Annotated in this window: 53 protein-coding genes and 1 tRNA gene (2 of these 54 cut by a window edge); 26 read left to right on the top strand and 28 right to left on the bottom strand. The window is 62.0% G+C overall.

Annotated elements, in window-relative coordinates:
• The 3 genes in view from ACZ5WW_RS15470 to ACZ5WW_RS15460 are tightly spaced (at most 10 nt apart) and all read left to right on the top strand, a layout consistent with a single transcriptional unit that may run on beyond the window.
• Positions 1-53: the end of an AAA family ATPase gene (locus tag ACZ5WW_RS15470; RefSeq protein WP_377171800.1), read on the top strand. The gene continues 3,169 nt to the left of window position 1, outside the view; only the last 53 of its 3,222 coding nucleotides appear in the window; its start codon lies off the left edge, out of view; the stop codon is at positions 51-53.
• Complete coding sequence (locus tag ACZ5WW_RS15465) at positions 50-3,307, top strand: AAA family ATPase (protein WP_377171798.1); 3,258 nt, start codon at positions 50-52, stop codon at positions 3,305-3,307. The genes ACZ5WW_RS15470 and ACZ5WW_RS15465 overlap by 4 nt, the downstream gene beginning before the upstream one ends.
• A 10-nt stretch (positions 3,308-3,317) precedes the next feature.
• Positions 3,318-5,600: an AAA family ATPase gene (locus tag ACZ5WW_RS15460; RefSeq protein WP_377171796.1), complete on the top strand. Its 2,283-nt coding sequence runs from the start codon at positions 3,318-3,320 to the stop codon at positions 5,598-5,600.
• 6 nt (positions 5,601-5,606) lie between these two features.
• Here ACZ5WW_RS15460 and ACZ5WW_RS15455 read toward each other — a convergent pair whose 3' ends face one another.
• The 3 genes from ACZ5WW_RS15455 to ACZ5WW_RS15445 are packed head-to-tail and all read right to left on the bottom strand — an operon-like array spanning position 5,607 to position 7,919.
• Entirely contained in the window at positions 5,607-7,178 is a 1,572-nt protein-coding gene (locus ACZ5WW_RS15455) for a solute symporter family protein (RefSeq protein WP_377171794.1), read from the bottom strand.
• Between the two features lie 35 nt (positions 7,179-7,213).
• Positions 7,214-7,561: a four helix bundle protein gene (locus ACZ5WW_RS15450; RefSeq protein WP_377171792.1), complete on the bottom strand. Its 348-nt coding sequence runs from the start codon at positions 7,559-7,561 to the stop codon at positions 7,214-7,216.
• 49 nt (positions 7,562-7,610) lie between these two features.
• Entirely contained in the window at positions 7,611-7,919 is a 309-nt protein-coding gene (locus tag ACZ5WW_RS15445) for a DUF485 domain-containing protein (RefSeq protein ID WP_377171790.1), read from the bottom strand.
• A 180-nt stretch (positions 7,920-8,099) separates the two neighbouring features.
• On the opposite strand from ACZ5WW_RS15445, the gene ACZ5WW_RS15440 reads away from it, so the two are divergent.
• On the top strand, positions 8,100-9,863 hold the full coding sequence (locus ACZ5WW_RS15440; RefSeq protein WP_464694157.1) for an SLC13 family permease: 1,764 nt from the start codon (positions 8,100-8,102) through the stop codon (positions 9,861-9,863).
• Between the two features lie 29 nt (positions 9,864-9,892).
• On the opposite strand, the gene ACZ5WW_RS15435 is transcribed toward ACZ5WW_RS15440, so the two are convergent.
• The 4 genes from ACZ5WW_RS15435 to ACZ5WW_RS15420 all read right to left on the bottom strand — a co-directional run bounded on the left by ACZ5WW_RS15435 (position 9,893) and on the right by ACZ5WW_RS15420 (position 13,947).
• Positions 9,893-10,357 carry a hypothetical protein gene (locus ACZ5WW_RS15435; protein WP_377171786.1) on the bottom strand — a complete coding sequence of 155 codons (465 nt, stop codon included), beginning with the start codon at positions 10,355-10,357 and terminating at the stop codon, positions 9,893-9,895.
• 249 nt (positions 10,358-10,606) lie between these two features.
• Entirely contained in the window at positions 10,607-11,338 is a 732-nt protein-coding gene (rnc, locus tag ACZ5WW_RS15430) for a ribonuclease III (protein ID WP_377171784.1), read from the bottom strand.
• Between the two features lie 48 nt (positions 11,339-11,386).
• Positions 11,387-11,461 (bottom strand) — tRNA-His (locus ACZ5WW_RS15425).
• A gap of 104 nt (positions 11,462-11,565) precedes the next feature.
• Positions 11,566-13,947, bottom strand: a complete 2,382-nt coding sequence (locus ACZ5WW_RS15420; RefSeq protein WP_377171782.1) for an MMPL family transporter — start codon at positions 13,945-13,947, stop codon at positions 11,566-11,568.
• 85 nt (positions 13,948-14,032) lie between these two features.
• Here ACZ5WW_RS15420 and ACZ5WW_RS15415 point away from each other — a divergent pair, with 85 nt between their 5' ends.
• Positions 14,033-15,526: a GntP family permease gene (locus ACZ5WW_RS15415; RefSeq protein ID WP_377171780.1), complete on the top strand. Its 1,494-nt coding sequence runs from the start codon at positions 14,033-14,035 to the stop codon at positions 15,524-15,526.
• A gap of 18 nt (positions 15,527-15,544) precedes the next feature.
• On the opposite strand, the gene ACZ5WW_RS15410 is transcribed toward ACZ5WW_RS15415, so the two are convergent.
• The 3 genes from ACZ5WW_RS15410 to ACZ5WW_RS15400 form a co-directional block, all read right to left on the bottom strand.
• A complete protein-coding gene (locus tag ACZ5WW_RS15410) occupies positions 15,545-16,189 on the bottom strand; it encodes a hypothetical protein (protein ID WP_377171778.1) in 645 nt (214 codons plus the stop codon).
• 35 nt (positions 16,190-16,224) lie between these two features.
• On the bottom strand, positions 16,225-17,478 hold the full coding sequence (locus ACZ5WW_RS15405) for a hypothetical protein (RefSeq protein ID WP_377171776.1): 1,254 nt from the start codon (positions 17,476-17,478) through the stop codon (positions 16,225-16,227).
• A gap of 368 nt (positions 17,479-17,846) precedes the next feature.
• Positions 17,847-18,263, bottom strand: a complete 417-nt coding sequence (locus tag ACZ5WW_RS15400) for an ester cyclase (RefSeq protein WP_377171774.1) — start codon at positions 18,261-18,263, stop codon at positions 17,847-17,849.
• Positions 18,264-18,438: 175 nt separating this feature from the next.
• Here ACZ5WW_RS15400 and ACZ5WW_RS15395 point away from each other — a divergent pair, with 175 nt between their 5' ends.
• Positions 18,439-19,041 carry a nitroreductase family protein gene (locus ACZ5WW_RS15395; RefSeq protein ID WP_377171772.1) on the top strand — a complete coding sequence of 201 codons (603 nt, stop codon included), beginning with the start codon at positions 18,439-18,441 and terminating at the stop codon, positions 19,039-19,041.
• Positions 19,034-19,582 (top strand): DUF456 domain-containing protein, encoded by a 549-nt coding sequence (locus ACZ5WW_RS15390; RefSeq protein WP_377171770.1) that lies wholly within the window; start codon positions 19,034-19,036, stop codon positions 19,580-19,582. The genes ACZ5WW_RS15395 and ACZ5WW_RS15390 overlap by 8 nt, the downstream gene beginning before the upstream one ends.
• A gap of 9 nt (positions 19,583-19,591) precedes the next feature.
• On the opposite strand, the gene ACZ5WW_RS15385 is transcribed toward ACZ5WW_RS15390, so the two are convergent.
• On the bottom strand, positions 19,592-19,966 hold the full coding sequence (locus tag ACZ5WW_RS15385) for a sulfite exporter TauE/SafE family protein (protein WP_377171768.1): 375 nt from the start codon (positions 19,964-19,966) through the stop codon (positions 19,592-19,594).
• A 3-nt stretch (positions 19,967-19,969) separates the two neighbouring features.
• Entirely contained in the window at positions 19,970-21,094 is a 1,125-nt protein-coding gene (gene holA, locus ACZ5WW_RS15380; protein WP_377171766.1) for a DNA polymerase III subunit delta, read from the bottom strand.
• Positions 21,095-21,201: 107 nt separating this feature from the next.
• Here holA and ACZ5WW_RS15375 point away from each other — a divergent pair, with 107 nt between their 5' ends.
• Positions 21,202-21,774, top strand: coding sequence for a hypothetical protein (locus ACZ5WW_RS15375; RefSeq protein WP_377171764.1), 573 nt, complete (start codon positions 21,202-21,204; stop codon positions 21,772-21,774).
• Positions 21,775-22,129: 355 nt separating this feature from the next.
• On the opposite strand, the gene pdhA is transcribed toward ACZ5WW_RS15375, so the two are convergent.
• Positions 22,130-23,215 carry a pyruvate dehydrogenase (acetyl-transferring) E1 component subunit alpha gene (pdhA, locus tag ACZ5WW_RS15370; protein ID WP_377171762.1) on the bottom strand — a complete coding sequence of 362 codons (1,086 nt, stop codon included), beginning with the start codon at positions 23,213-23,215 and terminating at the stop codon, positions 22,130-22,132.
• Between the two features lie 829 nt (positions 23,216-24,044).
• On the opposite strand from pdhA, the gene ACZ5WW_RS15365 reads away from it, so the two are divergent.
• Positions 24,045-25,988 carry a tRNA uridine-5-carboxymethylaminomethyl modification enzyme MnmG/GidA gene (locus ACZ5WW_RS15365; protein WP_377171760.1) on the top strand — a complete coding sequence of 648 codons (1,944 nt, stop codon included), beginning with the start codon at positions 24,045-24,047 and terminating at the stop codon, positions 25,986-25,988.
• Between the two features lie 67 nt (positions 25,989-26,055).
• On the opposite strand, the gene ACZ5WW_RS15360 is transcribed toward ACZ5WW_RS15365, so the two are convergent.
• Entirely contained in the window at positions 26,056-27,120 is a 1,065-nt protein-coding gene (locus ACZ5WW_RS15360) for a zinc-binding dehydrogenase (protein ID WP_377171758.1), read from the bottom strand.
• Positions 27,121-27,444: 324 nt separating this feature from the next.
• Complete coding sequence (locus tag ACZ5WW_RS15355; RefSeq protein ID WP_377171756.1) at positions 27,445-28,761, bottom strand: 3-keto-disaccharide hydrolase; 1,317 nt, start codon at positions 28,759-28,761, stop codon at positions 27,445-27,447.
• Between the two features lie 149 nt (positions 28,762-28,910).
• On the opposite strand from ACZ5WW_RS15355, the gene ACZ5WW_RS15350 reads away from it, so the two are divergent.
• Positions 28,911-29,150 carry a hypothetical protein gene (locus ACZ5WW_RS15350; RefSeq protein ID WP_377171754.1) on the top strand — a complete coding sequence of 80 codons (240 nt, stop codon included), beginning with the start codon at positions 28,911-28,913 and terminating at the stop codon, positions 29,148-29,150.
• A 163-nt stretch (positions 29,151-29,313) separates the two neighbouring features.
• Entirely contained in the window at positions 29,314-29,670 is a 357-nt protein-coding gene (locus tag ACZ5WW_RS15345) for a hypothetical protein (protein WP_377171752.1), read from the top strand.
• An 8-nt stretch (positions 29,671-29,678) separates the two neighbouring features.
• On the opposite strand, the gene ACZ5WW_RS15340 is transcribed toward ACZ5WW_RS15345, so the two are convergent.
• On the bottom strand, positions 29,679-30,050 hold the full coding sequence (locus ACZ5WW_RS15340) for an MGMT family protein (RefSeq protein ID WP_377171750.1): 372 nt from the start codon (positions 30,048-30,050) through the stop codon (positions 29,679-29,681).
• A gap of 128 nt (positions 30,051-30,178) precedes the next feature.
• On the opposite strand from ACZ5WW_RS15340, the gene ACZ5WW_RS15335 reads away from it, so the two are divergent.
• Positions 30,179-30,721, top strand: coding sequence for a TFIIB-type zinc ribbon-containing protein (locus ACZ5WW_RS15335; RefSeq protein ID WP_377171748.1), 543 nt, complete (start codon positions 30,179-30,181; stop codon positions 30,719-30,721).
• Positions 30,722-30,787: 66 nt separating this feature from the next.
• Positions 30,788-31,207 (top strand): hypothetical protein, encoded by a 420-nt coding sequence (locus ACZ5WW_RS15330; protein ID WP_377171746.1) that lies wholly within the window; start codon positions 30,788-30,790, stop codon positions 31,205-31,207.
• Between the two features lie 40 nt (positions 31,208-31,247).
• Here the strand turns inward: ACZ5WW_RS15330 and ACZ5WW_RS15325 are convergent, their stop codons facing one another.
• The 3 genes from ACZ5WW_RS15325 to ACZ5WW_RS15315 all read right to left on the bottom strand — a co-directional run bounded on the left by ACZ5WW_RS15325 (position 31,248) and on the right by ACZ5WW_RS15315 (position 33,149).
• On the bottom strand, positions 31,248-31,934 hold the full coding sequence (locus ACZ5WW_RS15325) for a pyroglutamyl-peptidase I (protein WP_377171744.1): 687 nt from the start codon (positions 31,932-31,934) through the stop codon (positions 31,248-31,250).
• Positions 31,931-32,449, bottom strand: a complete 519-nt coding sequence (locus ACZ5WW_RS15320; RefSeq protein ID WP_377171742.1) for a hypothetical protein — start codon at positions 32,447-32,449, stop codon at positions 31,931-31,933. The genes ACZ5WW_RS15325 and ACZ5WW_RS15320 overlap by 4 nt, the downstream gene beginning before the upstream one ends.
• A gap of 118 nt (positions 32,450-32,567) precedes the next feature.
• Positions 32,568-33,149, bottom strand: coding sequence for an NlpC/P60 family protein (locus ACZ5WW_RS15315; protein ID WP_377171740.1), 582 nt, complete (start codon positions 33,147-33,149; stop codon positions 32,568-32,570).
• A 195-nt stretch (positions 33,150-33,344) separates the two neighbouring features.
• Between ACZ5WW_RS15315 and ACZ5WW_RS15310 the strand changes: the two genes are divergently transcribed.
• Complete coding sequence (locus tag ACZ5WW_RS15310; protein ID WP_377171738.1) at positions 33,345-34,976, top strand: pectate lyase; 1,632 nt, start codon at positions 33,345-33,347, stop codon at positions 34,974-34,976.
• A gap of 78 nt (positions 34,977-35,054) precedes the next feature.
• On the opposite strand, the gene ACZ5WW_RS15305 is transcribed toward ACZ5WW_RS15310, so the two are convergent.
• From ACZ5WW_RS15305 to dnaK, 9 genes are all read right to left on the bottom strand, one after another.
• Positions 35,055-36,563 carry a Gfo/Idh/MocA family protein gene (locus ACZ5WW_RS15305; RefSeq protein ID WP_377171736.1) on the bottom strand — a complete coding sequence of 503 codons (1,509 nt, stop codon included), beginning with the start codon at positions 36,561-36,563 and terminating at the stop codon, positions 35,055-35,057.
• 81 nt (positions 36,564-36,644) lie between these two features.
• Positions 36,645-37,133, bottom strand: a complete 489-nt coding sequence (locus ACZ5WW_RS15300; RefSeq protein WP_377171734.1) for a hypothetical protein — start codon at positions 37,131-37,133, stop codon at positions 36,645-36,647.
• 232 nt (positions 37,134-37,365) lie between these two features.
• Entirely contained in the window at positions 37,366-38,733 is a 1,368-nt protein-coding gene (locus ACZ5WW_RS15295) for an arylsulfatase (protein WP_377171732.1), read from the bottom strand.
• Positions 38,734-38,780: 47 nt separating this feature from the next.
• Positions 38,781-39,290 carry a hypothetical protein gene (locus ACZ5WW_RS15290; protein WP_464694156.1) on the bottom strand — a complete coding sequence of 170 codons (510 nt, stop codon included), beginning with the start codon at positions 39,288-39,290 and terminating at the stop codon, positions 38,781-38,783.
• 328 nt (positions 39,291-39,618) lie between these two features.
• Entirely contained in the window at positions 39,619-41,241 is a 1,623-nt protein-coding gene (groL, locus tag ACZ5WW_RS15285) for a chaperonin GroEL (protein WP_377171728.1), read from the bottom strand.
• Between the two features lie 42 nt (positions 41,242-41,283).
• Positions 41,284-41,580 carry a co-chaperone GroES gene (locus ACZ5WW_RS15280; RefSeq protein ID WP_377171726.1) on the bottom strand — a complete coding sequence of 99 codons (297 nt, stop codon included), beginning with the start codon at positions 41,578-41,580 and terminating at the stop codon, positions 41,284-41,286.
• Between the two features lie 111 nt (positions 41,581-41,691).
• Positions 41,692-42,309: a hypothetical protein gene (locus tag ACZ5WW_RS15275; protein WP_377171724.1), complete on the bottom strand. Its 618-nt coding sequence runs from the start codon at positions 42,307-42,309 to the stop codon at positions 41,692-41,694.
• Positions 42,306-42,887 carry a hypothetical protein gene (locus ACZ5WW_RS15270; protein WP_377171722.1) on the bottom strand — a complete coding sequence of 194 codons (582 nt, stop codon included), beginning with the start codon at positions 42,885-42,887 and terminating at the stop codon, positions 42,306-42,308. The genes ACZ5WW_RS15275 and ACZ5WW_RS15270 overlap by 4 nt, the downstream gene beginning before the upstream one ends.
• 155 nt (positions 42,888-43,042) lie before the next feature.
• Positions 43,043-44,995: a molecular chaperone DnaK gene (gene dnaK, locus ACZ5WW_RS15265; RefSeq protein WP_377171720.1), complete on the bottom strand. Its 1,953-nt coding sequence runs from the start codon at positions 44,993-44,995 to the stop codon at positions 43,043-43,045.
• Positions 44,996-45,229: 234 nt separating this feature from the next.
• On the opposite strand from dnaK, the gene ACZ5WW_RS15260 reads away from it, so the two are divergent.
• The 12 genes from ACZ5WW_RS15260 to ACZ5WW_RS15205 form a co-directional block, all read left to right on the top strand.
• Positions 45,230-45,664 (top strand): hypothetical protein, encoded by a 435-nt coding sequence (locus ACZ5WW_RS15260; RefSeq protein ID WP_377171718.1) that lies wholly within the window; start codon positions 45,230-45,232, stop codon positions 45,662-45,664.
• Positions 45,665-45,758: 94 nt separating this feature from the next.
• Complete coding sequence (gene nuoB, locus ACZ5WW_RS15255; RefSeq protein ID WP_377171716.1) at positions 45,759-46,295, top strand: NADH-quinone oxidoreductase subunit NuoB; 537 nt, start codon at positions 45,759-45,761, stop codon at positions 46,293-46,295.
• A gap of 14 nt (positions 46,296-46,309) precedes the next feature.
• Positions 46,310-46,882 (top strand): NADH-quinone oxidoreductase subunit C, encoded by a 573-nt coding sequence (locus ACZ5WW_RS15250; RefSeq protein ID WP_377171714.1) that lies wholly within the window; start codon positions 46,310-46,312, stop codon positions 46,880-46,882.
• A 309-nt stretch (positions 46,883-47,191) separates the two neighbouring features.
• A complete protein-coding gene (locus ACZ5WW_RS15245; RefSeq protein ID WP_377171712.1) occupies positions 47,192-48,454 on the top strand; it encodes an outer membrane protein assembly factor BamB family protein in 1,263 nt (420 codons plus the stop codon).
• A 133-nt stretch (positions 48,455-48,587) separates the two neighbouring features.
• Complete coding sequence (locus tag ACZ5WW_RS15240; RefSeq protein WP_377171710.1) at positions 48,588-50,306, top strand: LptF/LptG family permease; 1,719 nt, start codon at positions 48,588-48,590, stop codon at positions 50,304-50,306.
• Positions 50,307-50,336: 30 nt separating this feature from the next.
• Entirely contained in the window at positions 50,337-51,119 is a 783-nt protein-coding gene (locus ACZ5WW_RS15235; RefSeq protein ID WP_377171708.1) for a hypothetical protein, read from the top strand.
• Between the two features lie 119 nt (positions 51,120-51,238).
• Positions 51,239-51,664 carry a hypothetical protein gene (locus tag ACZ5WW_RS15230; RefSeq protein ID WP_377171706.1) on the top strand — a complete coding sequence of 142 codons (426 nt, stop codon included), beginning with the start codon at positions 51,239-51,241 and terminating at the stop codon, positions 51,662-51,664.
• Positions 51,665-51,813: 149 nt separating this feature from the next.
• Positions 51,814-52,287, top strand: a complete 474-nt coding sequence (locus ACZ5WW_RS15225; protein WP_377171704.1) for a c-type cytochrome — start codon at positions 51,814-51,816, stop codon at positions 52,285-52,287.
• A gap of 4 nt (positions 52,288-52,291) precedes the next feature.
• The gene (locus tag ACZ5WW_RS15220; protein WP_377171702.1) at positions 52,292-53,029 is read left to right on the top strand and encodes an SCO family protein; all 738 of its coding nucleotides are present in this window, start codon (positions 52,292-52,294) and stop codon (positions 53,027-53,029) included.
• Between the two features lie 21 nt (positions 53,030-53,050).
• Positions 53,051-53,371 carry a hypothetical protein gene (locus ACZ5WW_RS15215; protein WP_377171700.1) on the top strand — a complete coding sequence of 107 codons (321 nt, stop codon included), beginning with the start codon at positions 53,051-53,053 and terminating at the stop codon, positions 53,369-53,371.
• A gap of 50 nt (positions 53,372-53,421) precedes the next feature.
• Positions 53,422-53,841 (top strand): hypothetical protein, encoded by a 420-nt coding sequence (locus ACZ5WW_RS15210; protein ID WP_377171698.1) that lies wholly within the window; start codon positions 53,422-53,424, stop codon positions 53,839-53,841.
• A 121-nt stretch (positions 53,842-53,962) separates the two neighbouring features.
• Positions 53,963-55,619: the 5' portion of a TonB-dependent receptor family protein gene (locus ACZ5WW_RS15205; RefSeq protein ID WP_377171696.1), read on the top strand. The gene runs 464 nt beyond the window's last position; only the first 1,657 of its 2,121 coding nucleotides appear in the window; its start codon is at positions 53,963-53,965; the stop codon falls past the right edge of the window.

Below are 55,619 nucleotides of genomic sequence, written 5' to 3'. Positions count from 1 at the left end.
TGCGCCGCCTCATCGAAGCACGCCTGACGCAAGCCGTGGAGGACATGGCATGACCATCACACTGCCCATTTATGTGGAGGAGCACCCGCGCGGCAGCGGCGAGGCCCCTTTGTTTGTGGTACGCCCGCTGCAGCAAGATGAGCCGGTGAGGAAATCCGAAAAACTGCAGCGCGCGCTGACGCAGCTGCAGACGGACCTGCATGCCAGGCTGCTGGAGATGTCCCGTGAAACCCGCCACGACGAACTGGCTCGCTGGTGCCTGCTGCCGGAGTATGAGAGCACTACGCTGGACCTGCGAATCGAGCTGAAAAGCGGCTCCCACCACCGGCGCTTTTTCATGGTGGGGTATGAGGGGCTGGGCCGCAGGCTGTGGTTCACCCCCAAGCTGCCGGGGCTGCACTTTGAAGTGCTCAAGGACCAGCGCCTGAACGAACGCGCCGCCGAAGTGCTGACGCATCATTTTCGTGAGCTGGAAAAGAACGGCGACGCCGTGGATCTGGATGACCATGCGCTGCCCACCCCGGGCAAAGCGCGCCTGACCCTGATCGAGGTGAAGGTGAAGCCTGTGCTGAATGCGCTGAAGAAAAAGACGTCTGAACGGAGCTCCATCTTTGGCGGCGATGATGCCAGGCTGGATGGCGAAGCCGAACTGCGCAAAACAGGCCGCCTGCTGAACACGCTCTATCCGGATGATCTGCCGAGGGCGGTCGGGCGCGATGCGGTGGTGGCCGATCTGGCGCGCTGGCTGCGCCTGCCGGACAAACGCGCGATCCTGCTGGTGGGTCCGCGCCAGGTGGGCAAGACAGCCGTGGTGCAGGAGTTTGTCTGGCGCATGATGGCGGACAAAGAGTGGACACGCCGGCGCAATGTCTGGCGGGTATCTCCCATGCGCCTGATCAGCGGCATGAGCCACGTGGGCCAGTGGCAGAAGCGTGTGCAGGCCATCTGCGACCATGTGGAGCGCAGCGACGCCGTGCTTTGTCTTGAGGACCTGCCCAGCCTCTTCACCGCCGGCAAAAGCGCAAACAGCGACATGAACGTGGCGCAGCTTCTCAAGCTGCGGCTGGAAAAGCGCTCCATGCGCGTGCTGGCTGAGATCACGCCGGAATCCTGGCGCGTGCTGCAGGAGCGGGACCGCGCCCTGGCCGACCTGTTTCATGTGCTGCCTGTGCCGGAACCGGCAGAGGCGGACACGCTGCGCATTCTGGTGAGCGTGGCGCGCGAGCTGGAGCGCGAGCATGACTGCTCCTTTGCGCTGGATGTGGTGCCGACGAGCTATGAACTGCACCGCCGCTTTGCCGGAGACGCGGCTTTTCCGGGCAAGGCCGCGAGCTTCATGCACAGGCTGGCGGTGAAGCACGCCGGCAAGCCCTGCGACCGCAGTGCGGTGCTGGAGGAATTCCGCGAACGCAGCGGCCTGCAGCTTTCCATGCTCGACAACAGCCAGGCGCTGGACCGCGACAGCATTGTGCAGGCGCTGCAAAAGCAGGTGTCCGGACAGGACCCGGTGCTGCATGCGTTTGCCGATGTGCTGCTGCAGCTGAAAGCGCGGCTGAATGACCCGCGGCGACCGCTGGCGGCTTTTCTCCTGCTGGGCCCCACCGGCGTGGGCAAGACCCAATGCGCGAAAGCCTTGGCGCAGCATCTGTTTGGCCATGAGGACCGGCTGCTGCGCTTTGACATGAACGAAATGGTGGACGCCAGCGCGGTGCTGCGTCTCACGGGCACTCCCGCCAAGCCGGACGGCCTGCTGACAGGCGCGATACGCCGCCAGCCCTTTTCTGTCGTGCTGCTGGATGAGATTGAAAAAGCGGCACCGGAGGTCTTCGACATGCTGCTCGGCGTCCTGGACGAAGGCCGGCTGAGCGATGCGCTGGGCCGCGTGGCGGACTTCACGAGCAGCGTGATCCTGCTCACTTCAAACCTTGGTGTAAAGGAGGCGGGCTCACGCATCGGCTTCAGCGGCGACGCCCAGGAGACGGAGCTGGAGGCATCCTACATCAAGGCCGCAGAGCGGTTCTTCAGGCCGGAATTCTTCAACCGCCTGGACCGTGTGCTGCCTTTCCGCGAGCTGACGCGCGAGCATCTCTCCGCCATCACCAGCCGCCTGCTTGCCGAGGTGCTTAAGCGCGACGGCCTGCGCCAGCGGCAGTGTTTGTTCAGCTTCACAAGCGCAGCCGCAGAGAGGCTGGCGGAGCTGGGGCACCACCCGCAGCTGGGCGCGCGTGCTTTGAAGCGCGTCATCGAGCGCGAGGTCGCGCAGCCGCTGGCGGCAGAGCTGGCGGCGCGCATGCCCGGCATGCCGCTGCGCATGGAGCTGCGCTGTGCAGGCGGCCGGTTCTCCCTGCACACGCAGACACTGCAGCCGGTGCCGCGCCAGGTGTACTGGCCCGAGCGTCTGTCCCGCGAGGATGTGGACAAAAACACCGTGCTGGATGCCGCCCATGACGCTCTGGACCGTCTGAGCGACCAGATCGAGCTGCATGCGCCCAAGGGCACGGTGGAACTCAGCGCCCTCACCGCCGCGCAGGAACGCTATTACCACTGCCGCGAGCAGGTGAAGAAAGTGGAGCGCCTGCTCAGCGCCGCAGAGGCTTCCATGAATGCCAAACCCTCCAGGCAGAGCCGCGCGATGTCCGTCTCACGGGCAAGGCCGGTCAAGATTCTGGTGCGCCAGTATTTCAGCGGCAACCCGCGCTTTGACCGCGAGAGAGACGCGGAGCTGCATGAGAGCCAGCTCGCAGAAATCGAGGCCGGAGAGCATGACATCATCGAGACGCCGCTATTTGCAGCATTGCGCGAGCTTTCGCTGCTGGAGCTGATGGCCTCAGAGCCCTATCAGGATGAAGCCGTGTCCTGGGTGATTCGCGGGCAGGGCGTGCAGTCGCTGCTCATGGCGCTGGAGTTTCGGAAACAGGTGCAGACGCTGCTGAGCAGCCACTGGGGCACAGCCGTGAAGCTGCTGCCCGACAGCAGCGAATCGCACGAACCTTTTCAAATCGGCCTTGAAGCCGCCGGGCTCAACGTCGCACACCTGCTGCAGCCGCTCACCGGAACCTGGCTGCTGAATGACGCTGAAGGCACGCTGCACATCCTGACGGTGGGCATGGAGCCAAATGCACCGGAGGAGGCAGCGGCGCAGGAGGTGCCGCTGGTGATGACCCTGATGCGCGACCGCCGCCTGCTCTGCCACCGCACCGGCCTGCTGCTGGCGGAGGATGCCGATGCAGAGGCCTTCCGTGCGTTTCATCTGCCCGCACTGCCGCTGCCTGCGGAGCTGCTGGGACTGCTGCAACCCCAAACCTGAACCCCCGCCCATGGCCACACATGTTTATCCTGTCCTGCTCTGGCGTGATGCCGGCGGCGGAGTCACGGGCGTGCTTGTCGGGGATTACCGCAGCGCCACCGCCTATGCCGGCACTCCGCAGGAAGTGCTGCGACAGCTGGGTGATGCCCTGGACTGGCGTGCGGAGCATGAGTCATGGAGCATCGGCCCGGAGCTGGTGGAGCCACAGCTGCGGGAGGTGAAGGTGGATGTGCGGGCGCAATACAAGGACGAGACGGAGCATCGCCTGATCCCGAGCCCTGAGACCATCACTCTGCGCGTGCCATGCGTGACAGGAAAGGCGGAGAACGGCCTGGCAGTATGCGAGGTGCCGGTGCTGGACCTGCGCTTTCATTTTCATAATGAGGCGCAGCTCAAGGACCTGGTGCGGCACTACGTGAAAGACCACCTCACCGGCACAACACCCGCGGCGCTGACCCTGAAACTGCCGCCGCGCGGAGTGTGGCTGGACAAGGTGAGCGTGCGCGACCTGCAAAGCTCCGCCCGCCAGACACCCATGCGCGAACGCGAGGACATGAAGGTGCTTTTCACCGTGGCGGATGCGCTGCTGCATGAGCGCGGCCACCAGTCTGCGGCCTATGGCCGGGAGGGGCTGGTGATGGCACTGATGAACAAGCTGCAGCACGAGCGCGCCCATGTGCTGCTCGTGGGCGAACCCGGCTGCGGCAAGAGCACCATCCTGCACGATGCAGCACGGCGCATGGCGCGGCTGAGCACGGATGAAGAAGACGACAAATCCATGCGCACCTGGCGCTGCTGGCGCGGAAGCGGCGCACGCATGATCGCGGGCATGAAGTATCTCGGCCAGTGGGAGGAACGCTGCGAAGATTTCATCCGGCGGCTGAGCGAGATCGAAGGCATTTTCTGCGTGGAGAATCTGCTGGAGCTGCTGCGTGTGGGTGGCGCCGAGGCCAATGACAGCGTGGGCGCATTCCTTCTGCCATATCTGCAGCGCCGTGAGCTGCACATGGTGGCCGAGGCCACGCCGGCGGAGGTGGATGCCTGCCGCCGCCTCATGCCAGGTTTGCTGGACGTGTTTCAGATCGTTCATGTACCGCCCTTTGACGACGGCGGGGCCCGCTCGGTGCTGGAGCGCGTGGCGCATGCCTGCGCAAGCTCCGGAAGGCTGGAATTTGAAGCGGGCTGCGTGGGCCTGGTGCACCGCCTCTTCCGGCGCTTCCAGCCCTATGCAGCATTTCCAGGCCCCGCTGCGGCATTCATTCGCAAACTGGCCGAACAGGCGGCACGCCAGCCCTTGGAAGAGCGCAGTGTTTCGGCAGACGATGTGATGGCGCTCTTCATCCAGCAAACCGGCCTGCCGGAGCTGCTGCTGCGCGATGAAGTGCCGCTGCCTCTGGAAGACGTGCAGGCGGCTCTGGCGCGGCAGATCATCGGCCAGTCCGCTGCAGTGGACGCTGCGGCGCGTGTCATCACCAGCATCAAGGCGGGCATGACAGATCCTGCGCGACCTCAGGGCGTGCTGCTTTTCTGCGGTCCCACCGGAGTGGGCAAGACGGCGCTCGCGCGGGCGATGGCGGAGTTTTGCTTTGGCGCAGGTGCGGAAAAGGAGCGGCTGGTCCGTCTGGACATGAGCGAGTACAGCGGCTGGGGCGCCGCCAACCGCCTGCTGCACTCCCCGGAGGGAGATGCTGCCTCATGGATTCAGAAACTGCGCCGCCAGCCCTTCAGCGTGCTGCTTTTTGATGAAGTGGAAAAGGCCGCCGCAGAAGCCTATGACGTGCTGCTGGGCCTGCTGGATGAGGGCCGCCTCACAGATCGCTTTGGCCGGGTGACGGACTTTCGCAGCGCGATCATCGTGATGACCTCCAACCTTGGCGCCAGCTCCAAAGGAGCCATGGGTTTTGGCTCCGAAAATGCCACACCTGGCTTTGAAAGCGCCGTGAAGAAATTTTTCCGGCCCGAGTTTTTCAACCGCCTGGATGCCGTGGTGACCTTTGACCCGCTGGCGAAAGAGCATGTGCGGGAGATTGCACTGAAGGAGCTGCAGGAACTTTCCACCCGTGAGGGCCTCTCTGCCGCAGGACTGCAGCTGGCGTGGAGCGACGCGCTGCTGGCCAGGCTTGTGCAAGACGGTTACGACCACCGCTTCGGCGCGCGCCCGCTGCAGCGGGCACTGGAAAGAATGGTGGTGACGCCACTGGCCAAGTGGCGTCTCGAACATCCGCAGCGTCAAAGCGGCACCATCACGGTGACGCTGAGCGAAGACGGCTCAACGCAGCTCCAGTGGTCCTGATGCTGATCAGTGCGCCGTGGCCTTCTCGGCACCGAGGCCGGTGTGGGCGCGGACGGTGAGTTCGGCATACTTGGCCTCAGCCTCGAGATCGCGCGGAGTGAGGATGGTGCCGAGCCAGGCGGCGAGGAAGCCGACGGGGATGCTGACGATGCCGGGGTTTTCCAGCGGGAAGATGGCGCCAGCCTTGCCGAAGATGCCGTTCGGGCTCAGCAGGATGAGGAGGATGGAGGAGAGCAGGCCGACACTGAGACCGGCCACGGCTCCAGCGGTGTTGAAGCGCTTCCAGAACACGCTGAAGATGATGACGGGCAGGTTGGCGCTGGCGGCCACTGCGAAGGCGAGACCGACGAGGAAAGCGGTGTTCACGCTGGGGCCCAGAAAGATGGCGATGCTGATGCTGACGGCACCCACGCAGAAGGCGGTGATGCGTGCCACTTTCACTTCCGCGCCCGGGCGGTTCTCCTTGCCGTGATGGATCACGTTGGAGTAGAAGTCATGCGCAAAGCTGGCGCTGGCGCTCATGGTCAGACCGGCGACAACGGCAAGGATGGTGGCAAAGGCCACGGCGCTGATGAAGGCGAAAAACAGCTCGCCACCGAGGAACTTGGCCAGGATGGGGGCGACCATGTTGGTGTCCGGTTTGCCGGCGATGGTGATGAGCTCCTTCTTGAGGATGGTGGCGGCGCCAAAGCCGAAGAAGGTCGTCATGATGTAGAAGAGGCCGATGATGGCCATGGCCCACACCACGCTGGAGCGTGCGGTCTTGGCGTCCGGCACGGTGTAAAAGCGCACCAGGATGTGCGGCAGGCCTGCGGTACCCAGCACGAGGCCGAGGCAGAGGGAGATGAGGTCCAGCGGGCCCCATGGGCCGGCCTTGGCCACGCCGTATTTCAGACCGGGCTCCATCAGATTTTTCGGGGTGTCACTGCCGCCGTAGTCGGCATGAGAGACGGCCTCAAAGAACTTGGCGAAGCTGAAGCTGTGATGCTTGAGCACGAGGTAGCTCAGCAGCATGGCGCCTGCAATGAGCAGCAGGGCCTTGATGATCTGCACCCAGGTGGTGGCCAGCATGCCGCCGAAGACCACATACACCAGCATGAGAATGCCCACGCCGATCACGGCCGGTGCGAACTCGATATTGATCAGACGCTCGATGATGCCGCCTGCGCCCACCATCTGCGCGATCATGTAGATGGTGGAAACCGTCAGCGTGCTGAGGGAGGCCAGCGCGCGCACCGGGCGCGGCTTGAGGCGGTAGGCCAGGAGGTCGGCCATGGTGTACTTGCCCGCGTTGCGCAGCGGCTCGGCCACGATGAGCAGCACCGTGATGTAGGCCACCAGGAAGCCCACGGAGTACATGAAACCGTCATAGCCGGCAAAGCAGATCATGCCCGAGATTCCAAGGAAGGAGGCGGCGCTCATGTAGTCGCCAGCCACAGCGAGGCCGTTCTGCCAGCCAGTGATGCTGCGGCCTGCTGCGAAGTAGGCGCTGGCGCCGGTGTTCTTTTTAGCGGCGTAAAAAGTGATGAGGAGTGTCAGGCCGACGAAGGCCAAGAACATGATCTGCGCGATGGTCATATAGAAAAGATAAAAAATTAAAGATGAAAGATGAATCAAAGCTTTCGCTTCGCCTGAATGACAACGGTGGTCATGATTGCATTGAGTTCGGATGCCTCCTGAAAAAGATCTTTCAGTCTGGCGGGTTTAAGCAGCTTGTGATCCTGGATAAGTTCAAGCCAAAGCGTGGTTTCTTCGAGTTCTTGGATGGCTCCTTCGATTTTGCTGATGAAGTCCTTGGGCGACTTTGGCCTCTTGCCTTCCCGAGTCTGGGCTGCAACAGAAGTGGCAGAGCGCAGTACCTGGGGACCAAATACCTTTGTCAGGTCGTTCTTCGGCAGCGCGAGGTGCATGTTGATGATTCGTGAGGCGAAAGTCTTGGTGCGAACTGGCAGGTCCGTCATAGAAAGCCCCGGTGGTGTTTTATTTTTTAGTTTTTATCCTTCATCTTTCTCAATGGTGTCCGTCGATCACCTCAGCGGCCGCCTTGTCCCACTTGGCCGCGACGCGCACGTAGATGAAGGCCATGATCCAGGCCATGAAGAACTGGGAGAGCGCAAAGACGTAGGCGATGTTCACCTCTCCCCAGACCTTCTGCTTCATGAGGTCCGGGCAGTAGCCCACCAGCACGGGAAGCGCGAGGTAGTAGATGAGGAAGAAGATCGTGGCGGGAATGATGAAGGCCTTTTTCCGCGCCATCAAAGTGCGGAATTCCGGCTTCTCCTCCAGCTTTTCCCAGTTCACAGGTGTTTTTTGGCTCATAATCGGGCGCGAGAGTATGGAGACAGACGCTGGATGGCAAGAGTGGAAAGCACCGGAGGTGAAAATGCCTGTTTTTTCACTTCTCCAGAAAGTGGCGTCTCCATAAACGCAGGCTTTAGGCATCCTTTGACCGGCTTGTTCCTTGAGCAGCGAATGTCCCTGCTGCAAAGGTGTGCTGAAATGGAAGCTTGGATCGTCATCGGACTGCTCATCGTCGCCGTCATCGCCTTTGCCACGGAGAAAATCTCGGTGGATCTCGTCACGCTGTCACTGCTCTGCGTGCTGGTGATGTGCGGCATTCTCAAGGCTGACCGGGCCTTTGCGGGATTTGGCGACCGCGTCATCATTCTGCTGGCGGCGATTTTTGTCATTGGTGCCGCGCTGCGGGAGACGGGAGTGCTGGACATGATGGGCGGTTTTCTGGCCCAGACCTTTGGCACACATCCCAAGCGGCTGATGGGCTTCATGATGGCCGTGGTAGGCGGCGTCTCCGCCTTCATGAACAACACGACTGTGACAGCGGTGTTTGTGGGCCCGGTGATGGGCCTCGCGCGCAAGCTGCGCATCCCGCCCTCCCGCCTGCTGATGCCTCTGGCCTTCGCCTCGCTGATGGGAGGCACCTGCACGCTGATCGGCACCTCCACCAACGTCGCCGTGAGCGGGGCGATCTCCAAGCTGGGTTTGGAGCCGCTGCGCATGTTTGAATTCACCGGCATCGGTCTCGTGCTGATGCTGACTGGCATCCTATACATGGTTTTCATCGGCTCACGCCTGGTACCTGAACGTGACAAGGCTTCGGCTTTGGCAGGTGATGCCATGCGTGACTACTTCGCCGAGGTCATGGTGCTGCCTAACTCACCCCTTGTGGGGCAGGCAGCCTTTGACTCGGATTTTTCCGCCATGGAGTTCCAGGTCATGAAGATCCGCCGGTCTGACCAGACCTTTGATGCCACGCCAAAGGTGCGCTTTCAGGAGGGCGATGTGGTGCTCGTGGCCGGCAAGGTGGAAAACCTGATCCGGGTGAAGAAAATCGAAGGCATCGACATTCTTGAAGATGTCACGCTTCGCAGCTCCGGCATCGATATGAGCGATGCGCAGGTTGCGGAAGTCGTGCTCACGCCGCGCTCCGCCTTTGTGGGGCGCTCCCTGCGTGAAAACAACTTTCGTCAGCGCACGGGGCTTTCAGTGCTGGCTTTGATGCGCGGCGACCGTTCGCTGATGCACCACATGGCGGCTGAAAAGCTGCGTGCCGGAGACGTGCTGCTGCTCCAGGGGCCAAGCGACCGCTTCCGCGCCTTTGAGGAGGGCAATGACATGATTGTCATCACGCAGTATCAGTTCAGCGCTGAGACAAGGCGTCGCGGCTTTGTGCTGCTGGGCGCTTTTGTGATGGCCGTGATCGCCAGCAGTGTGGGCTGGGTGCCTGACGCAATCGCCTTTGTGATGGTGGCCATGCTGGCCGTCTTCATGCGCTGCATCAAGCTGGAGAACGCCTATTCCAACATTGACTGGCGTCTGCTCATCCTGATCGGTGGCATGATGGCCTTCGGGGAAGCGATGCAGACATCCGGTGCATCGAGCATGATCGCAAACTTCATCACCGGCTGGCTGCAGCCCATGGGGGTCTTTGCGGTTTTCGCCGGCTTCTGCCTGCTGACGATCCTGCTCACCCAGCCGATGTCGAATGCTGCTGCCGCACTGGTGGTGCTCCCCGTGGCATTGCAGGCGGCCGCCACCATGGGGGCCAATCCACGCAGCTTTGCCATTGGGATCATGCTCAGCGCCTCCGCATCCATGCTCACGCCGTTTGAGCCCAGCTGCATTCTCGTCTATGGCCCGGGGAAATACCGCTTCTCAGATTTCATCAAAGTGGGCGGGGGTTTGACACTGGTGATGCTGATCGTCATCCTGGCTACGGTGCCGGTGTTCTGGCCGCTGAAGTAGCGGAGTGAGCGGGCCATGATCCGCAACTCTCAATGCGGCAGACGAATCCTGGCATGATCGACTCCTGTTCCCGTGAGATCGCTGCTGATGTAATCAAGATAAAGGACGAAGGGCAGGGCTGAATCCATGTCTGCCTGCGTGGGGCAGAATGGCTTTGCAGTTCGTTGGCTAAGCGCGCCTTCAAATTCCAGAGAATCATTTCTGCTTAGTTCGATGTGGGGAGGCTTGCCCCGGGGGATGAAATGCAGGGTCAGATAATTTGAATCCTCATTGCGCCAGGGGATGCGTGACACATAAGCATCATAATGCCTGATCCAGTGATCCGCAGGAACCAGCGAATCCACTGGCACAGGCACAAGAACGACGTGGAGATCCGTTGTGGGCCGCTTCACAAGCAAGGAGCGGTTGATGCGCAAAGAGCCTCCTCCAAATGAAAGAAGAAGGAGCGCCCCCAAGACTGTGCCAGAGAGAAACGGCTTCAGGCTGATGCGCATGGGAGGTCTGAGACGCGAAAAATTTCTGGCTGAGAGACGATCCAATTCATCTCAAACGAACTTGTTCCCAGCTCTTATGATTGGGGTGAACGAGGTTGTTTGAATCCTCATATCCGTAAGTACTGCGAACAACTTCAACAAGTGGGTTCCGCCTTGGATTTACAAGGGTTCCACGGGGACTCGGCGTGTGAAAGGATCCGGCAGGAATTGTGAGCGGAGTGGAACAACCCCGGGTGTTCAGGGTTGCTCTCATGACCTGCGGTTTTGTTCGTGTGGTTGTTCACGACTTGTTCGCAGCAGTTCACGGAGGGCGGGATTGCCGAGCGCGGCCTGTGCCGCCTCCACCTCGGCGTCTTTTTTGCTGCGGCCTGTGCCACGCCCGAGCTGTGTACCCTGCCAGGAAACGACGGCGATGAAGTTTTTGGCGTGATCCGGCCCTTCGGCTCCGACGATTTCGTAGAGCGGTGGCTCCACTCCCACGGACTGGATGAGCTCCTGAAGCTGTCCTTTGGGATTGGAGTCCAGGGGGCCGCGGTTCAGGGCTTCAAGCTCCTCGGCAAACAGCCGTGCGGCAAATTGATGAGCGGCATCGGTTCCGGCATCAAGGTGAATGGCGCCTGCGACGGCTTCGAGGGCGTCTGCCAGTGTGGACTCACGGTTGCGGCCGCCGTTGGCTTCTTCGCCACGCCCCAGGTGCAGATAGGTGCCCAGTCCGATGCGCCGTGCGATGCGTGCCAGCGCCTTGGTGGAGACAAGCTGGGCGCGTGCCTGGGTCATCACACCTTCATCGGCCTGTGGGAGGCGCTGAAAAAGCATATGGGAGAGGGCAAGCTGCAGAACGGCATCTCCGAGAAATTCCAGGCGTTGATTGTCGGATTGAGCGCGTTGGTTTTCGTAGCCGACGCTGCCGTGAGTGAGGGCTTGCTGCAGCAATGCGGGATCGCGAAAGGTATGGCCAATGACGTGTTCCAGCGGTTCCATGTATGCTTCTTTTCTAACCGGAAGTACGGTGCCACTCCATGAAAAAAGTGGGGTGACCGACGGGATTCGAACCCGCAACAACCAGAATCACAATCTGGGGCTCTACCGTTGAACTACGGTCACCATCTCTCGCTAGGAGGGGAGGATATTAGACGTTCGGGACGGATATGCCAGCGAAAAAATGGGGGGGAAGTTGAGAGAGGGCTCGCGCTGCTGGGGCTGGGCTGTCATTTGCGCCGCCAAAACCAGACCCTGGGAAGGGCGAATGCGGCGGCGATCAGCACGGTAAGCACGCCGATCATGGCTGTCATACCCAGGGTGATGAGGCCACGATTGCTGCCCGCAGCCAGGGCACCGAAACCCAGGCCGGTGCTAAGACCGCAGTAGGCAAGTGAGCGGCCGAGGGAGGCGACGCGCTCACGGGTCATGCCTGGCTCGCGCAGGGAGTGCATCACATGGATGGTGAAATCCAGGCCCAGACCGAGGCAGAGAGGGACGGCAGCGACGCTCATAAGATTCCAGGTGAGACCCCACGCTGACATGCCGCCGAGGAGAATCCAACCGCTGGCTGCCATGGTGAGGAAGGCAAAGACGCGCTCACGCCAGCCATGGAACACCAGCAAAAACAGGATGCCAGCGATGACAACGGTGGGGACGCAGACACGCAGGATCTCATTCTTCAGCAATGGCTCCAGCGAGGTGCGGAGAAAGGCCCAGCCGGCAGCATGGGCCCCGGGAGTTTTTTCCAGCTCGTGCAGCACGGGGGCGTTTTCCATGCTGTGCCCCTGGGCCAGGCGGGCGGAGCCGATGGCCATGAACCCGTGTTTGTCATGCTGGGAGACAATGCCGCCGAGGTTTTCGAGCACGACGGGCTTGGGCCACAGAGGCAATGCTGTCTTGGCAGCCGCCCAGTCCTGCCATTGCTTGAGTACCTTTTGAGTCAGGGCGTAGGCGACGTCTGTGAAGCCGGCGGCATCGACTGCCTGCCTGAGCGCATCTTCATGTGCGGAAAGGGTCTGCAAAGCGGCGAGGTTTGCCTTTTGCGCTTCTGCATCAGGCACGAGTGCAAGCGGCAGCAGCCGGGCTTCGACTTCAGGGCTGTTCAACATCTTCCGGGCAGCGATGATGCTCTGGCGCAAGGCGGCGGTGCTGTGTGCCGCGAAGACGAGGGGGACGTTGCGCCCTGGTTCGGTGCTGCTTTTCAGCATGCTTTGCTCGACGCTGTCGAAGACGTCGAAGGCCTCGCTTTTTTCAGGGCGCAACACGGCGGAGCCAAAGTCCATCTTCGGCAGGCCCTTCCAGCCAATCACGGCGGTGGCGGCCATGAGGGCAATCATGACAAGCCACACCATCACCCCCTGCATGCGCATGGCCAGACGAAGCGTGCCATGGTGTTCCTCGAGTTTGCCTGTGGTCATGCCCAGCGGCAGAAAGCCAAAGATCATGACCGCTGCGCCGATCAGCACCCCGAGCGCGGAGAGCACGCCGAGCTGGGCGACTCCGGGAAGCTGGCTGAGACCCAGCATGGCAAAGATGCCGGCGATGCTGACTGCGGACCAGGCTACACTGGGCAGCGCGCGGCGGCAGATGCTGCCAAAGCGCTCTCCTGGGTGCTCGCGTGCCACATGCAGGCCGAAGACGCCGAAGTCTTCGATCAAGCCCGTCAGGATCGCGGCGAAGCCCATCGACATCACATTGAGCGAGCCGTAGATCACGCCTGCCGTACCAAGTGTGAGCAGATTGGCGCACAGAATGGCGAGCAGCAGCCAGAGCAGCGGCTTCACACTGCGGTGCAGCAGCCAGAAGAGGAAGCCGACGATGAACGTGACGGCGCCGATGGACTGCCGCATGTCACCTTCCATGCCGGTGGCGATTTCCGCCTGAAACGCCGGATCTCCGGTAAAGCCTATTTTGACACCTGTGAGCTCGCCCTGCTCTGGCAGCCATTTTTCCCGCACCTCGGCTTTGATCTGTGTGAGCCAGGTGTTGGCAGCACGATAGTCTGCGAGCGCCTTTCCGGGTGGCGTGACAAACAGCAGGCGCAGTGTGCCGTCGGCGCTGCTGAATTCATCGCTCATGAGGCTGCTCATGTCGCCACCGTCGCTCAGGAGAGCCAGGGCTCCACGTGCGAGGCCGAGCGGATCGTAGCCGGTGAGCGTGGCGTTTTGCAAATCCAGCGAAGCACCTGCGGCCTCTCTGGATTTGGCGAGCAGAGCGGGGACCGATGCGGGATCGAGTGAGGCAATGAGTCTGGACACCTGCTGCTGCGGCGCATTGAGCCAGAGATAGGCGACGACCTCCGCGATGATTGCAGGATCTGACTGCAGCAGGGATTTGCTGCGCACGCTGGCGCACAGCTCTGGCCTGGCAGCCAGATGCTCTGCCAGAGCATCTGCAGTGACTTCAACGAGCGCCGGATCCTCTGCCTGCACGGCGATGAGGAGCAGGTTGCGCTTTTGCTCCCTCAGCAGGCGTGTGCCCTGCAGCCCTGGCAGCTCCTGCGGCAGCAGGCTGAGGGGATCGACGTCGAAATCCAGCCGCGAAACGCCGAATGCTCCCGCCATGATGACGAGCAGTACGAAGAACAGGCGAAGCGAGGCGGATTTCATGAGCGGCTGAAAGAAGCGGAGCCAGCCGGGAAGTCCACTGTCGAATGTCTTGACGTGTTCACTCCCTCCCGCCAGCATCGCGGCCATGTTTCTTCTTGCCGCCACCTCGGCCAGCTACTGGCCCTTCGTCGTTCTCGCTGTCAGCGTTGCTTTCATCATCATCGGCATCAGCAAGCTGCGCATGCATGCCTTTGTGGCGCTGATCCTGGCAGCGCTGCTGGCGGGGCTGCTGGCCAACAAGGACTCATGGGACATCGTGCAGAAGGATGGCAAGGTGAAGGCGATGTCCTCCATGGTCGGAGTCGTGGAGATGGTCTCCAAAGGGCTGGGAGACACCGCACGGGACATCGCGGTGTCCATCGCGCTGGCGGCCATCATTGGCATGTGCCTGATGGAGAGCGGCGGTGCTGACAAGGTGGTGCGCCGCTTTCTGGCTTTCTTTGGGGAGAAGCGCGCGGGCTGGGCGCTGCTGTGGAGCACCTTCATCCTGAGTGCGCCGATCTTCTTTGACACCATGTTCATGCTCATGGTGCCGCTGGCCATGGCGCTGCGCATGCGCACGGGCAAGGACTACACGCTCTACATCATGGCCGTGTGCTGCGGCGGCACGGTGACGCACTCCATGACGGTGCCGCATCCGGGCCCGGTGGCGGTGGTGGATGACCTGCACCTGAATGTGGGAGAGTCCATCATCGGCGGCATGCTCATCGGCGCGATCACCTGCGTGTTTGGCTTTTTCGTGAGCCAGTGGCTGAACCGCCGCACCGATGTGCCGCTGCGTGCCACGGGCGGTGTCTCCCTGGAAGACATGAAGGGTGCCAGCACCAAGCCGGAGAGCGAGCTGCCAAGCTTCTTCTGGAGCATGACGCCGGTGCTGCTGCCGATCATTCTGATCAGCCTGACGACGGTGTTTGAGCTGGCGCATAAAGGTGCTGCTGCAGGCGCCGGCTGGGGTGTGGCGATGGTGAATGCCCTCGGTGGTGAGGGCGGCTTCAACGCCGTGCGCGCCTGGGTGGACTTCATCGGGCACAAGAACATCGCGCTGTTCATCGGCGCGGCCATCGCTCTCTGGGTGCTGGCCAAGCAGCGTGGCCTGAGCCTGAAAAAGGTGGAGGAACTCGTGGGCCCGCCGCTGGAGACGGCAGGGATGATCATCCTCATCACCAGTGCAGGCGGCGCCTTTGGTCTGGCGCTCCGCAGCGCGGGTGTGGGTGATGCGGTGCAGTCGCTCGCCCAAGGCTACAGCCTCAATCTGATCTTCCTCGGCTGGCTGGTGGCGGCCGTGGTGCGTGTGGCGCAGGGCTCCGCCACGGTGGCGATGCTGACGGCCTCATCCATCATGGCACCGATGCTGGCCAACACGCCTCTGGGCTGCCACCCGGTGTATCTCTTCACCTCCATCGGCTTTGGTGCCATGTGCTGCTCCTGGATGAACGACAGCGGCTTCTGGGTGGTGAACCGCCTCAGCGGCATGACCGAAAAGGAAACCCTCCGCACCTGGAGCCTCCAGCTCACCGCCGACTCCATCATCGGCCTGCTGGTGACGCTGGTGCTGAGCAAGCTGGTGCCGCTGGTGTGATCTGCTGCTTGGTGAAGCTCAAAAGATCCTCACGGTGAGGCCTGTGATCGCAAACAAGACTGCCGCACTGAGCACCAGGTAGCTGCGCAAGCGAAGCGCTTGGGTGCGGTAGAGTCGGCGTTGCACCGGATGCCCAACGATCAGAGCCAGCACAACAAGCATGGCGAATCCCAGCAAGGCATCCAACGTTGGAGGGCCGAAGGCGTGCAGGAGGTCGTTGGGCTTGCCGTCGAGATAGGGAAAGGCGGCGTTTGCCACGTCTGCCAGCGGGACGACGAACAGCCAGAGGTACACTGAGGAAGCCACGCGGAATGAGTATGGCCGCCGTCTGAGTGAAAGCAGCACGGCCAATGCGGCCAGGAAGATCCAAAGGAGGTAAGGCGCGATGGAGACAGCGAATGTGGAAAAGCCTCTCAGTGCGGGGGGATCATAGCTGACGTAACCCCAGCGCTCACCGGTGGGCAGCCAAACGAATTCGAGAATGGTGCCACCCTGCGCCAGCACTGCGGCGGCATGAGCGCTTTCATGGATGATGGTCACGAGCAGCGCACCAGGCGGGAACAGAAGCAGATGGAACCAGTGGCGCCGGAAGAAGCGAAAGATCTCACTCAGCATGGAGCCCGTCTCAGGCCCCGTGGTCTTGGTCGCAGGGATGCCGCTCATCGCACAAAAAGTTTAAGCGTTCATGCATGTGGCGCCTACTTTGGGATGACGGCCCGCAGGTCATCAAACATCTTTCCCGTATCCCGCTGCCCTTGTTCTTTGATCTCATTCTGACGGGCGACAGCCGCGTTGATTTTGGCCATGGACGCATTGAAGGCCGTCAGATCCCCACCGTCGTCAAACATGAAGAGGCCTTTGCTCATGTGCCAGTGACCACGCCGCCTGCTCAGCAGGTCGATGATGGTCTGGATGCCGTCCACGGCGCTCCCTTCGAGGGCCCATGTTTCATCAAAGGTCTTCAGGGCGGCCTCCACACCCGTCTCGGCGCTGCGGATGTGATCTGCCTTGCCGGCGGGGCTGATATGACTGTCGCGAACTTTCGCGGGGAAGCTTGCAATCGCTTCGCGCATTTTGACGCCGTATTTCTTCAGCAGCACTCGCGCGCGAGCGAGCAGATCATACGACTCGCTGGAGTCTTGATCCTTGAGGATTCGCTCTCCGTCCAGCACCCGCAGGAAGCCGATCTTGGCGATTTCGTCCGTGTAGTCTTTTTGCAAAGCGGCGATCTCTGCAAAGTACTGTCTTGAGATGACCAGCATCTTTCCCAGGTCATCGGAAGGCTCTGCAGGCGGTGTCTGCGGTGCGGCGTCGTTCGCAGGCGGGCTGCCCTGCTGCATTTTTTCCAACTCTGACTGCAGCTTGTTCAGCTCATCATGGATGTTTTGAGTGACCTGGGGAGACGAGGCCGGTGCGGGCGCGGGTCCGGAGAGGTTGCGTGATCCCGAGAATGACCCCGCCAACATCAATAGTGAGAGAAGCACCACGGTTATGCCGTAGCTGCGTGCCAGCACGGAGACAAAGCTCTTTCGGAGTGCTGCGGCGATGCCCGCGATGACCAGAGCTGCGATGAGTGCGAAGAGGCCGGCGGCGATGGTGTAGCCGATGGCACCTGCGAAACTGCTGACGAGCCCCACATTGCCCAGCGCGGAGTCCAAGGCCGAGACGGGCTCGACAAGCTTTTTGATGAAGCACAGCACGAATGCCACTCCCGTGCCCAGCAGCGGAGCACGGCGAAGCCATTCGTCAGATGCGGACGATGACTGGCCGGCCGGTGTGCTGCCACGCGTCTGAATGTAAGCTGGTGCCTGATAGGGCTGGTAAGACGGGTTGCGGGCGCAGACTGGCACCAGGATGGTGGTCCCGCAGCCGGGACAGCCGACCTCGGTGCCCGCGAGTGAGTCGTCTGCATCAATCGATTGTCCGCACTGACCGCAGCAGAAGAGAGGCATGATGAGAAGAAAGAGGTTCGAGTCGCCTGAGAATACCAAGGATAGTGCCCTGCGCTGACTTTTTAACAAGCTGTCTGATGGGTCGTCAAACAGATTTAAACTGCGGATGAGCTGCTCCTGAGCAAGCTGGTGCCGATGCCATAGGCCAGGGCTCTTTGACTGGGCACGACGATGTGCGGCAGTTCAATGTGGCATGCCGTGTTGCGAATCAGATGCCTCCTTCAACCCTTGCGCCTGCCGGACTCGAAAGCCGGGCTTCACACAGATGATCCCCAAGCCCACATCATGGACTTAGGGATCATCACACTTTCATTGAGCCGACATCATTTGCTGCATGTCCGGCTCAGCACTTGGCCTCTGAATGAAGGCTATGCCCACCCTAACTGCCGAAGGCCGAAGGCGTCATTCCAAATCTTGGTCATGTGCCGAATGCGACCGTCTTCAAACTGCATCACATAGGCATAATCAGCCGACAGGGTCTTGCCGGTAGGCTCAACGGGTCCTCCTGGTCCGGTATGCGTGCCGTAATAGACGCCATAACCCGCCACGCATTGGCGCTCCTGGTCTTCTGCGAAGAATTTCAGCTCGTAGCGTCCGTCCGGCACCGGCGTGAAAAAGCCTTTCATCCAGTCGGTGTAACCTTCCAAGGTACTGACGCCAGCGAGCGCCGGACCTTGTGCCGAAAACGTGGCATCTGGATGGCAGTACTCTTTGCAAACCTGCCAGCCTTTACCGCTGTCACAGGCATCAAAAAACAACCTGGCTTTGTCGTATATGGCGCTCATTTTTTGGTGTGTTGTTAATCCAACGTTGATTTTGCCGGCAACGGTCTTGTCGCTTGCTGCCGGTGTTTTAGCTCCTAAGACCAGGATGGCAACTTCTCAGTCGTCGGCTTTCACTGGTATGATGCATTGTGCGGTGAGTTGACAGCGCGTGCAGCAGGCCGCATGACTCGCACGCATGACTGGCATCGCATCGCACGAACAAATCAGCGCACTCATCCGTCATCGTCGCTCCATCAAGCCGGTGGATCTGGATGCTGCGCGTGAGGTGGAGCGGGGGCTGCTGACGCAGATTTTGGAAGACGCCACCTGGGCGCCGACTCATGGACTGACGGAGCCTTGGAAGTTCATCGTGCATCAGGGTACGGCGCGGCAGCAGCTGGCGGAGGCCATGCAGCGTGTGTATCGCGACACCACGCCTGCGCATGAGTTCCGCGAGGACAAGATGAAGAAGATGAGCGAGAACCCGCTGCTGGCTCCGGTGGTGATCGCCTGTGTGATGGAGCGGCGCGGCGGGGCGAAGATCCCTGAGATCGAGGAGATCGAGGCCGTGGCCTGCGCGCTGCAAAACCTGCAGCTCTCCGCCACAGCGGCGGGTCTGGGCTGCTACTGGTCCTCCCCTCCCCTGCTCTGCACGCGTGACTTTGCCGACTGGCTCGGCATCGGTGCAGAGGACAAGTGTGTGGGCCTCATCTATCTTGGCTGGCCGCGTGCCGGACTGAACTGGCCGCGCAGTGTGCGCCAGCCGGTGGAAACCAAAACCGTGTGGCGCGATGACTGAGTGGCTGACCCATTCCTGGAATGCGGTGACGCATTTTTTCACCGCCATGCCGTGGGAGATGTGGAGCGTGTGGACGCTGACGATCTGCCTGCTCGCCGTCGGCATCGTGGGCTCGGTGGTGCCGTTTCTGCCGGGGCCGATGCTGATCTTTGCGGCAGGCATCCTCCATACGGTGCTGCGACCTGAGTCCGGCATGAGCACCTGGGGCATTGTTATTTTGTCACTGGGGCTGGTGCTTTCCTATGTCGTTGACTTCGCCAGTGGTGCGATGGGCGCGCGCTGGTTTGGTGCGAGCAAATGGGGCATCACCGGCGTGTTCATTGGCGGCATCGCCGGCATGTTTTTCATTCCCTTTGGCCTTGTGCTGGGGCCGTTGATCGGGGGTGTTTCCTTTGAGCTGATCTTTGCCAAAAAGCAGCTGCATCCGGCGGCCAAGTCTGCGTGGGGTTCGCTGCTTGGCACCGGCGTTGGCCTCGTGCTGCGCCTCATCGTGGCCCTTGGAATGGTGGCCACTTTCTTTCTCGATGCGCTGGTGTGGTAGGCGGGGCCATCAGGCCTTGCCCTGCAGCAGCATGCGCAGACCGAAGACAACCAGGATGACGCCAAAGATGCGGGTGAGTGTCTCGTTGCTCATCGTCTTCAGCCAGCCTGCGCCAAAGTAGGCGAAGATGGATGCGGAGACGGCCGTGATGATGGCGACTTTCCATTCCACGTAGCCATGTCTGGCATTCTGAGTGGTGGCCATCAGCGCTGTGGGGATGATGATGGCGAGCGACGTTGCGACAGCGGTCTTGTGCGGCAGTTTGAGAAAGGTCACAAACGCAGGCACCATGACCACGCCGCCGCCCACGCCGCAAAGCGCGGCCACGACGCCGCTGAGGATGCCGATGGCGAGACAGGTAAGGACGGTGGTGGTGGGCATCATGGATCAGCGGGATTGTCTTGCGAGCAGGCCGACGAGCAGACGCTCGAGCACGAGCTTGGGATCAAGGGATGAGGTGACGAGCTTGGAATTGGCGGCTAGGCAGGCTTTGAAGCCGGCATGAAGCTCTTCGAGCGTGAAGTTGCCGGCCTCCGGGAGGGCGAGAAACATCGGGTAGGCATTGAAGCCGGTGCCGTCTTTTTTACGCGGCAGATGGGAGGTGGCTGTGGAAGGCAGGGACTCCAGTGAAGAACAGAAGCCGGTGTAGTTGAACTTGTTGAGCTTGTGGCGTGAGCCGAGATCTTTGATGAGGAGCAGGCTGCGCACACGAGGCACGATGGCGGCAAGCAGCAGCCCGATGGCGTTCTGCCCCTGGTACATGAGCGTGCCGAGCAGCTCCAGCGCACGCGGGAGATCGCGCTTGCCGATGGCGTTGCCCAGGTCCCACAGCACGCCGGCGCGGCTCATGGAGACCATGTTTTGCACGGTCTTGAGTCCGGCGCGGCGGCGCTCGCCGAGGTAGAGGTCGATCTTTTCCAGCTCGTTTTCCATCTGGCGCGTGTCATCGCCGGCCATCTGCACCAGCAGCTCCAGCGCGCCGCTTTCAAAGGTGATGCCAAGCTCCTTGGCTTTCTGCGAGGCCATGGCGAGCACCGGCCCCTCCCACCCCGCGCGTGAGGTGTCGGGTTTGTCGAAGACCTCGATGTTGGCAATCTTGGTGATGCGCTTGTAGGCGCTGCGGCGTTTGTCGATGCCTGTGGCGCTGATGACAAAGCTCACGTCGGAGCCGAGGCCGCGTTCGATCACATCCAGGATGCGCTCGAAGCCGTTCACCGCATCCTGCCCACGACCGGCGCCGGATTCCCCGAGGAAGTTGGCGTTTTTGAGCCAGACCACCTTGGAGCCGCCGAAAAAGGGCAACGTCTGCAGCGCCATGCAGACGTTGCCGCAGATGTTGCCTGCATGCTCAGAATTGTCGGCCGTGCCGTCGATGACGTCATTGCCGAAATCTCCGGCATCTGGCGGAGTGAGGCGGCGCACGAGCATGAGCGCGGCTTCTTTGACGCGCGCTTCATCACTGCCAATGAAGACATTCACCTGGCTGGCGGCGGTTTTTTTCGGTGGCGGCATGCTTCACCGATGGAGCAGGAAGCGCATGGCATCAAGCCTCAGGGCGCATGCGGTCTTGACATGCGCACGGCGATTTGATGAAATCCTTTCAAATCAAGCCAACCTTTATGAAAACATCTTTGACTGGGTTCAGGGTTTCGACGGCGGTCGTGCTTTTCACCACTGCCTTGTTCATGTCTGCTGCGGGATTTTCAGCCAAGGCGGAGGATTTGAACGCCGTGTTTCAGCAGGGACGTACCGCCTACTACAAAGGAGATCTAGACACAGCGTACCGTCTGCTCTCCCGCGTGGCTGCGGCAAACCCCAAGCATGCAGAGACGGCAAACATGCTGGCGTACATCCGCGCCAACTATCAGCCAAAGGACCAATCGCTGAAGAACCAGTATGCCGCTGTCACCCTGCCCAAGGTGGAAATGAATGATGTGACTCTGACCGAGGCCATCGAAGGGCTGCGTGCCCTGTCCAAAAATGCCAGCGGGGGCAAGGTCTCGCCAAACGTGATCGTGAAGGGCGAGGAGCTGGCGAAGCGCAAGCTCAGCCTCTCGCTTGCCAACGTCCCCCTGGACGAAGCGCTGAACTACGTGACGCAACTCGTCGAAGCCAAGGCCACCTATGACAAGCATGCGGTCATTCTGACCAGCCAGGCCGACACACTGACCTCTGCGGTGGAGACGAAGTAGCCAGCCTAAATTCATCTGGCTCCATCTCAGAACTGAATCACCCCACCTCTGTGGCTCAAAAGGCAGCAGAGGTGTTTTATTTTATTGTGGATGAATGAATTATTGGCTTTATCACTAGTGAATCGCTCCGGGCTTGCTGAGAGCAGGCATTGGCGTGGCCTTGAGGAGCCAGATGTCCATCTTTCACAGATCTGAAAACTAGGGCGATGCGGTCAGGGCGGGATGAGCGGGCTGAAATGCCTCTTAAGCCATGCGCTCCGCGAAGGTGCATTCTCAAAGAGCACATAAAAACAAAGCCGGAGGCTTGTGCGACAAGCTCCGGCTCTGAGAGTGCTTTTGGCTTTGGAACCGACGGTCAGTCGTTGAAGAAGTGGCGTCCGGTCTGGCCGGCTTCGGTCTTGTTGTCCACTTCCCAGTACACGTCTTCGAAGATGGTTTCCGGTTCGGGATACGGGCTGGACTTTGCGAACTCGGCTGAGTCCTCCGCTTCCTTTTGCGCTTCCTTGTCGATCTTCTTCAGTTCTTCTTCAGTGGCGACGCCTTCGCTGAGGAGGTTGCGCTTCCACACCTGGATCGGGTCATGATCGTTCTGAAACTTCTCCACTTCCTCCTTGGTGCGGTATTTGAACTTGTTGGCGTCGGCGACGGAGTGGCCTTCCCAGCGGTAGGTGGCGATTTCGAGGATGCTCGGCTTGGACTCGTTGTGGGCGCGAGCGATGGCCTTGCCCACGCCAGCGCGGACTTCGTAGATGTCTTCGCCGTTGAACTGCTCCCAGGCCATGCCGTAGCCTTCGGCGCGCTTGGCCAGGAAGTCCTGATAGGCGGAGGAGCGCTGCTGGCTGGTGCCCATGGAGTAGCCGTTGTTTTCGATGACGTAGATCACCGGCAGATCCCAGAGTTCGGCGAGGTTGAGGGACTCATGGAAGGCACCCTGGTTCACAGCGCCATCGCCGAGGAAGCAGAGGGCGGCACCTTTGATGCCACGATACTTCAGGCCGTAGGCGAGGCCGAGACCCAGCGGGGTCTGGCCGGCCACGATGCCGTGGCCACCCCAGTAGTTTTTGTCGGGGGCGAAGTAGTGCATCGAACCACCCTTGCCGCGGGAGCAGCCGGTGGCTTTGCCGAAGAGCTCGGCCATGCACTCGTTCATGCCCATGCCGACGGCGAGAGCGTGGCCATGGTCACGGTAGGCGGTGATGACGTGATCGTTTTCGCCCATCACGGAGACGGTGCCGACGGCCACGGATTCCTGGCCGATGTAGAGGTGGAGGAAACCGCCCATGCGACCTGCCTGATAGTGCTGCAGGGAGACCTGCTCGAAGCGGCGGATGCGGACCATCTTGCGGTAGAGCTCCACCTTGTCGGCGGCGGTGAGCTTTTGATTGATGGGATCGGAGGCGTGTTTTGCCAGGGCGTTTGAGGGGGCGGTTGCGGTGGCCATGTGATGGGTTCGATACTAGCTGGATGCATGCCGGAAGCAAGCGGGGTGTTTAGGCTGCGGAATGGGATGTGCCGGGTCCCTTGCGATGGGGGTGCCGCATGGCAGACGGGCAGCTGGTGGCAATGAATGGAGACGCGTGTTTTGGCCGCAGAGGGGCAGAGGCGGGCTTCATGGTTGCTTCGTTTTCTTCCTCCCGCTTCATAAGATCTGGCGCTGGTCCCCTTCCCTCTCAATGTCGGTTTGGCAGGTTGCCGGGCTGCACAGTATGAGCTTGGGGGGGACGGGTTTAGAATAAGGATGCGAGGCGCATATTGGAGGCTGGCAACCCGCTTCCTTATCCCTGCTTGGGTGCCCTCCTGTCCCAGTTCTCCCGTCACGGAGCCCATGATCGGCGGGCAGAAGGAGGCGTAGAAAGGTGCTGGGCTACCTTGAAGTGAGGCGCGAAAGGGAGGCACCGAGATGTCCTGTGGCGGTAGAAAGACCCACTCCGCGCCTGCTCTGGGTGCTCTCCTAGTCAGTGCGGGGGGGAGAGGACTGGCCCAATCCGGCGCCCTCGGAGCCCGTGATTTGCAGGCAGAAGGAGGGTGTTAGAAGGTGCTGGGCTACCTTGAAGGGGTGCGAAACGGGAGCACCAAGGCGCCCGGTGGAGGCTTGGGAGCAGCCTCCCTACCCTGCCTTGGGTGCGCTCCCCTCCCCCCCTCCAAACTGCTTTGGCAGTCACTTCTCCGCCCTTTAAACTCCCCTTCCCCGCCTCTGTGAAACACTCTGTGCGATTCCAGTTTGTTCCACATGGAACATTTTTGCGGCTTGTGCTACTCTCCTCACCCCCATGTCCACCAGCCTTTTTACCTTCCCCAAGCACTATGATGTCATTGTCTGCGGCGCCGGTCATGCCGGGGTGGAGGCGGCGATGGCGGCTGCCCGCCTGGGTTGCCAGACGGCCATCCTCACCCAGAACCTCGATACCATTTCCCAGATGTCCTGCAACCCCGCTATCGGTGGTCTGGCTAAGGGTCACGTGGTGCGGGAGATTGATGCCCTCGGGGGTGTGATGGGCCGAAACACAGACGCCACGGGCATCCAGTTCCGCATGCTGAATGCCCGCAAGGGGCCCAGCGTGCAGGCTCCCCGTGCCCAATGCGACAAGAAGGCCTACCAGTTTCGGATGAAGTGGCTGATCGAAAACCAGCCCAATCTGGACATGCACCAGGGCAATGCTGCGGAGATCCTGGTGGAAAACGATGCCGTCGTTGGCGTGCGCACCAGCCTCGGCATGGTCTATCGGGCCAAGGCGGTCGTCATTTCCTCGGGCACTTTCATGCGTGGGCTCCTCCATGTGGGGCAGCAGAACCAGGCTGGAGGGCGTATGGGGGACAGCATTTCGACCCTCTCCGACAGCCTCCGGGCTCTCGGGTTTGATGTCCAGCGCTTCAAAACCGGCACCCCCTGCCGCCTGAATAGCCGCAGCATCGACTTCTCCAAGTGCGAGCTGCAGCCCGGGGACGAGCCCGCGCCCCGCTTCAGCTACCTCTCCGGCACCCTCCCCGAGGACGAGCCAGAAGCCCAAACCGAGGCCGCTACCCCCCTTCCAGGCACCGGTCCTAACCAGTTTACCCTCAACTCCTGGACCTCGGAAAAGTTCCACGTGGAACAAATTCCCTGCTGGATCACCTACACGACCCCCCAAACTCACGACATCATCCGGGCCAACATCCACAAGTCTGCCATGTATTCCGGCAAGATCGAAGGCGTCGGACCCCGCTACTGCCCCTCTGTGGAGGACAAGGTCGTGCGCTTTGCGGAGAAGGAACGGCACCAGATCTTCCTCGAACCCGAGGGTCGCCACACTCGCGAATTCTACGTGAACGGGGTCTCCACCTCCCTGCCCTTCGAGGTGCAGTATGACTTCATCCGTTCCATCCCGGGACTGGAAAAGGCGGAGATCATCCGCCCTGGCTACGCGGTTGAGTACGACTACTGCCCCCCGACCCAGCTCCATCCCACCCTGGAAACGAAGCGTGTTTCGGGGCTCTACTTCGCCGGGCAGATCAATGGCACCTCCGGCTACGAGGAGGCTGCCGGTCAGGGCCTCATCGCCGGAGCCAATGCCGCGCTCAAGGCCCAGGGCCGCCCTCCTTTCCTGCTACAGCGCAGCCAGGCCTATCTCGCGGTGATGATCGACGACCTTGTGACCAAGGGCACCACCGAGCCCTACCGACTCTTCACCTCCCGCGCTGAGTATCGCCTCCTCCTCCGCCAGGACAATTGCGACCTCCGCCTCACCCCGCTGGCCGCGCAGGTGGGTCTCGTCTCACCCTTCCGCATCCACCACACCGAGGAAAAAATTGCCGCCATCGTCGCCGCCCGCACCCTGCTACAGGAGGTCCGCATGGGCGACGTGACCCTGGAAAAATGGCTGCGCCGCCCCGAAAGCACGCCTGCCCAGCTCCCCGCCGAGATGTATTCCCGCTTCACCCCCGAGGTCTGGAGCCTGGTGGAAAACGACGTCAAATACGCCGGCTACATCACCCGGCAGGAGGACATGGTGGCCAAGACCTCCCGCATGGAGGAAAAGATGATCCCCGCCGACTTCGACTACCACGCCATCCCCGGCCTCAAAACCGAAGCCAAACACCGCCTTACGGCCCTCCGCCCTGCCACCCTCGGCCAGGCCGCGCGAGCCCAAGGTGTGAATCCCGCCGACATCGCCCTGCTGGCGGTGATGCTGAAGCGGGGCAGTTTGGAGACGGAAGGAAGCGACTTGAAAGCTTAACCTTGGTTTTCCCCGGGTGAAACCAGCAGGTGAAACCGGCCTTGGGCCCTCTTCGTTTGAACTGAATTCATGGTGTGATCAAAACCTTCAGCACACCTTCACTACGACTGCCAAAGACTTCGTAACCCTGTTTGATATCCGCGAGTGAGAAGCGGTGCGTGACGAGCATGGCTGGGTCAAACCGACCGGACTGCACCACATTGATCAGCCGACGCATGCGCTCCTTCCCGCCCGGACAGAGCGTGGTGACGATGCGGTGGTCCCCCAGCCCTGCGGCGTAGGCTTCATACGGGATCTGCAGCTTGCCGGAATAGACGCCAAGACTGGAGAGCGTGCCGCCCGGCCGCAGGCAACGCAGGCAGGCCTCAAACGTCTCCTGCGTGCCGAGTGCCTCAATGGCTACGTCCACCCCGCCGCCAGTCAGTTTCAGAACTTCTTCCACCACATTGCATTCGCGGAAGTTCAGGGTCACATCCGCTCCCATTTGACGGGACATTTTGAGCCGGTTCTCGTCGCCATCCACGGCGATGATCATCGTCGCTCCCATCAGTTTGGCACCCACGGTGGCGCAGAGGCCGATGGGGCCCTGTGCGAACACCACCACGGCATCGCCTATCTTGATATTGCCACTTTCCGCGCCGCCAAAGCCTGTCGAGGCGATGTCTGCCAGCAGTACCACCTGCTCGTCCGTCACCTCGTCGGGAATCTTCGCCAAATTCGCCTGGGCGTAGGGCACCAGCAGGTACTCTGCCTGAGCGCCGTTGATGGTGTTGCCAAAACGCCAGCCGCCCATCGCCTGACAGCCGTGACCATGGCCGCACTGCGAGGGTTTGCCAGAAAGGCAAGCGCGGCACTGCCCGCAGGGTGTGATGGCACCCACCAGCACGCGGTCGCCGATGTTGTAGCCTGTGACGCCAGCACCAAGTTCCTCGATCACTCCGACGGGCTCATGGCCGATGATCAGCCCAGGCTTCACCGGGTACTCGCCACGCACAATGTGCAGGTCGGTACCGCAGATGGTGGTCGCTGTGATGCGCAGCAGCGCTTCGCCCGGCCCCACCGTGGGCTTGGGCACGGACTCAACACGGATGTCATTGATGCCGTGAAACACGTTGGCCAGCATGGTCTTCATAGTGGAGCTACTATCGTGGCAAGATCCCTCCCCTGCTCCGCAGCCGTTGGCCAATGCTGTGCCGGATTGGTCATGTGATATGCGCGGCGCATGAGATGGCAGGGACACTTTGCTGACAAGCGGCCTGCATGATCTCCGAAGTCAGCAATAGAGCGTTCTTCCGCAAGGTTTCTCAGATCCATTTCGCCACCCTTTGGAAGCAGGTGCCGGCGTGGGTTTTCAACGCCTAATACCATGATATGGTGCTTCGTGATATCATCTCGGTGTTTTAAGACCAGCGCGGCTTGCTCATCCGGGCCATGCTCAGAAGTCTCGGCCCGAGTTCTACCTTCCCGCCTGCAGCACCAGGCCGCGCACCTCCACCTGCTCGCCGGGGCGGAGCTTGAAGCAGAAACAGCCCTTCATGTCGGAAGAGGCTTTGCTGTTCTGCATCTGGGCGGAGGCTTCCTCGATGCGGGCGGTGTACTGGCCGTCCCTGCGGCCGAGGAGGACGGTGTGCCACTGGTTGTCCTGCGGCGGGTTCAGGCAGGTGAGTCGCTGGTTGGCACCGTCGGCGGCCTGGAGGTCGAAGGATTCGAGCTGCCCCCGGTACTCGGCTGAGAGGGTGAAGTCGCCGTCCAGCAGCGTGCCGCGATAGACGAGGATGGCGCGGGGCCAGCCGTCGTTGGTGGTATTGGTGGCGCTGAGCACACCGTCCTGGATCTGCACGGTCATCTTGCTCAGCGGGTGCTCCACCCAGCGGTTCTCGGCTTTGGACCAGCACCAGACCCGCCAGTCGGCGGCCTGCATGGGGATTTTGCGGGCCGTCATGGGTGCTGCTGCTGCCGCAGGGGCGGAGGGCGGCGGCACTGCTGCGGCCGGAGCGCTGGCCGCAGAGGGGCTCAGCTCGCGGATCTTGAGGTTTCGGTAGGCTACCTCCGCGCCGTGATCCTGCAGGGCGATGGCGGTGGCGCGCTTCACGCCCACGCCGGGGTAGTACTTGTACTTGCTGCTGGCGATGATGCGCTGCAGCTCGGGGCTGCCTAGCTCGCACTCCGCGACTTTGCGGCCATTGAGCCAGTGCTTCACATGATTGCCATTCACCACGATGCGGCCTTGATTGAACTCGCCCACAGGGCGCAGCGTTTTGCCTGCTGGCGTGACCAGCGAGTAGATGGAGGCGGCGAGCCGGTCGGCCGCGTTGTTCGCATGCGGGGCATCATCCAGCACCTGATACTCAAAGCCCACCGGGCTGTCGCCGGTGTCTCCGGGATAAAAGCTGGCCGTGCGTTTTTCGCCTTCGGTGAAAAGGTACTCCACACCGCTGTTGCCCGCAGGACCCACGCGCCACTCGAATTCAAATTCGAAGTTTGTGAACATCGCGTTCGTCACGAGATCGCCGCCATGGCCGTTTGGGCGACCGTTGCCCGCAGGCAGTAGCAGGCAGCCGTTTTGAATTTTCCAGGACCCGGCGGTCACTGACTTCTTGCCATAGGTATGCCAGCCTGCGGTGCTATGCCCGTCAAAGAGGAGCTTCCATCCTGCTGACTGCTCCTGAGGTGAGAGAGTGTTGGGCACTTCGGCGGGTGCCGCCATGGTGTGAATGCCAACTGCGGCGGCCACAGCAGCCAGCCAGTGAAGGAGGAGAAGAGATCGGTGCATGGCGAGTGTCGCAGGCTGAATCAAAGCGGGATGTGCGGTGGAAGGCAAGCCCGCAGCCAGGGGGGGGACCGCATTACAAAACAGAGGAAAGAGTATCGCAATGCGATGTAAGGGTTGCATCATCCTGACTCAAATGTTGATTGAGAGCCATGAAGCGCACCAACCCCGCCTCCATCGTTCTTGGTATTTGCACGCTGCTGTCTGTTTCCTGCGGCACTGTGCCGGATGCAAACGGCACCTACAACGGCAAGCCGGTGCTCACTCGCGCCAGCCACCCTTCAGGCGGTTCGATGCGTGAGGTGAAAGGCGGCACCTATCTCGGCCGCCGCTACTTCACGCCGCCCGGTTCCAAGAGCGGTCTGCAGTGGATCGATGTCTATGGGCAGTAAGCAGCCTGCGGCACGAGCATGATCGCGAAAGGATCATCAGGCCGCTGCGAATGAAAACCGATGAGTTTTGTCATTGGTTGTTCGCACGGAAAAAGTGCTGACAAGACGGCTGATTTTTTGCAAAATAGCGACACGCAAGTCACGAAAAAGGAAATCAGCCGTCATGAAATTCGTCACACGCACTCCGCTTCTGGTCACGGCAGCTCTGCTTGGCTTTGCTGCAGTGTCACCTGCGGCAGATCCCGGGGAAAGCTACCAGCGCGCTCATGCGCTCTGCGATGCCGGCCTGAAGGAAGTGCAGGCAGGTCATCCTGATGTGGCTGTGGGCAAGCTGAGAGCGGCTCAGGCGCTCATTCAAAAGATCAGCCAGAGCCAGCCTCAATGGCAGCCCGCCTTGGTGGCCTACAGGCTGCAAAAAATCGAAAACCTGCTCAAGGAGCTCGACCCATCCCCTGCCCTGTCGCAGGAAGTTTTGCCGGCCCCTCAGACGACGGCTGTCTCTCCAGAGACGGATGACTGAGCCTGCGCTCACCCCTCGCTCCAACGGATGTTCCGCCGCACGCCCACATTGTGAAAATGACTGTCGGCATCCTGGATATAGCCTTCTTTGTCGATGCGCAGGCCTTCGGCTTTGAGCTGGTGTCGTTGTTTGAGTGACGACTCAGGAGGCATGTTCGGGCTGATGCGCGCATTCGCCGCCACCACGCGGTGCCAGGGCAGCGTGGCGGATTCCTCGGGTGTGAGGCGGCTCAGCACCGTGGCCACATGGCGGGCGATGACGTTCATGTGGATGGCGATGCTGCCATAGGTGGTGAACTTGCCAGCGGGGATCAAGGCGACCAGACGAATGACCTCCGCACGGATGCGGGCGAAGGCGACGGATTTTCCACGGGTGGCCATGAGTGTGGAGGATGCGCAGCGCGCGTGCCTTGTCGAGGTGGCGCATGCGGAGGAGTGATGGCTGCTTCCATAAATGGCTGGGAAATGTCATGGCGACGGAGTGGGTGCGGCGCATGATCGCGTGCGCCATGCTAAGTCCTCTTGCTCATCACAAACGTCTGGAACGCGTCGAACTGGAACCCGGTCTGACCGCATTCCGCTGTCCTGAAACCGGCGGGCACTGGATCCCGGCGGAAAGCTACTGGCGCTGGCGCAGCAAGCTGCCTGCGACGGAGGTAGCCGAGGAAAGCCCGGCAGCGGAGGCGGTGCCCGTGAGCGAGTTTGATGATGTGGTCAAACTCTGCCCGGAGTCTGGCACGGTGATGACGCGCTATCGCGTGGGCCACGGGCAGCCGTTTCGTGTGGAGCGCTCGCATACGGGCGGCATCTGGCTGGACGGTGGTGAGTGGGAGGCGCTGTGCGGCGGGCACCTGCAAAAATCCATCCACCTGATCTTCACGGCACCGTGGCAGAAGGCCGTGAGGCAGCAGGAGCTCAATGCCATGCAGCTGGCACAGCTTCAGGAGCGGCTCGGTGCCGAGCTGCTGGAGAAGCTTCAGGCGCTGCGCCAGGAACTCTCAGAGCATCCGCAGCGGTCCGCTGCGCTGGCGTTTCTGAATGCGCAGCCGTAAGCGGCCTGGATGAATAAAAAGGACGGAAGGACGTTCAACTCCATGGAGCAACACTCCGTTTACATCATGAAAGCACTTCTCAGTCTCATCGCTGCGGCCAGTGTGCTGGGTGCCGTGGTTCCTCTTTCTGCGCAGGCCATTCCGCCCGTTCTCCCCATGGGAGTGCAGCCCTGCCCCGGTGAGCGCCGCATCGTGAGCTACCTGACCAATGGCACACCGGTGTGGGCGGTGTATCAGGCGATCGGGTATGACGCCATGGGCTACCCGATTTACCAGTGGGTCACCCTGCCCACCAGCACCTATGTGAGGCCTTACTGCGGTGGTCACGTTTACGGTGGCTACCGCTACCCCAGCTACTCCTACCGTGCGCCTGCGTACGTGACACCGCATTTTGGCGGCCATGTGAGCCCTCCGATGCATCACGGCGGCGGTGTGCACATCGGGCACAGCGGTGGTGGTCATCACGGAGGCGGGCACCATCGGTGATGCAGGTCCGGCACTTGGAGGGACTTCCTGCTTGGGGCGCTCAATGCGCCGCCGCAGGCAGCAGATCCAGTTTGCGCATGGAGGCAAAAAGTTGTTTGCCAAAAGCCTGCAGCCAGGCCGCGTCCACCTTGCGGGTGGAGGCAGGCAGCTTCACGGTCTGCCCCAGGGGCGGCACATGAATGAAGATCACCAGCTTCAGCGCTTCGGGGTGCTGTTTCTGCGCATGCAGCAGGGAGTAGAGCATCTCCTCGCACAAGTAGCGCCCGGCGTTTTCTGACACGTGGGTGGGGAATCCTGCCTGAGTCAGGGCTTCGGCCAGACCGTCCAGCCGGGCCTGCTGGCGCAGCTCCGGTTCGGCATCTTTGACGATCTCCGGAGTCATGGGCTTCATGCCATGGTTGTCGGGGTACCGGCCGCGGAGGTTGTGCGCCACGATCTCGATCTGAAACTCCGGCGTGCCTTCACCGAAGGCGATCCATACGTTGGGCTGAGGGCTCACGCCATTGATGGATTCCAGCGGTGCCCCCCAGAGCACAGGCACCTTCAGGCTGCGCACATCCTGCGGAAAGGCCTTGGCGAGTTCCTGAGCCAGCACCCAGGAGGCGTTTTCACTGCGGCCGCCGAAAGCCTCAAAACCGCTGACCAGGATGTCCGGTGTCTGTGCCCGGAGAGGGTGGCCCGGCAGGCAGAATGCCGCGAGCAAAAGCAGTTTGCGTAGGGTCTTCATGGCACATGCATGTTGCTGATTTGAAACATCCCGCTGTCACTAGGCTTGCTGGGGAAATACCAGGTGCCAGAGAGCAGGCTGGAACCCGGCGGCAGCGAGCCGCTGTAGTTCACCGGCGGCTCCTTGGACTGACGGTAGGTTTTGGTGAACTTCAGGCGGGTAAAGCCGGCATCACTCTCGCAGGTGCCGGTGATGTCCGCCCACACAAAGCCGTCCTGCAGCGTGCCGAAGCCGGTGTAGCTTTCCCTGACGACTCCCCTGATCCTGCTGGAGCCGCGCGCCTGCTTCAGGGAGATCTCAAAGGGGACCGTCTTTCCGGCCAGCTTATGGTAGGCACTGCCATAAGTGTAAGATCCCTGGTAGATGCCCTGCACATAGGGGGCGGGGGCTGCCGAAAGCCCGCCGTGGCCCGCAGGCAGCGAGCACGCTGCCAGTGCAGTCAGCACCATCGCCTGCAGCAACCAGGCCTGCCAGCGTTGAAAGATGCTCAAGATGGCCGGGCACGGAGTCTTCATATCAGGCGCGCAGTCTGCGCGAAAAGCGCCGGCGCTGTCAATCAGCATAAGCCCTATCTTGTGTTTGAACGAAGGAAGGGGAGGCTTCCATTTGGCCCAGCCAGCCGCAGTTCATCCTTCAGAGCCACGCAGGGTGCCGTGCGCGAAAGCCCTCGTAGGAACGGCTGCTCAGCCGCCAGCGCGGGCCCTCTCCAGGGCGTGAGCCAGACGTGTCAAAACGCAGGCCGCAGACCTGCATGAAAACGTGGTGGCCAGGTTTGACGTAGAGCGTGATGTAGCTACCAAGCCCGGGCCACGCGTAATTCGCAAAAGCCGTGGAGCTGAGCGGCCTGTCCAGCAGCCTGGCACGATAGAGCACATGCGAGATGGAGCCGGAGCAGTCGAAGCCGTTGTCGTAGAGAAACCGGTGGCCTCCTCCCAGCTTGTAGGGTTTGCCCACCAGGTCATTGGCTGCCGCCACCAGCTGATGGATCACGAGGGGGTGGCTCTGGTGCGCGTAGGCGTAGAGGCCGTTGAAGTAGAGTGGCACGATTGCAGGAGGCGCCATGTAGTAGCCCATACCTCCTCCAATCGTGCCCAGGGCACCCCACATACCCAGTTTCATCCAGCGCCTGCGCCCGAACAGCTGCCGCACACATTCGGCTTCGGGCGTGTCACTCAGAGATTCTGGTATGGGGGTGTCATCCTCTTGGTGGTCCACGCAGGAAAGGTATAGGAAGAGTCTGAAATTATCTTCTAAATAGCCATTCAGAATACTGTCAGATCTACCTTAGAGGCTTAAGAAAATTAATCGAATTGCATTCAGTGATTTAGCAGGGGGTGGGTACGGAATCAGGCTCGGCCCATGAGGCTTTCTGCAGCAACTTGCGGGAGGTCGGCCGGTTGAACTCATCCGATGAACACCACATCCACCGCGCAAAAGAGCAGGTCTCTTTGGTTCCTGTTCACGCTGCCCCTGCTGCTCTGGCTTTTCGTGCTGCTGCTTTCCACGGGCTTCAACTGGCTTGTCAAGCACCTGACTCCGTACGTGGTGTTTGGGGTGATGACGCTCTGTCCGCTGGCGGCCGCGTGGCTGGGCTGGCGCATGCTGAGGCAAAACACTTCGCGGCGGCTGGCGCGGGTGGCGCTCCTGGGCGGCAGCCTTCTGTTTGTGGCCTTCCTCATCTACCCAGGCATTCCGCTGGTGAAAAAATGGACGGCCCCCAGGACTGCCAAAAACCCCGGCCAGCCGAGCAGCCTCCCGCCGCTGACAGGGCTGCCGGTTTTTCCTGGCGCGGAAGGTTTCGGCACCCGCACTCCGGCAGGTCGCGGTGGCAAGGTGCTCGAAGTCACCTCTCTGGCAGACCACGGGCCCGGCACGTTGCGCGCGGCTCTGGCAGAGAGGGGGCCGCGTATCATCGTGTTTCGCGTGGCAGGCACCATCGAGCTTGAAAGCCCGCTCATTGTCACCGAACCTTTTCTCACCGTTGCAGGCCAGACGGCACCAGGAGATGGTATTTGCCTCAAAAACACGGGGCTGACCGTCGCCACGCATGATGTGCTTATCCAGCACCTGCGCATACGGCCCGGCAGCGAAGGCCGGATCGAGCCCGACGACAATGACGCCCTGACTCTGCTAGGCACGCATGGCAAAATCGCCGACGGTGCACACCACATCGTGATCGACCACGTCTCCGCAAGCTGGAGCGAGGACGAGGCTGTGAACACCTGGTTCGGCGCGCATGACATCACCTTCAGCTGGTGCATTGTCAGCGAGGCGCTGGATCAAAGCCGCCACCACAAAGGACGTCATAGCGCGGGGCTGCTGATCGGAGACGGCTGCGACCACGTCACGGTGCATCACACGCTCATGGCGCACAATGGCTTCCGCAATCCCCTCATCTCCGCCGGGGGCACGCATGACATCATCAACAACGTCATCTATGACTTCGGCAACCTTGCGGGAGAGGTTTTCGACACGGACTCGAACTCCTTCGTGAATTTTGTGGGCAATGTCTTCAAGCCGGGCCGTTCCACCGAGTCCGGCTTGTACGAGATCATCGTGAACTCCAGCGGCGTGCCTAAGATCTACGTTGAGGGCAACCGCGGTCCGCACCGTCCGCAGGCCGAGGGCGATGAGTGGTCGCTGGTGAGCTACAAGTTTGACCAGAAAACCGCGCCTGAGCAGTACCGTGCCGCCCGGCGGTTTGCCACCTGGCCGGTCACCACCACGGATGCCGAGGCCGCTTATGCCGGAGTGCTGGCACATGCTGGCGCCACACACCCGAAGCGCGATGCTGTGGATGCACGCGTCGTCAGCGAGGTGAAAAACGGCACGGGTTCGATGATCAACGCGCCTTCACAAGTGGGCGGGCACCCCCACCTCGCGGGTGGTGCCGCTCCTGCCGACTCGGATCACGACGGCATGCCCGATGCCTGGGAGCAGGCGCATGGCCTTGATGCCCGAAACCCCGCCGATGGCAGTGCGGACGCGGATCAGGATGGCTACACGAATCTGGAGGAGTACCTGCATGCGCTGACGGAGTGACGCAGGCCCGTGGCGAGGCACAAAAAAGCCGCCGCCCTGTGAGGAGCGGCGGCCGGGCAGTCAGCGGCTTGTTCAGCCTCAGGCTTTCTTGGCCTCTTTCTTCTTCGCAGCAGGCTTCTGTCGCTCTGGCGGGGAGAGGGGCTCTTCTACCGGGGCGGGTGCCATGGGGATGAGCGGGAAAGGATTGGCCTGCGGCTCCATGGCGTACTCGCGGTCCTTGAGGATACCAGGCTGTGGCACGGGATATTTGCCATTGGCATCCGCGATGATCGGCGCAGGGCCGTCCATCGTGAGCTTGTCCACGCCGGGGGAGAACTCGAAGGGGCTGTTGATGTAGTCGTCGTAGCGGATGACCTGGCCGGTGTGGGCGGCGGCGCGGCCCATGGCGGTGGTGACGCTGGATTTCACACCACGTTCCACTTCGTTGTAGGGCTTGTCAGCCACGATGGCGGCGATGAGGTCCTGCCACTCGAGGTCATACGGATTCGGCTCAGGCTGCTTGCCGCGCCAGATGATGTTGGAGCGCTGCATCTTCTGGCTGTTGAAGGTCATGGCCTTGGAGGGGAAGTGACCGGCGGTGGAGACGATGGCGCTGCCCTTGGTGCCGTGCACCTGGGTGGCAAACTGGTTGTGGGTGCCGATGGCAGTGCGGCCTTCCAGGAAGAGCTTGGCGCCGTCCTTGAAGGTGTACTCGCAGCTGTAGTGGTCGAAGTTCTGGTCGATGTAGTCACCGCGGTCGCTGCGGCCGCCGCTGGCCTGCACTTCCACCGGCCAGTCGTTTTTCATCCAGCAGGCTTCGTCGATGTTATGAATGTTGAAGTCGCTGAAGCCGCCGCCGCTGGCCCACAGGAAGCTGTGGAAGCGCTGGATCTGCCACTGCAGCTCGTTGGTGTCCACCTTGGGGTCGCGTGGCAGGGTGAAGGCGGAGCCGATGGGGCCCTGCATGCGGTAGGCGCGCATCATCAGCAGGTCGCCGATCTCACCGTCCTGGATGCGGTTGAAGAGCTCGCCACGGACGCGGCAGTGGCGGCACATGAGGCCCACGCCCACCTTGAGGTTTTTCTTCTTGGCCTCTTCATTCAGCGCCAGGAGGCGGCGTGCGGTGGGGCCGTCGGTGCAGATCGGCTTTTCCATGAAGACGTTCACGCCTTTTTCGATGGCGTATTTGAAATGCACCCAGCGGAAGGCCACGGGAGTGGTGAAGATGGCCACGTCCCCTTTGCGCAGGGAGTCGATGGCGTGCTTGTAGGCGTCGAAGCCGATGAACTTGGAGTCTTCGGAGACGGACATGCGGTCAGGGTGCTTGGCGGTCAGCGCTTCAAAGCTGCCCTTGAGGCGTTTTTCAGACACGTCCGCCATGGCCACGAGGCGGGTCACACGCTGCTGGATGCCCATCGCATTGCTGGCGGCGCCAGTGCCACGGCCACCGCAGCCGATCAGGGCGGTGCGGATTTCATCGCTGCCAGCGGCATGCACGTGGGGCAGGCTGATGCCGGAGAGAACAGACAGGCCGGCGGCGGTCTTGGTGGTGGTCTTGAGAAATTCGCGGCGGGATGCAGCTGAAGGATCAGTGATAATGGTATTCATGTGGAGCACTTTTGTACGTTGCCTCGCGGGCAGAGTTTGCCAAAGAATCTTGCGACTCTTTGTTGTATTCCTCTTCTGCTCTCAGCGGGCGCCTTGGTCAAGCATGCCGCCACGCGCGGAGATTTCCGCAAACGCACGTGTCAGTGCGTTGTTCAGCTCGTGCAGCGTGGCCTGCTCCAGCTCGGGGTCGAGCGTTGCCGTCAGGGTCGGTGGCAGAATGATCGCCGGATGTGTGGGCGGGGCTGGCCTTGCGGCTGCTTCTGGCGGCAGCACGGCAGGCGGTGCATCAGCGGCGGCGTGCAGAGGCGCGGCCACAGGGGCCACCATCACAGCGCGAGGGGCCTGATAAAGCGTTGAGGTGGAAACCGTGTTCCTGGCGGGTTCTTTGGCAGGTGTGGCTGCACAGAGCTGCCGTAGGCTGGCGAGCTGGGCATCGAGCTGGTTGTTAAACCACTCACGGGTGCGCTGAATGTCTTGCACCAGAGAAGCCAGTTCATGGGCTAAGAGATCTCCTGAATGAGCAGGCAGTCCCGGAGAGGGCAAAGTGGCGTTGGTCGATGGGAGACTCATGCGGCACCAAATCTATTAAAATTTCCATAAACAATCAAGCTCTCTTCACTCTTAATTCCATGGAATTTCAAAATATCATGCTTTTCACAGCTTAAATTTTTTAGGATTAAATGCCGATTGAATATAACTTCAGGAATAACCATAAATCAACGTGCATTGCATGTCGCCTGCCTGGTTCTGATATCATCAGGCCGCCAGCTCCAGCACAGCGCGGCGCGCCTTCTCCACGCGTTTACGGCTTCTTCATTTTCTTCCCCTGCCCTGCGCGCTTCTGCACCAGCGGCCAGTCGGGGTCAGGTGTGCGGGAGGACTGCATCAGGGCGGCGGCTTTGGCCACGAGTTCTGGCTTCTCCTGGGAAAGATCATGCGCTTCTGCCGGATCTGACTTGAGATCATAGAGCTCGATGGGGCGCTCCGGGCCGTTGCGCACAGCCTTCCAGTCATCGAAACGCACGGCCTGCAGGGAGGCTGCTTCATGCAGCTCCCAGTAGAAGTGATCGCGCTGCGGTGCGGGGCCGCCTTTGAGAAAGGAGACCAGCGAGAGGCCGTCCGTCTTGCAGGCAGCGGGAATCTTTGCGCCGGCGAGTTCTGCAGCCGTGGGCAGGAAATCCCAAAAAGCCCAGGGTTCATCCGTCACACGCCCTGCGGGCACCTGGCCGGGCCAGCGTGCCAGCGCGGCCTGCCGCAGCGCACCATCATACAGGCCGCGCTTGTAACCACGCAGGCCGTTGGCGGCCTGCTCAAAGAGCCTGCCCATTTCCGACCCGGGATCAAAGGAGGAGCCGTTGTCCCCGGCGGTCATGACGAGCGTCTTGTCGTCGATGCCGCATTCCTTGAGTGTGTCCAGCAGCCGGCCCACATCGCTGTCCAGGCGGGTGACCATGGCGGCGTAGTTCTTCTGCTTCTCAGTCCAGGGCTTGTCCTTGTAGAGGCCCTGGTCGTTGATCTCAAAGTCTCCGTGCGGCAGCGTGATGGAGTAATAGAGGAAGAAGGGGCCGGACCTGTGCTCGCGGACCCAGCGCACCACTTCGTCGGAGATGAGCTGCTGCGCGTAGGTTTTGCCCACGCCTTTGCCGGTGTTTCCGGGCAGGTCAAAGCGCTGGTCGTCGTTGTAGAGGTAGGTGGGAAAGTAGCTGTGGGCGTGGCGCTGGCAGTTGTAGCCGTAGAAGTGGTCAAAGCCGAGCTTCAGCGGGCTGCCGGTGGTGTCGAACATGCCCATGCCCCACTTGCCCATGCAGGCGGTGGCATAGCCGGCGTCGTGCAAAATCTGCGCCACGGTGATCGTGCCAGCAGGCAGCGGCTTCTGGCCCTCTTTGCCGATCTCGCGGTTCGCGCGGATGGGGCAGTGGCCGGTGTGCAGTCCCGTCATCAGGCAGGAGCGCGAAGGGGCGCAGACGCTGGTGCCGCTGTAGCCCTGCAGGTAGCGGGTGCCTTCCCGGGCCATGCGGTCCAGGTGAGGTGTCTGGATCAGCTTCTGCCCGTAGCAGCCCAGGTCTCCCTGGGCCAGATCATCGCTGAGGATGAAGATGATGTTGGGCTGGCCTGCGGTGGCAGCGGAGAGAAGGCAGAGGGAAAGGAGCAGGACGATGGGTCGGATCATGGCATCATGGGAACGACGCCATCGCGGCAATGTTGCTGGCCTGCGGATCAGCGCACCTGGCAGACGGTCTTGGCCACTCCGTCAGCAAAGGCGCTGCTGATGGTGTTCATGTTGACGGTCAGGCCATACAGGCCGCCGATGGCAAAGGCTTTGCGCACGATGAACTCGCCCACGGGCACCCGCTTGGGCATCTGGTAAAGCGTCACCACGCCGTCCACGTGCATCTGTCCCATCCCTGGCATGGCGGTGCGCACCACGCCGTTGCCCTTGGTGTAGCGGGTGATGTTGACCACGATCTCGTAGCTGTGGCGAGATCCGCCGTTCGCCTGGGCCAGAGCTTGTACGTTCTGGGTGATCCTGTCGGCAAGCATCGCGCGTTCTTCGGCAGACATCCGGGCGTCGGTGGTGTTCACCACGGTGCTGACCCGGTCCCCCTGGCTGACGACCGCCGTGAGAGGGGTGACGTAAGTGGCGCGCGGAGTGCTGGTGGCGCAGCTCGAGAGTGCCAGCGCAGCAGCGATGATGGAAAGACGGCGGAGGATCTGGGGCATGTTCATGAGGTGATGGGCGTGGAGTGAGGCGGACGTGGCAAGATGCCTTAACTCTGAGCGCAATTCAATCTGAGTCCGCTGTTCTGTGCAGGGGGCATCAAGCAAGAGGCATAGGCCGAGCGCCTGCGGAAGGAGGGCATCCGGAGCGCGGAGCTGCCGCCTTGCAGCATCTTGTGGTATCCGCCTGCCGGTGCGCTCAACAGGGGCAAAAAAATGCGGCCCGGAATTGCTTCCGGGCCGCGGGTGGGGGTTTTGGGTTTTCTGAGCCGCCGTGCGGGTTGGGTCACACGGCGGATCAAAAGGGGATGACGGGACAGGGATGCCCCGACGAAGATTACATCATGCCGCCGTGGTCGTGGCTGTGACCGGCGTCAGCCTTCTCTTCCTTGGGAATGTCTGCGATGAGGCACTCGGTGGTGAGGAGCAGGCCGGAGATGGAGGCGGCGTTCTGGAGAGCGCTGCGGGTCACCTTGGCAGGGTCAACGACGCCAGCCTTGATGAGGTCCACGTATTCGCCAGTGGCGACGTTGTAGCCGCTGTTGCCTTTGCCCTTCTTGACTTCGGCAACGATGAGCGCGCCTTCCAGACCGGCGTTGGCAGCCAGCTGGCGGAGGGGAGCTTCGATGGCGCGGGCGATGATTTCAGCGCCGGTCTTTTCGTCGCCGACGAGCTTGAGGTCGCCGATGGCGGCCTGAGCACGGATGAGGGCCACACCACCGCCAGGGACGATGCCTTCCTCAACGGCTGCACGGGTGGCGTGCAGGGCGTCTTCGACACGGGCTTTCTTTTCCTTCATCTCGGTTTCGGTGGCAGCACCGACGTTGATGACGGCCACGCCGCCGGCGAGCTTGGCAAGGCGCTCCTGGAGCTTCTCGCGGTCGTAGTCGCTGGTGGTTTCGGCGATCTGGTTCTTGATCTGGGTCACGCGGCCCGCGATCGCTTCGGAGGAGCCTTCACCTTCAACGATGACGGTGTTTTCCTTGCCGATGGTGATGCGCTTGGCGCGGCCGAGGTCGGAAAGCTCGATGTTCTCAAGCTTGATGCCGAGGTCTTCGGTGATGCAGCGGCCACCGGTGAGGATGGCGATGTCTTCGAGCATGGCCTTGCGGCGGTCGCCGAAGCCAGGAGCCTTGACGGCCACGATGTTGAGGGTGCCGCGCAGCTTGTTCACCACGAGGGTGGCAAGGGCTTCGCCTTCGACGTCTTCAGCGATGATGAGGAGGGGCTTGCCGGAGCGGGCGACCTTCTCAAGCAGAGGCAGCATGTCCTTGAGGTTGCTGACCTTCTTCTCGTTGATGAGGATGTAGGCGTTCTCGAGGTTGCACTCCATCGTTTCCGGATTGGTCACGAAGTAGGGGGAGAGGTAGCCCTTGTCGAACTGCATGCCTTCCACCACTTCCAGAGTGGTTTCGATGCTCTTGGCTTCTTCCACGGTGATGGTGCCTTCCTTGCCCACTTTGTCCATGGCTTCGGCGATGATGTTGCCGATGCTGGCGTCCCAGTTGGCGGACACGGTTGCGACCTGGGCCACTTCCTTGCTGTCCTTCACGGGGGTGGAGATTTCCTTGAGCTTGGCCACGATGGCCTCGGTGGCCTTCAGGATGCCGCGCTGCAGGGAGGTGGGGTTGGCGCCGGCGGTCACGTTGCGGAGACCTTCGGAGTAGATGGCTTCAGCCAGCACGGTGGCGGTGGTGGTGCCGTCGCCAGCGGTGTCGGAGGTCTTGGAGGAGACTTCCTTGATGAGCTGGGCGCCCATGTTTTCATAGGGGTCCGGAAGCTCGATTTCCTTGGCCACGGTCACACCGTCCTTGGTGATGGTGGGGGAGCCGAATTTCTTTTCCAGGATGACGTTGCGGCCGGAGGGGCCGAGCGTTGCCTTCACGGCCTTGGCGAGCTTGGTGACGCCGCGGAGAAGGGCCTGGCGAGCGTGTTCGTCGAAATGAAGTTGTTTAGCCATAACAGTATAAGTAGTGAGTTTGGGGGTGGGTTTGAGGGGGGATTAGCCGATGATGCCGAGGATGTCGGTTTCGTTGATGATGAGGACGTCGTCGCCGTTGAGCTTCACTTCGGTGCCGCCGTACTTGGAGATGAGGACCTTGTCGCCCTTCTTCACAGTGAAGAGGGTGGACACGTCTTTGCCTTCGTCGTCCTTGCCGGTGCCAAGGGCGAGCACTTCAGCTTCCTGTGGCTTTTCTTTGGCGGTGTCGGGAAGGAAGATGCCGCCGGCGGTCTTTTCTTCGCTGGTGGAGCGCTTGACGAGGACGCGGCGTCCGAGGGGTGTGATGGAGGTTGCCATAGTTGGTCTGGTTTGTGCTTTTAGGGTTTCTGGTTCTAGTTCGGTTTGGTTCGGGTTGTCTGCCCGGCCTGCTGTCACACGGGTTGGTGTGCCGGCTGGCCGGGCGGAAATTCATTCGGGGTCGGTGGGCGGTGCCGCAGCGGCTGGCGCGGGAAGGGTGTTGGGGACGATGGCGACTCCGTTGGGGGCGCGTTCCAGCCCGCCATAGCTGAGGTCCGGAGTGGCCTCGCCGATCTCGCTGACGAGAAAATCCACGATGCGCTGCGGCTCCTCGGAGAGCACGGACTGCAGCATGCGCGAAGTGCGGGCCTGATCGTAGCCTTTCATGTCCAGGTCCAGCTTGGCGGAGCCTTCGAGGCCCTTGATCTGCGCAGCCAGGTCCACGGTGGAGTTCACGCGCTTCAGCAGCACGGGGTCGGCGCTGAGTTTTTTCATGGCAGCCGCCAGCTTGTCCTTCACCTCAGGGGTGTTCAGCAGCTCGGTGGCGGTCTTGCCGGGGTAGCGGGAGATGATGTCGTCAGCTTCGTTCTTGAGGGCGTTTTCCGCAGGTGCGGCTGGCTTTTCCTGCTTAGTCGTCAGCGCGCTGGAGATTTCTGCCTCGATCTTGGCATCCGAGGCGGCGGCGGTCTTGGGCGCAGCGGCTTTTTCCGGTGCCTTGGCGGTCCCGGGCGATTTTCCGCAGGAGACGAGCCCCAGTGCGGTCATGAGGATGAGCGTGTTTGTCTTCATGATACGCGTGGTGCGATGGCGGCGTTGGAGATTTCCCGCAGCGCAGTTTTCACAGCCTGGTCAAAGGTCTGGAACGACTCGTACTGCGGCTGCACTCCGGACATGCTGAGGTTGTCCCCCATGGCCTCCAGACGACCGATGACGTACCACTGGTCGTTTCCCTGATTTTCGATGAGGGATTTGAGATACTCGATCTCCAGCTTCTTGTTGGTGATCTGGTCGTTGGTGTCGGAGCTCTGGTTGGTGAATTCCTGCAGCGGCTGGCGGCAGAGCAGGATGCCGTAGGCGCGGTTCTGCGCCAGGGAGCAGGTGATGATGTACTTGGCCTGAGCTTCGACGAGGATGTGGCTGGGGTCCGTGCCGCTGATGGCCAGCTCCGTGTCTGAGAGGCGGGCGCTGACGCCCATGGGATCGCGCTTGGTGCGGAAGCCCTCTGCCTCCGTGAGCCCGGCAAAGCACTCCACGATCTGCGAGAGGTAGCGCCGCCGCCGGTCCAGCAGCAGATCCTCATATCGCTGGAGGAGGCGTTTCACCTCTCCATCGAGCGCGGACAGTTCTTTGAGGGCTTCGAGACTCATCGTTTGGAAACGAGGGTTACGGGCGAAGGCCACTCGCGTCTTTCCAGAACGATGCCTGACGGCGAACCGGTGGGGCTCGCCGTCAGGCTGGGAATCGTTCTGGTCAGTGGAGACAACATCAGTTCAGCTTGGCTGAGTTCGCGTCAGAGAAGAACTTACTTGTCCTTGTCCACGACTTCGAAGTCGGCATCCACCACCTTGCCCTTGTCCTGGGACTTGGCTTCGGCGGCACCGCCGGAGGGCTGGCCACCCATGCCGCTCATGTCGGGCATGCCACCTTCGGCGCCGGGGGCTCCGGCTCCTGCGGCGGCTGCGGCCTGGTAGGCGGCGGCAAAGAGCTTCTCGATCTCCTCCGTCTGCGACTTCATTTTGTCGATGTCGTTCGCTTCGATGGCGGACTTCAGGTCGGCGAGCTTGTCGGTGATCGGCTTGGTCTGCTCGGCAGGGACTTTGTCTCCCCACTCCTTCAGCGTCTTCTCGATCTCGTAGCTCAGGCTGTCGGCCTTGTTCTTCACTTCCACGCCTTCCTTGCGCTTGCGGTCTTCCTCGGCGTGCTCTTCAGCGTCGCGCTTGGCTTTCTCGATCTCGTCCTGGGTGAGGCCGGAGCTGCCCTGGATGGAGATGCGCTGTTCCTTGCCAGTGGTCTTTTCCTTGGCGGAGACGTGCAGGATGCCGTTGGCGTCGATGTCAAAGGTCACTTCGATCTGCGGCACGCCACGGGGCATCGGCGGGATGCCGTCGAGCTTGAAGGTGCCGAGGGTCTTGTTGTCGCGGGACATCGGGCGCTCGCCCTGCAGGACCACGATTTCCACACCGGGCTGCTGGTCAGCGTAGGTGGAGAAGGTCTGGCTGTGCTTCTTCGGGATGGTGGTGTTGCGCGGGATCATCGGGGTGGCCACGCCGCCGGCGGTCTCGATGGCGAGGGTCAGCGGGGTCACGTCGAGCAGGAGCACGTCCTTCACGTCGCCCTTGAGCACACCGCCTTGGATGGCAGCGCCGATGGCCACGACTTCGTCCGGGTTCACACCTTGGTGCGGGTCTTTGCCGGCAAGCTTGCGGGCGGTTTCCACCACCTTGGGCATGCGGGTCATACCACCCACCAGCACGAGTTCGTCGATCTTGCTGGCGTCCAGCTTGGCGGCGGCCAGGCAGTCACGCACGGGTTTCATGGTGCGCTCAAAGAGGCTGTCGCAGAGCTGCTCCATCTTGGCGCGGCTCAGGGTCTTCATGATGTGCTTCGGCCCGGTGGCGTCGGCGGTGATGAAGGGCAGGTTCAGGTCGTAGCTCTGGCTGGAGCTGAGGGCAATCTTGGCCTTCTCCGCTTCTTCCTTGATGCGCTGGAGGGCGTCTGGCTGGCCGCTGAGGTCGATGCCGCTGTCGGCTTTGAACTCGTTGACGATCCAGGTGATGAGGGTGTTGTCCCAGTCGTCACCGCCCAGGTGGGTGTCGCCGTCCGTGGCCAGCACTTCAAAGACGCCGTCGCCGATTTCGAGGACGGAGATGTCGAAGGTACCACCACCGAGGTCATACACGGCGATCTTTTCGTCGGACTTGCTTTCCAGACCGTAGGCCAGGGAGGCGGCGGTCGGCTCGTTGATGATGCGGCGCACGTTCAGGCCGGCGATTTCGCCAGCGGCCTTGGTGGCGTTGCGCTGGGAGTCGTTGAAGTAGGCGGGGACGGTGATGACGGCGTCGGTGATGGTTTCGCCCAGCTTGGCTTCAGCGTCGGCCTTCAGCTTGGAGAGGATCATGGCGCTGACTTCCTGGGGGGAGTAGGTCTTGGTTTCGCCGCCGACTTCCACCTGTACGTGGGCGTCGCCATTGGAGGCAGCCACGATCTTGTAGGGCATGCGCTTGTCGGCTTCGGTGAGCTCGGCGAACTTGCGGCCCATCAGGCGCTTCACGGAGAAGACGGTGTTGCGGGGGTTGGTGACGGCCTGGCGCTTGGCGGCCTGACCGACGACACGTTCGCCGCTCTTGGTGAAGGCGACGACGGAAGGAGTGGTGCGTGCGCCTTCGCTGTTTTCGAGCACCGTTGCTTTGCCGCCTTCGAGGACGGCCATGCAGGAGTTGGTGGTGCCGAGGTCAATGCCGAGGATTTTGCTCATGGTTTTGGGGTTGGGGGGGGAAAGGTGGAACTGAGGGTTTTGGTGGTTCCTTCTTGGCTAGACGCGTGCCAAGTGGGTCTTTAGAAATGTAATTCACTGATTGTGAGTTAACTAATAAGATCATGGCACAATGAGCCATGAGCCAAAAATTGTGCCAAAGTGCCAAAATGTGGCACAATTGGGGTGTCACTTGGCACAATTGGGGCCGACGTCTCGTGGTCTTGTCTTCTTCAGGTGGCAATCCAGACAGCCTTTGGCATCGTGTGCGGCATGTCCCTTATGAAGAAAATGGCCGTGGGCGTCGGCCTGCTTGCGCTCTGTCTGGGGCTTTTCTCGCTCCTCAGTTCCTGCTCGGCATTCAACTCGTGGCGCGGCGAGGTCGACGGGCGGGCGGATGCGCAGAAGGATCTGAAGGCTGGCAAACTCATCCTTGAGACCATGGGGCCACCACCGGCACCGTGGGAGAGGACCTATGAAAAGCTGCTCAAGGAACGGCACGGCATCACGTACTCCTGGGTGGCCGGGTGCATTGTGAGCGATCGCGTGAGTGGTCACGCCAGAGCGTACAATCAAATCATGGAGGCGGAGATTGAGCGGCGGTTTGGGAAAGGTGTTTTGGAAAAAACAGCGGAGGAAGCCAGGAAGCAGACGGGACCGTCCTCGCCCTGATCCCTGACGGCGCTTGTGAAAAGTTTCACAATCCGATTGCCGCCCCTGCGCAGGGGGCGTAATTCTCAGGGTCCCAAACTTTCCCCTGACTCCCATGGTCGCCCCTGCTGATTCCACCGTTGCTGCTTACGACTCCAAAGTCGAAGGCAATATCATCTTCACCAAGATGGACGCCGCCATCAACTGGATGCGCAAGAACTCCATGTGGCCGATGCCGATGGGCCTCGCCTGCTGCGCCATCGAAATGATGGCCGCTGCCTGCAGCCGCTACGACTTGAGCCGCTTCGGTGCGGAAGTGATGCGCTTTTCCCCCCGCCAGGCCGACGTCATGATTGTGGCGGGTACAGTGACTTACAAGATGGCCCTCGCCGTGAAGCGCGTGTGGGACCAGATGCCGGAGCCGAAGTGGTGCATCGCCATGGGTGCCTGCGCCTCCTCGGGCGGCATGTACCGCAGCTACGCGGTGCTCCAGGGCATCGACCAGCTCATCCCGGTGGACGTTTACATTTCCGGCTGCCCTCCGCGCCCTGAGGCGCTGCTGGAGGGCCTGATGCGCCTGCAGCACAAGATCGAGACCGAGCACTCCTTTGTGGAGCAGAAGAAAGAACTGCTGGCCGAACTCACCGCCTAATTTTTTGCACCGCCATGAAAGCCCCTGAGATGGTCGAAGCCCTGAAGCAGAAGTTTGGCGATGCCGTGCTGGAAACGAAGGAGTTTCGTGGAGAGCACACGCTCGTCGTCACCCTGGCCAGCGCCAAGCCGCTGCTGAAATACTGCCGCGATGAGCTGAACTTTGACTACCTCATCGACGTCTCCAGCCTGGACTACATGGGCCGGGAGCCGCGCTTTGAGATGGTGTATGAGCTCTACGGCTACGGCCACCTGCAGTACCTGCGTGTGCGTGCCGCTGTGGCGGAAGACGTGGAAGTCCCCACGGTGAGCGACCTCTGGGCCACGGCCGACTGGCACGAGCGCGAGGTGTATGACATGATGGGCATCAAGTTCAGCGGGCACCCGGACCTGCGCCGCATCCTGATGTGGGAGGGCTATCCCTTCTTCCCGCTGCGCAAAGACTTCCCCCTCGAAGGCAAGCCCAGCGACATGCCCGATGTGGGCTTTACCAAGGTGGCCCCGATGGCGGACGGCCCCTTTGTGACCACGGCAGGCGAGGGAGATACGCAGACGCGCGAGCCGCGCTCCCGCAGGCCGGTGGAATAGCCCGGCTGCAGGACGTAGGTTGGGTGTGTTTGGCGCGTTGCGTTCTCACATGCTCCAGTTCTTTCTTCGCCAAACCGCCCGACTGCGATGACTTTCGCGAGGCTTCAGTGTTTGCGGGTACGCTCATGGACGGGCGGGCTGCCGCCACACCCGCCCTACGACCGGACATGCGCTGCGCTGCGCTCCTTTCCATCGTGGACATTCCCGCGCGTTCGCGGTTTAATGCAAAATCTTCCGCAGCCGCGTTCATCCCTGTGACGATGCTGTGCGATAGAGCCGCACCACCTCACCCGTTCATTTTTCCCTCGCATGACACGCACCCACATCACCACCGTACTTGGTCTGGCCATGGCCACGACCGTCTTCTCCGCTGATTCCACCGACTGGGGCACCTTCCGCGGGCCTTCGGGCAACGGCATCGTCCCCGCCCTGGCCAACGCCAAATGGAGCCTCAAGCAGGTCTGGAAGTCTCCTACCAATCTCGGCTTCAGCTCCTTCGCCGTGGCGGGGGGCAAGGTGTACACGCTCGTCACTGGCGAGAGCGATGGCAACAGCGGCGAAATGCTGGCCTGCCTGGATGAAAAGACTGGCAAGGAGCTGTGGAGCAAGCCGCTGAGCATTGTGCCCAAATACACCGGTGGCGGTGACTCCGGCACGCCGGACAACAAAGGCGGAGACGGCTCGCGCTCCACGCCGGTGGTGAATGGCGGCAAAGTCTATGCCATCGACTCCATGCTGGGCGTGTTCTGCTTTGACGCAGCCACGGGCAAGGAAGTGTGGAAGCACGACGTGATGAAGGAAAACGCCGGCGTGCAGATCAAATGGGAAAACGCCGCGTCTCCGGTGATCGATGGCGATGTGCTGCTGCTGGCCGGCGGCGGTGCGGGCGAGGCGCTGCTGGGCCTGGACAAAAACACCGGCAAGGTGGTGTGGAAGGGCGAGGACGACAAGATGACCCACGCCACCCCCGTGCTGGCAGACATCCTGGGCGTGCACCAGGCCATCTTCTTCACGCAGACAGGCCTTGTGGCCGTCGATCCGCAAAAAGGCAGCGTGCTCTGGCGCGCGCCCTTCCCCTACAAGGTGAGCACGGCCGCCTCTCCGGTGGTGTATCAGGACATCGTGTACTGCTCCGCCGGCTACGGCGTGGGCGCGGGTGCGTTCAAGATCACCAAGAGCGGCAGCAAGCTGGAGGCCACGCAGATCTGGCGCCGTGAAAACCAGTGCTTCAACCACTGGAGCACCCCGGTGGTGAAGGACGGCTACCTCTACGGCATGTTCAGCTTCAAGGAATACGGCGCGGGCCCGCTGGCCTGTGTGGACATCCACACCGGCGAGGACAAGTGGGCTGAGAAGGGCTTTGGCCCTGGCCAGGTCATTCTTGCCGGAGACAAGATCATCGCCACCAGCGACAAGGGAGAGATCGTCGTCGTCGAGGCCAGCCCTGATAAGTACAAGGAAGTGGCGCGCAAGGACGTGCTGGACGGCAAGGTGTGGAGCTACCCCATCCTGGCCAATGGCAAGATCTTTGCCCGCAGCACGACCGAAGGCGTGTGCCTGGACGTGAACTGAGCCCGGCCCGCCCTTCCGGAGCCGGTTTTTTCGAAGCCCGCAGGTCACCCCTGCGGGCTTCTTCTTTTGGTCCTGAGACCGTGCAGCCTTGACGCATCGGGGGCTTTAACCGACTCTCAAAGCTTTCTCTGGCATGAAGTGGCTGAACCGTGTGATCCAGGCCTGGCAAAAGGCGCGTGAACTCCCCTATCTGGGGCGGAGTTCCTTTGCCGTGGCCATCCTTCTCCTGATCATCTCCATGCTGACGGGGTGGCACCGCACGCATCCGGATGATGCGGTGGATGCCGCGCTGCAGCAGGCCCAGGTGGCGCAGGTGGACGTGCCGCAGGGCATCCTGATCCTGTCCAAGGTGCTGCCGTACCTGAACCTGTGGGTCAGGCTTGGCGTGCCGGTGCTGCTGATCGTGATCTGGCGGCGCTGGGGAGACCTGCGCCGTCTGATGCTGCCGACCAGCATCGCCTCCGTGTCCATGGCCGTGTGGTCCATCGCGAGCGATCTGGTGGACTACATCGCGCATTCGCACATGACGGAGATCGGCGAGCCGCCCGTGCCGCTGGCCTTTGCGTTCAAGCTCGTGTTCATGGCGCTGGCGTTTCTCTCGGTGCCCTTTGCCCTGCAGTACTACCGGCGCATCGGCCTCCTGGAGCGCTACACGCTGCGCACCTTTCTGCATCCGCTGGTGTTCTGCTTTGTGTCCTTCTTCACGCTGTGGATCATCATGGACCTGCTGGACAACCTGAAGGACTTTCAGGAGTCGAAGTTTGGCGTTGTGCGGGTGGTGACCTTTTACCTGGGGATGATCCCGTTTGTTTACACGCAGGTGCTGCCGGTGGCCCTGCTGCTGGCGGTGCTGTATGCGCTCACGCGCATGTCGAAGGCGAACGAGCTCATCTCCATGCTGGGCACGGGCTGGAGCCTGTTCCGGGTGCTGCGCCCCATCTTTGTGTGCAGCGTGTATGCGTGCGCGCTGGACATGGCGGCCAACTACCACTGGGCGCCACGTGCGGAGGGGAACCGCGAGGCCGCGTTTCGGGGCATGAGCCAGCATGCGGCGGACTCGATCATGGCCTCCCACATCATGTTTCACAATGAGCAGACGCGCCGTACCTGGTACGTGGGCACCTTCCCCTTCTCCATGCGCAGCGGTAATGAGCGCATGCACGGCGTGCAGATCCGCGAGGAGGATGAGCAGGGGCGGCCGCTGCGCACCATCATCGCCCCGGATGTGGGCTGGTCACCGCGTTCGGGCTGGCGTTTCTACAATGGCAAGGAGATGGTCTATCAGGACGGCAAGCTCGCCTCCATCCGGCCTTTCGCCAAAGGGGCGGACGGGCAGAGCATGCTGACGGTGGGCGGGATCGAGGAAACGCCTTGGAGCCTGGTGAGTTATGCGCTGCGGCCGGATTTCATGAGCGTGCCGGAGCTGATCTCCTACCTGCAGGCACACCCGAAGGCGGCAGACGACAAGCTGGCTCCTTTCCGCTCGCACCTGTGGCACCGCTTTGCGCTGCCGTGGCAGGCCATGGCGCTGGTGCTGGTGGCGGCGCCGCTGGGGGTGGCGTACTCCCGCCGTGGCTCGGTGGGGGGCATCGCGGGCAGCGTGTTCATCTTCTTCATCTACATGTTCATGAACAATCTGTGCCTGAACCTCGGCAAGGGCGGGCACCTGCCGCCATGGCTCACCGTGTGGCTGCCGCACCTGCTGTTTGGCTCTCTGGGACTCATCCTGTTCCACTACCGCTCGCAGAACCGCGACCTGCCCAGCTTCAAATTCCGCCTCTCCAAGCCCAAGCCCCAGATCGCGCGCCCGCGCAACCGCCGTGCCCCGCTGCCCAGCGCCCCTGCGGCTTGAAATTCTGATCCTGAAACTTAAACATCGCTGATGCAGCAAAACTGGTCCATTCGCAGCCGTGCGCACACCTGCGCCGTCACCGGTCGTCCGTTTGAGGATGGCGAGAGCTTCCATACCACGATCTATTTTGACCCCGAGGAAAACGGCTATGTGCGGCGCGACGTGTGCTCCGAGGCCTGGGCGCAGGAGCAGGAGCTGCGCAAGCCGGTGGCCTCATGGAAGACCATCTACAGCAAGGTCATCGCCGAGGCGAAGCCGGAGATCGCCCCCAAGGAGAGTGCGCAGGCGCTGCTGCAGCGCTTCATTGAGGAAGGCGACCCGCGCACCGAAAACGCGCGCTACATCCTGGCGCTGATGCTGGAGCGCAAACGCCAGCTCTCGCAGACGGCGGAGAAGGAGGTGGACGGTGCGAAGATGCTCTTTTACGAAAACAAGAAGACCGGTGAGATCTTCATCGTGCGCGACCCTGAGCTGCGCCTGGACGAGATCGCGGACATGCAGGACGAGGTGGCCACGCTCCTCGCCTTTGGCGGTCCTGCGGCCGCGGCCGCCAAGGCCGTGGGTGTGACCCTGACGGTGGACGGCGTGGTGCCTGCGCCAGATGCGCAAGCTGCGCCGCCCGAGGCGGACGCCGCTGCGCCTGCCGAACCTGCGGAGAGCGCACCTGCGGCTGATGCCGCAGCCGAGCCCGCTGCTGAGGAGGCGGAGCCTGAGACAGACTCTGCAACGGAGAGCGAGCCGGAAGCTGACGAGGCAGAGGTTGATTCTGATTCAGAGGCTGAAGCTGAGGGCGATGAGCCTGTGGCGGAGTGATACCACGGATCTGGTGAGGCCGGCCGGCCTCTGAGGCTCCGGGGCACGAGCTTTGGTGCTTGAGGGTGCTATGACGCAGCGCAGTTGACACTGCGCACCACCCACGCCTACTTTGCTCCATGTCCTTCTGCACCCAAGCATCGCTGCTGCCGCGAATCGCGCGGCTGGTGGTTGTGGGGGCGGTCTGTCTCTCACTCGGTGCGCACTGGGCCTTGCTGCAAGGTGTCGCGTGGGCAGGCATGCTGGTATCCTTTGCCAGCGAGGGAACAGTGATGGAGGCGGTGCAGAAAACCTTCGATGGTCAGCATGGCTGCCCGCTTTGTAAAAAAGTGAAGGAAGGCAGCAGCACCAACCGCAAGCAGCCGCAGCAGGCGGGGCAGTCCATGCAGAAGATCAACGCCGTGCTGGTGGAGATGACGACCCTGGTCGCCCCTGCGGGAGACACTTTTTCATTCGTGCCACTGCACGAAAGGCCGGTCAGCCGCACCGAACTGCCGGAGACGCCACCGCCACGGCGTGGCAGCAGCCTCCGCTCCCTGAGCTGAGCCCCATGCACGCATAGGCCGTCTGTACTCGCAGGCGTCTGATTGGCCGCGTGTCTGCACCCCTACCCCATCCGCACCGCCATGCCCTGAAGGGACGCCCGTGGCGTGTGAGGTCCCCAGTTCATGCGTCCCTCCTCATTCCTTTTTTCATGTCTCTTTTTTCAAAACTCCCCCTCCTGGCAGCCGCGTGTGTGCTGCCTTTCACTGCCATCATTCACGCCCAGGACTCCCTCTCACGCGGGCAGGCGGTTTACATGCAGGTCTGCTTTGCCTGTCACCAGCCCACGGGCCTGGGCCTGCCGGGCATGTTTCCGCCGCTGGCGGGCTCGGACTGGGTGGCGGCGGCAAAGCCGGACCGCCTCATCCGCATGGTGCTGCATGGTTTCACCGGCCCCATCACGCTCAATGGCAAGCCCTTCACCTCTCCTGCGCCGCTCATGCCGCCGCAGGGCGCGGCGCTGAGCGACACGCAGATCGCCGATGTGCTGACGTATGTGCGCAGCAGCTTTGGCAACAAGGCCGCCGCTGTGACGCCGGAGCAGGTGAAGGCCATCCGTGAGGCTGAGAAGGCGCGCAGCGCGATGTGGACGGAGGCGGAGATTCTCAAAATCCCGGTGGAGTAATGCCATGACGGACCACCCACCTCCAGACTCACCGGTGCCGCCACCGCCGGGCGTGCGCTACGACTCCGCCGGGGCTGACTTCCGCGTCAGCACCGGCTCCTGGCTGCGCATGACGCTGGGCATCGGCATGGCCTTGGCGGGCGTGCTGGTGCTGGGACGCTATGCCCGGCACGCGCTCCCACCGCCGCCGCTGCCCATCGTGGCCCAGGTCCAGGGCGACCTGGAGGCCACCGAGCGCAGCGGGCAGACGGTGAAACTCTCCGCGCTGCGCGGAAAGGTCACCGTCATGGCCTGCCTCTACACCGTGTGCCCGCACGGCTGCGCCGCAGTGGTGGCAGAGATGCAGAAGCTCAATGCAGCCTACCGCACGCGGCCGGATTTCCACCTGGTCTCACTGGCGGTGGCGCCGGAGCGCGACACCACGGACTTCCTGAAAGCCTACGCGGAAGGCGTGGGCGCAAAGCGGGAGGACCCGTGGTGGTTCGTCACCGGCGGGCAGCAGGCCATCTGGGACTACATGACCCATGGCCTGCAGCTCCAGGCACCGGCACCCATCCCGGAGGAAAAGCGCATCAACCCGCTGGACCTCTACGAGCACGACCTGCGCCTCGTGCTCCTCGACCGCCAGGGCCGCGTGCGCGGCTACTACTCGGTCTTTCACCCTCAGTCAGAGATCGCCGCGCTCATGGTCGAAAAGCTTGATCGCGACGTGCGGCGCTTGCTCGACAACCCCGCAGAATAAAACTCCACCCCATCCACCCCTATGAAACACCTCCTCACACTCCTCCTCGGCCTGCTCCTCCTTTCCACCTCCTGCACCGCCGACGAGCCGGTGACCTTCGTCTATGAGGGCGAGGTCGCGGGCATCATGTGCATTCACTGCACGAACAAAGTCGAAGCCGCGATGAAGAAGCTGCCCGACGTGCAGAGCGTCAAAATCACGCGCGATGAGAAAGGCGGGCTGCCCAAGCTGGAGATCGTCGCCGCCAATGCGAAGCTCACCCGCGAAGACGCCGTCAAGGCGCTGGGAGACGACGCCAAGATGTACGACATCCGCAGCCTGAAGCTGGTGCGGGGAAAATAGTCTGACACATGTCTTGCGGCTGCCCAGCCACCTCTCAATAATCGCCCGCCATGCTTTCCGCTGCCCGCCGTTCGTTGTCACTGCGCCCCGCGCAGCGCGGGGTCGTGCTGGTGCTGTGCCTGGCGCTGGGCCTGCACTGGGCGCTGCTGCAGGGCATCGCCTGGACGGGCATGCTCCTCAGCTTTGCGAGCGAGGGCTCGGTGATTGAGGCGGTGGAAAAGACCTTCGACGGGCAGCACCCCTGCGAGCTGTGCAAGAAGGTGAAGGAGGGAGCGCAGGACTCTGAAGACGGCAGGCAGAGCGCCCCGCAGGATGACGCCGCCAAGGGCGGGCTGCATGCCGTGCTGGTGAGCACCGCCACGCTGCTGCCCCCCGCAGGAGAACTGCTGTCATTCGCACCGCTGTGCGAAGTGCTGATCAGCCGAAAAGGAATGCCGGAGCCACCACCGCCACGAAGCGGGCAGGTCTGAACCAAGCCGGGCGGTTTCCCCAAACCGTCTGCCCTCCACCACACGCCGGACCTGGAAGTCCGGCCCACCCTCATGCGCATGCCGCCTTCTGTGCGGCTGCCCCTCTCCCGCATCCCTTGACATGAAACCTTTCTCCTACCTCTTTGTACTCTCTCTGACCGGCGCTGCCTTGGCGCAGCCGGCCCCCTCTCCGACGACCGAACTTCAGGAAGTCGTCATCACCGCCAGGAAAGACTCCCCTTCCCTCACGGTACCCAGCCTGGAGCTGCGCCAGGAACAGATCGCCGCATCTGTGCCCGGCGGCGCCGGCCTGGTGGACGCCGAATTCTACAAGCGCGGCCGTGCCTCCACGCTGAAGGACGCACTGGACTTTGCGCCCGGTGTGCTGATCCAGTCGCGCTTCGGCGCGGAGGAGTCGCGCATCGCCATCCGCGGCTCCGGCTTGCAGCGCACCTTCCACGGGCGCGGCATCTGGATGATGCAGGATGGCATGCCGCTGAACCTGGCGGACGGCGGCTTTGACATGCAGGCCATCGAGCCGCTGGCGGCCAGCTACATCGAGGTCTTTCGCGGGGCGAACGCGCTGCAGCACGGTTCCGCCACGCTGGGCGGCGCGGTGAACTTCATCTCCAACACGGGCTACACCGCACCCCCCGCGCAGGCACGCGTGGAGGTGGGCAGCTTCAACACGTACCGCGCGCAGATCTCCTCCGGCTTTGTGAGTGGAAACACGGACATGTATGTGAGCATCACCGCCTCCCATACCGACGGCTTCCGCGACTGGAGCAAGCAGGAGAGCTTCCGCGTGTTTGCAAACATCGGCACCAAGATCAGCCCGAACCTGGAGAACCGCTTCTACATCACCTACGTGGACAGCAACTCCCAGCTCCCCGGAAACCTGACCAAGGCGCAGATGAACAACAATCCGCAGCAGGCCGCGCCGGGCTCCTTTCGGCCCACCGTGGCGGGAGGCGCAGGCTACCAGGAGCGCAACTACCGCCTCTTCCGCCTGGCCAACAAGACCACCTACACGGACGGCGGGGACAACACGATCACCTTCAGCGCCTTCTGGAGCTGGAAGGACCTGAACCACCCGATCTTCCAGGTGATCGACCAGCTGAGCAACGACCTGGGCTTTGACCTGCGCTACGAGCACAAAGGCAGCGTGCTGGGGCGTGAAAACACCTTCACCGTGGGCACGGGCTTCATGTGGGGCGGCACGAATGACAACCGCTTCTTCAACATCAACGGCACACGCGGCGCGCAGGTGGCCGCCTACCGCCTGCAGGCCACGAACTTCAACCTCTACTTTCAGGACAAGCTCCAGCTCACGGAGAAGCTCTCCTTCATCGCCGGCGCGCAGGTGGCCTATGCCTCCCGCGAGCTGGACGAGCTGCAGGCCTTTCCCGGCGTGAACCCTCCCGGCCAGTTCACCGGCCTGCCCAACACCCTGAACAACAGCGACCGCCTGGAGGCCTGGGGCTTCAGCCCCAAGCTGGGCCTGCTGTATGAGGTGGACCCCAAGACGCAGATCTACTTCAACGCCAGCCGCAGCTTTGAGCCCCCCACCCTGGGAGAGGCCACGCCCGCAGGCACCGGCCTGCTGCAGCTCAAGCCGCAGACCGCCACCACGCTGGAGATCGGTACCCGCGGCCAGCGCGACCGCGTGAGCTGGGACTTCAGCTACTACTACGCGTGGGTGGAGCGCGAGCTCCTCGGCCTGGGCTCCCCCATCCTGACCCCCACCACCACCGTGAATGCCGGCAAGACGATCCACC

The organism is Prosthecobacter fluviatilis (genome assembly GCF_055388355.1).
This window is presented reverse-complemented; position numbering and strand designations above follow the sequence as displayed.

Excerpts from the sequence above, each read along its gene's own strand:
- ACZ5WW_RS15465 (WP_377171798.1), top strand. The coding sequence starts at position 50 with ATGACCATCACACTGCCCATTTATGTGGAGGAGCACCCGCGCGGCAGC.
- ACZ5WW_RS15460 (WP_377171796.1), top strand. The coding sequence starts at position 3,318 with ATGGCCACACATGTTTATCCTGTCCTGCTCTGGCGTGATGCCGGCGGC.
- ACZ5WW_RS15455 (WP_377171794.1), bottom strand. The coding sequence starts at position 7,178 with ATGACCATCGCGCAGATCATGTTCTTGGCCTTCGTCGGCCTGACACTC.
- ACZ5WW_RS15450 (WP_377171792.1), bottom strand. The coding sequence starts at position 7,561 with ATGACGGACCTGCCAGTTCGCACCAAGACTTTCGCCTCACGAATCATC.
- ACZ5WW_RS15445 (WP_377171790.1), bottom strand. The coding sequence starts at position 7,919 with ATGAGCCAAAAAACACCTGTGAACTGGGAAAAGCTGGAGGAGAAGCCG.
- ACZ5WW_RS15440 (WP_464694157.1), top strand. The coding sequence starts at position 8,100 with ATGGAAGCTTGGATCGTCATCGGACTGCTCATCGTCGCCGTCATCGCC.
- ACZ5WW_RS15435 (WP_377171786.1), bottom strand. The coding sequence starts at position 10,357 with ATGCGCATCAGCCTGAAGCCGTTTCTCTCTGGCACAGTCTTGGGGGCG.
- rnc (WP_377171784.1), bottom strand. The coding sequence starts at position 11,338 with ATGGAACCGCTGGAACACGTCATTGGCCATACCTTTCGCGATCCCGCA.
- ACZ5WW_RS15420 (WP_377171782.1), bottom strand. The coding sequence starts at position 13,947 with ATGAAATCCGCCTCGCTTCGCCTGTTCTTCGTACTGCTCGTCATCATG.
- ACZ5WW_RS15415 (WP_377171780.1), top strand. The coding sequence starts at position 14,033 with ATGTTTCTTCTTGCCGCCACCTCGGCCAGCTACTGGCCCTTCGTCGTT.
- ACZ5WW_RS15410 (WP_377171778.1), bottom strand. The coding sequence starts at position 16,189 with ATGAGCGGCATCCCTGCGACCAAGACCACGGGGCCTGAGACGGGCTCC.
- ACZ5WW_RS15405 (WP_377171776.1), bottom strand. The coding sequence starts at position 17,478 with ATGCCTCTCTTCTGCTGCGGTCAGTGCGGACAATCGATTGATGCAGAC.
- ACZ5WW_RS15400 (WP_377171774.1), bottom strand. The coding sequence starts at position 18,263 with ATGAGCGCCATATACGACAAAGCCAGGTTGTTTTTTGATGCCTGTGAC.
- ACZ5WW_RS15395 (WP_377171772.1), top strand. The coding sequence starts at position 18,439 with ATGACTGGCATCGCATCGCACGAACAAATCAGCGCACTCATCCGTCAT.
- ACZ5WW_RS15390 (WP_377171770.1), top strand. The coding sequence starts at position 19,034 with ATGACTGAGTGGCTGACCCATTCCTGGAATGCGGTGACGCATTTTTTC.
- ACZ5WW_RS15385 (WP_377171768.1), bottom strand. The coding sequence starts at position 19,966 with ATGATGCCCACCACCACCGTCCTTACCTGTCTCGCCATCGGCATCCTC.
- holA (WP_377171766.1), bottom strand. The coding sequence starts at position 21,094 with ATGCCGCCACCGAAAAAAACCGCCGCCAGCCAGGTGAATGTCTTCATT.
- ACZ5WW_RS15375 (WP_377171764.1), top strand. The coding sequence starts at position 21,202 with ATGAAAACATCTTTGACTGGGTTCAGGGTTTCGACGGCGGTCGTGCTT.
- pdhA (WP_377171762.1), bottom strand. The coding sequence starts at position 23,215 with ATGGCCACCGCAACCGCCCCCTCAAACGCCCTGGCAAAACACGCCTCC.
- ACZ5WW_RS15365 (WP_377171760.1), top strand. The coding sequence starts at position 24,045 with ATGTCCACCAGCCTTTTTACCTTCCCCAAGCACTATGATGTCATTGTC.
- ACZ5WW_RS15360 (WP_377171758.1), bottom strand. The coding sequence starts at position 27,120 with ATGAAGACCATGCTGGCCAACGTGTTTCACGGCATCAATGACATCCGT.
- ACZ5WW_RS15355 (WP_377171756.1), bottom strand. The coding sequence starts at position 28,761 with ATGCACCGATCTCTTCTCCTCCTTCACTGGCTGGCTGCTGTGGCCGCC.
- ACZ5WW_RS15350 (WP_377171754.1), top strand. The coding sequence starts at position 28,911 with ATGAAGCGCACCAACCCCGCCTCCATCGTTCTTGGTATTTGCACGCTG.
- ACZ5WW_RS15345 (WP_377171752.1), top strand. The coding sequence starts at position 29,314 with ATGAAATTCGTCACACGCACTCCGCTTCTGGTCACGGCAGCTCTGCTT.
- ACZ5WW_RS15340 (WP_377171750.1), bottom strand. The coding sequence starts at position 30,050 with ATGGCCACCCGTGGAAAATCCGTCGCCTTCGCCCGCATCCGTGCGGAG.
- ACZ5WW_RS15335 (WP_377171748.1), top strand. The coding sequence starts at position 30,179 with ATGCTAAGTCCTCTTGCTCATCACAAACGTCTGGAACGCGTCGAACTG.
- ACZ5WW_RS15330 (WP_377171746.1), top strand. The coding sequence starts at position 30,788 with ATGAAAGCACTTCTCAGTCTCATCGCTGCGGCCAGTGTGCTGGGTGCC.
- ACZ5WW_RS15325 (WP_377171744.1), bottom strand. The coding sequence starts at position 31,934 with ATGAAGACCCTACGCAAACTGCTTTTGCTCGCGGCATTCTGCCTGCCG.
- ACZ5WW_RS15320 (WP_377171742.1), bottom strand. The coding sequence starts at position 32,449 with ATGAAGACTCCGTGCCCGGCCATCTTGAGCATCTTTCAACGCTGGCAG.
- ACZ5WW_RS15310 (WP_377171738.1), top strand. The coding sequence starts at position 33,345 with ATGAACACCACATCCACCGCGCAAAAGAGCAGGTCTCTTTGGTTCCTG.
- ACZ5WW_RS15305 (WP_377171736.1), bottom strand. The coding sequence starts at position 36,563 with ATGAATACCATTATCACTGATCCTTCAGCTGCATCCCGCCGCGAATTT.
- ACZ5WW_RS15300 (WP_377171734.1), bottom strand. The coding sequence starts at position 37,133 with ATGAGTCTCCCATCGACCAACGCCACTTTGCCCTCTCCGGGACTGCCT.
- ACZ5WW_RS15295 (WP_377171732.1), bottom strand. The coding sequence starts at position 38,733 with ATGATCCGACCCATCGTCCTGCTCCTTTCCCTCTGCCTTCTCTCCGCT.
- ACZ5WW_RS15290 (WP_464694156.1), bottom strand. The coding sequence starts at position 39,290 with ATGAACATGCCCCAGATCCTCCGCCGTCTTTCCATCATCGCTGCTGCG.
- groL (WP_377171728.1), bottom strand. The coding sequence starts at position 41,241 with ATGGCTAAACAACTTCATTTCGACGAACACGCTCGCCAGGCCCTTCTC.
- ACZ5WW_RS15280 (WP_377171726.1), bottom strand. The coding sequence starts at position 41,580 with ATGGCAACCTCCATCACACCCCTCGGACGCCGCGTCCTCGTCAAGCGC.
- ACZ5WW_RS15275 (WP_377171724.1), bottom strand. The coding sequence starts at position 42,309 with ATGAAGACAAACACGCTCATCCTCATGACCGCACTGGGGCTCGTCTCC.
- ACZ5WW_RS15270 (WP_377171722.1), bottom strand. The coding sequence starts at position 42,887 with ATGAGTCTCGAAGCCCTCAAAGAACTGTCCGCGCTCGATGGAGAGGTG.
- dnaK (WP_377171720.1), bottom strand. The coding sequence starts at position 44,995 with ATGAGCAAAATCCTCGGCATTGACCTCGGCACCACCAACTCCTGCATG.
- nuoB (WP_377171716.1), top strand. The coding sequence starts at position 45,759 with ATGGTCGCCCCTGCTGATTCCACCGTTGCTGCTTACGACTCCAAAGTC.
- ACZ5WW_RS15250 (WP_377171714.1), top strand. The coding sequence starts at position 46,310 with ATGAAAGCCCCTGAGATGGTCGAAGCCCTGAAGCAGAAGTTTGGCGAT.
- ACZ5WW_RS15245 (WP_377171712.1), top strand. The coding sequence starts at position 47,192 with ATGACACGCACCCACATCACCACCGTACTTGGTCTGGCCATGGCCACG.
- ACZ5WW_RS15240 (WP_377171710.1), top strand. The coding sequence starts at position 48,588 with ATGAAGTGGCTGAACCGTGTGATCCAGGCCTGGCAAAAGGCGCGTGAA.
- ACZ5WW_RS15235 (WP_377171708.1), top strand. The coding sequence starts at position 50,337 with ATGCAGCAAAACTGGTCCATTCGCAGCCGTGCGCACACCTGCGCCGTC.
- ACZ5WW_RS15230 (WP_377171706.1), top strand. The coding sequence starts at position 51,239 with ATGTCCTTCTGCACCCAAGCATCGCTGCTGCCGCGAATCGCGCGGCTG.
- ACZ5WW_RS15225 (WP_377171704.1), top strand. The coding sequence starts at position 51,814 with ATGTCTCTTTTTTCAAAACTCCCCCTCCTGGCAGCCGCGTGTGTGCTG.
- ACZ5WW_RS15220 (WP_377171702.1), top strand. The coding sequence starts at position 52,292 with ATGACGGACCACCCACCTCCAGACTCACCGGTGCCGCCACCGCCGGGC.
- ACZ5WW_RS15215 (WP_377171700.1), top strand. The coding sequence starts at position 53,051 with ATGAAACACCTCCTCACACTCCTCCTCGGCCTGCTCCTCCTTTCCACC.
- ACZ5WW_RS15210 (WP_377171698.1), top strand. The coding sequence starts at position 53,422 with ATGCTTTCCGCTGCCCGCCGTTCGTTGTCACTGCGCCCCGCGCAGCGC.